Source organism: Amycolatopsis sp. NPDC114503 (genome assembly GCF_055633655.1).
In genome coordinates this window covers 112,681-168,298 of sequence record NZ_JBVKDT010000015.1, presented here as the reverse complement: position 1 = coordinate 168,298, position 55,618 = coordinate 112,681, and the positions used below count along the sequence as shown (strand labels likewise).

The 55,618-nt window shown below is 69.7% G+C and carries 50 protein-coding genes, 1 tRNA gene and 1 pseudogene (2 of these 52 running past the window's edge); 26 read left to right on the top strand and 26 right to left on the bottom strand.

Features of this window, described 5'->3' with window-relative positions:
• The 4 genes from ACZ7OI_RS42105 to ACZ7OI_RS42090 form a co-directional block, all read right to left on the bottom strand.
• Positions 1–844, bottom strand: partial view of a G1 family glutamic endopeptidase gene (locus ACZ7OI_RS42105; protein WP_470269716.1) — the 5' portion only. The gene continues 14 nt to the left of window position 1, outside the view; the window shows 844 of its 858 coding nt (coding positions 1–844); it begins with the start codon at positions 842–844; its stop codon lies off the left edge, out of view.
• Between the two features lie 164 nt (positions 845–1,008).
• Positions 1,009–1,290, bottom strand: a complete 282-nt coding sequence (locus ACZ7OI_RS42100) for a hypothetical protein (protein ID WP_470269715.1) — start codon at positions 1,288–1,290, stop codon at positions 1,009–1,011.
• A 355-nt stretch (positions 1,291–1,645) separates the two neighbouring features.
• The gene (locus tag ACZ7OI_RS42095) at positions 1,646–2,659 is read right to left on the bottom strand and encodes an LLM class flavin-dependent oxidoreductase (RefSeq protein ID WP_470269714.1); all 1,014 of its coding nucleotides are present in this window, start codon (positions 2,657–2,659) and stop codon (positions 1,646–1,648) included.
• On the bottom strand, positions 2,632–2,988 hold the full coding sequence (locus tag ACZ7OI_RS42090; protein ID WP_470269713.1) for a VOC family protein: 357 nt from the start codon (positions 2,986–2,988) through the stop codon (positions 2,632–2,634). Before ACZ7OI_RS42090 ends, ACZ7OI_RS42095 begins: the two co-directional genes overlap by 28 nt.
• A 59-nt stretch (positions 2,989–3,047) precedes the next feature.
• Between ACZ7OI_RS42090 and ACZ7OI_RS42085 the strand changes: the two genes are divergently transcribed.
• Positions 3,048–3,626: a TetR/AcrR family transcriptional regulator gene (locus ACZ7OI_RS42085; protein ID WP_470269712.1), complete on the top strand. Its 579-nt coding sequence runs from the start codon at positions 3,048–3,050 to the stop codon at positions 3,624–3,626.
• Positions 3,627–3,912: 286 nt separating this feature from the next.
• Complete coding sequence (locus ACZ7OI_RS42080) at positions 3,913–5,250, top strand: outer membrane protein assembly factor BamB family protein (RefSeq protein WP_470269711.1); 1,338 nt, start codon at positions 3,913–3,915, stop codon at positions 5,248–5,250.
• Between the two features lie 54 nt (positions 5,251–5,304).
• Here ACZ7OI_RS42080 and ACZ7OI_RS42075 read toward each other — a convergent pair whose 3' ends face one another.
• Positions 5,305–6,534 carry an MFS transporter gene (locus ACZ7OI_RS42075; RefSeq protein ID WP_470269710.1) on the bottom strand — a complete coding sequence of 410 codons (1,230 nt, stop codon included), beginning with the start codon at positions 6,532–6,534 and terminating at the stop codon, positions 5,305–5,307.
• A gap of 64 nt (positions 6,535–6,598) precedes the next feature.
• Here ACZ7OI_RS42075 and ACZ7OI_RS42070 point away from each other — a divergent pair, with 64 nt between their 5' ends.
• The gene (locus ACZ7OI_RS42070) at positions 6,599–7,771 is read left to right on the top strand and encodes a citrate/2-methylcitrate synthase (protein WP_470269709.1); all 1,173 of its coding nucleotides are present in this window, start codon (positions 6,599–6,601) and stop codon (positions 7,769–7,771) included.
• Between the two features lie 101 nt (positions 7,772–7,872).
• On the opposite strand, the gene ACZ7OI_RS42065 is transcribed toward ACZ7OI_RS42070, so the two are convergent.
• Positions 7,873–8,490 (bottom strand): DUF4291 domain-containing protein, encoded by a 618-nt coding sequence (locus ACZ7OI_RS42065; protein WP_470269766.1) that lies wholly within the window; start codon positions 8,488–8,490, stop codon positions 7,873–7,875.
• 108 nt (positions 8,491–8,598) lie between these two features.
• Positions 8,599–8,769 (bottom strand): annotated as a pseudogene (locus ACZ7OI_RS42060) (helix-turn-helix transcriptional regulator); the annotation flags it as partial.
• Between the two features lie 182 nt (positions 8,770–8,951).
• On the opposite strand from ACZ7OI_RS42060, the gene ACZ7OI_RS42055 reads away from it, so the two are divergent.
• The gene (locus ACZ7OI_RS42055; RefSeq protein ID WP_470269708.1) at positions 8,952–9,446 is read left to right on the top strand and encodes a hypothetical protein; all 495 of its coding nucleotides are present in this window, start codon (positions 8,952–8,954) and stop codon (positions 9,444–9,446) included.
• A gap of 1,298 nt (positions 9,447–10,744) precedes the next feature.
• Here the strand turns inward: ACZ7OI_RS42055 and ACZ7OI_RS42050 are convergent.
• The 3 genes from ACZ7OI_RS42050 to ACZ7OI_RS42040 all read right to left on the bottom strand — a co-directional run bounded on the left by ACZ7OI_RS42050 (position 10,745) and on the right by ACZ7OI_RS42040 (position 13,502).
• Positions 10,745–10,821 (bottom strand) — tRNA-Arg (locus ACZ7OI_RS42050).
• Positions 10,822–11,840: 1,019 nt separating this feature from the next.
• Positions 11,841–12,200: a peptidase inhibitor family I36 protein gene (locus tag ACZ7OI_RS42045; protein ID WP_470269765.1), complete on the bottom strand. Its 360-nt coding sequence runs from the start codon at positions 12,198–12,200 to the stop codon at positions 11,841–11,843.
• Positions 12,201–12,461: 261 nt separating this feature from the next.
• Positions 12,462–13,502 carry a LacI family DNA-binding transcriptional regulator gene (locus ACZ7OI_RS42040; protein ID WP_470269707.1) on the bottom strand — a complete coding sequence of 347 codons (1,041 nt, stop codon included), beginning with the start codon at positions 13,500–13,502 and terminating at the stop codon, positions 12,462–12,464.
• A 143-nt stretch (positions 13,503–13,645) separates the two neighbouring features.
• Between ACZ7OI_RS42040 and ACZ7OI_RS42035 the strand changes: the two genes are divergently transcribed.
• The 8 genes from ACZ7OI_RS42035 (at position 13,646) to ACZ7OI_RS42000 (ending at position 28,369) form a co-directional block, all read left to right on the top strand.
• Complete coding sequence (locus ACZ7OI_RS42035) at positions 13,646–15,664, top strand: bifunctional copper resistance protein CopD/cytochrome c oxidase assembly protein (RefSeq protein WP_470269706.1); 2,019 nt, start codon at positions 13,646–13,648, stop codon at positions 15,662–15,664.
• Between the two features lie 102 nt (positions 15,665–15,766).
• Positions 15,767–17,443, top strand: coding sequence for an energy-dependent translational throttle protein EttA (ettA, locus tag ACZ7OI_RS42030; protein ID WP_344283313.1), 1,677 nt, complete (start codon positions 15,767–15,769; stop codon positions 17,441–17,443).
• An 18-nt stretch (positions 17,444–17,461) separates the two neighbouring features.
• Positions 17,462–20,179, top strand: coding sequence for a hypothetical protein (locus tag ACZ7OI_RS42025; RefSeq protein ID WP_470269705.1), 2,718 nt, complete (start codon positions 17,462–17,464; stop codon positions 20,177–20,179).
• A gap of 1,128 nt (positions 20,180–21,307) precedes the next feature.
• Positions 21,308–26,284 carry an NAD-glutamate dehydrogenase gene (locus ACZ7OI_RS42020; RefSeq protein ID WP_470269704.1) on the top strand — a complete coding sequence of 1,659 codons (4,977 nt, stop codon included), beginning with the start codon at positions 21,308–21,310 and terminating at the stop codon, positions 26,282–26,284.
• The gene (locus ACZ7OI_RS42015; RefSeq protein ID WP_470269703.1) at positions 26,281–26,703 is read left to right on the top strand and encodes an acyl-CoA thioesterase; all 423 of its coding nucleotides are present in this window, start codon (positions 26,281–26,283) and stop codon (positions 26,701–26,703) included. Before ACZ7OI_RS42020 ends, ACZ7OI_RS42015 begins: the two co-directional genes overlap by 4 nt.
• Positions 26,696–27,331: a DUF8010 domain-containing protein gene (locus ACZ7OI_RS42010; protein ID WP_470269702.1), complete on the top strand. Its 636-nt coding sequence runs from the start codon at positions 26,696–26,698 to the stop codon at positions 27,329–27,331. Before ACZ7OI_RS42015 ends, ACZ7OI_RS42010 begins: the two co-directional genes overlap by 8 nt.
• Positions 27,332–27,369: 38 nt before the next feature.
• A complete protein-coding gene (locus ACZ7OI_RS42005) occupies positions 27,370–27,627 on the top strand; it encodes a hypothetical protein (RefSeq protein WP_470269701.1) in 258 nt (85 codons plus the stop codon).
• Positions 27,628–27,922: 295 nt separating this feature from the next.
• Entirely contained in the window at positions 27,923–28,369 is a 447-nt protein-coding gene (locus ACZ7OI_RS42000; protein ID WP_470269700.1) for a DUF6292 family protein, read from the top strand.
• Positions 28,370–28,605: 236 nt separating this feature from the next.
• Here ACZ7OI_RS42000 and ACZ7OI_RS41995 read toward each other — a convergent pair whose 3' ends face one another.
• Both ACZ7OI_RS41995 and ACZ7OI_RS41990 read right to left on the bottom strand, forming a co-directional pair.
• The gene (locus tag ACZ7OI_RS41995; protein WP_470269699.1) at positions 28,606–29,502 is read right to left on the bottom strand and encodes an acyl-CoA desaturase; all 897 of its coding nucleotides are present in this window, start codon (positions 29,500–29,502) and stop codon (positions 28,606–28,608) included.
• 395 nt (positions 29,503–29,897) lie between these two features.
• A complete protein-coding gene (locus ACZ7OI_RS41990) occupies positions 29,898–30,101 on the bottom strand; it encodes a cold-shock protein (protein WP_037814060.1) in 204 nt (67 codons plus the stop codon).
• A 386-nt stretch (positions 30,102–30,487) separates the two neighbouring features.
• Here ACZ7OI_RS41990 and ACZ7OI_RS41985 point away from each other — a divergent pair, with 386 nt between their 5' ends.
• A complete protein-coding gene (locus tag ACZ7OI_RS41985; RefSeq protein WP_470233472.1) occupies positions 30,488–30,676 on the top strand; it encodes a hypothetical protein in 189 nt (62 codons plus the stop codon).
• Positions 30,677–30,735: 59 nt separating this feature from the next.
• Here the strand turns inward: ACZ7OI_RS41985 and ACZ7OI_RS41980 are convergent, their stop codons facing one another.
• From ACZ7OI_RS41980 to ACZ7OI_RS41970, 3 genes are read right to left on the bottom strand one after another with little or no spacing between them, the layout of a single operon-like run.
• Positions 30,736–32,325 carry a glycoside hydrolase family 13 protein gene (locus tag ACZ7OI_RS41980; RefSeq protein WP_470269698.1) on the bottom strand — a complete coding sequence of 530 codons (1,590 nt, stop codon included), beginning with the start codon at positions 32,323–32,325 and terminating at the stop codon, positions 30,736–30,738.
• Positions 32,325–32,714, bottom strand: coding sequence for a globin (locus ACZ7OI_RS41975; RefSeq protein WP_470269697.1), 390 nt, complete (start codon positions 32,712–32,714; stop codon positions 32,325–32,327). The genes ACZ7OI_RS41980 and ACZ7OI_RS41975 overlap by 1 nt, the downstream gene beginning before the upstream one ends.
• A gap of 28 nt (positions 32,715–32,742) precedes the next feature.
• Positions 32,743–33,744: a mechanosensitive ion channel family protein gene (locus ACZ7OI_RS41970; protein WP_470269696.1), complete on the bottom strand. Its 1,002-nt coding sequence runs from the start codon at positions 33,742–33,744 to the stop codon at positions 32,743–32,745.
• A 411-nt stretch (positions 33,745–34,155) separates the two neighbouring features.
• Here ACZ7OI_RS41970 and ACZ7OI_RS41965 point away from each other — a divergent pair, with 411 nt between their 5' ends.
• Positions 34,156–34,608: an HNH endonuclease gene (locus tag ACZ7OI_RS41965; RefSeq protein ID WP_050788293.1), complete on the top strand. Its 453-nt coding sequence runs from the start codon at positions 34,156–34,158 to the stop codon at positions 34,606–34,608.
• A gap of 135 nt (positions 34,609–34,743) precedes the next feature.
• Here ACZ7OI_RS41965 and ACZ7OI_RS41960 read toward each other — a convergent pair whose 3' ends face one another.
• On the bottom strand, positions 34,744–35,277 hold the full coding sequence (locus ACZ7OI_RS41960; protein WP_470269695.1) for a hypothetical protein: 534 nt from the start codon (positions 35,275–35,277) through the stop codon (positions 34,744–34,746).
• 285 nt (positions 35,278–35,562) lie between these two features.
• Here ACZ7OI_RS41960 and ctaJ point away from each other — a divergent pair, with 285 nt between their 5' ends.
• Positions 35,563–35,817, top strand: coding sequence for an aa3-type cytochrome oxidase subunit CtaJ (ctaJ, locus tag ACZ7OI_RS41955; protein WP_182894009.1), 255 nt, complete (start codon positions 35,563–35,565; stop codon positions 35,815–35,817).
• Positions 35,804–36,286, top strand: a complete 483-nt coding sequence (locus tag ACZ7OI_RS41950) for a DUF5130 family protein (protein WP_470269694.1) — start codon at positions 35,804–35,806, stop codon at positions 36,284–36,286. Before ctaJ ends, ACZ7OI_RS41950 begins: the two co-directional genes overlap by 14 nt.
• A gap of 290 nt (positions 36,287–36,576) precedes the next feature.
• Here the strand turns inward: ACZ7OI_RS41950 and pepN are convergent, their stop codons facing one another.
• Positions 36,577–39,144, bottom strand: coding sequence for an aminopeptidase N (pepN, locus tag ACZ7OI_RS41945; protein WP_470269693.1), 2,568 nt, complete (start codon positions 39,142–39,144; stop codon positions 36,577–36,579).
• Positions 39,145–39,321: 177 nt separating this feature from the next.
• Between pepN and ACZ7OI_RS41940 the strand changes: the two genes are divergently transcribed.
• A complete protein-coding gene (locus ACZ7OI_RS41940) occupies positions 39,322–39,942 on the top strand; it encodes a mycothiol-dependent nitroreductase Rv2466c family protein (RefSeq protein ID WP_470269692.1) in 621 nt (206 codons plus the stop codon).
• A gap of 30 nt (positions 39,943–39,972) precedes the next feature.
• Here the strand turns inward: ACZ7OI_RS41940 and ACZ7OI_RS41935 are convergent, their stop codons facing one another.
• Positions 39,973–40,782, bottom strand: coding sequence for an MBL fold metallo-hydrolase (locus ACZ7OI_RS41935; protein WP_470269691.1), 810 nt, complete (start codon positions 40,780–40,782; stop codon positions 39,973–39,975).
• Entirely contained in the window at positions 40,779–41,516 is a 738-nt protein-coding gene (locus ACZ7OI_RS41930; protein ID WP_470269690.1) for a 2-phosphosulfolactate phosphatase, read from the bottom strand. The genes ACZ7OI_RS41935 and ACZ7OI_RS41930 overlap by 4 nt, the downstream gene beginning before the upstream one ends.
• A 44-nt stretch (positions 41,517–41,560) precedes the next feature.
• Here ACZ7OI_RS41930 and ACZ7OI_RS41925 point away from each other — a divergent pair, with 44 nt between their 5' ends.
• Both ACZ7OI_RS41925 and ACZ7OI_RS41920 read left to right on the top strand, forming a co-directional pair.
• Positions 41,561–42,034, top strand: coding sequence for a ribose-5-phosphate isomerase (locus tag ACZ7OI_RS41925; protein WP_470269689.1), 474 nt, complete (start codon positions 41,561–41,563; stop codon positions 42,032–42,034).
• A complete protein-coding gene (locus tag ACZ7OI_RS41920) occupies positions 42,034–42,843 on the top strand; it encodes an Fpg/Nei family DNA glycosylase (protein WP_470269688.1) in 810 nt (269 codons plus the stop codon). Before ACZ7OI_RS41925 ends, ACZ7OI_RS41920 begins: the two co-directional genes overlap by 1 nt.
• A gap of 173 nt (positions 42,844–43,016) precedes the next feature.
• On the opposite strand, the gene ACZ7OI_RS41915 is transcribed toward ACZ7OI_RS41920, so the two are convergent.
• Complete coding sequence (locus ACZ7OI_RS41915; protein WP_470269687.1) at positions 43,017–43,823, bottom strand: hypothetical protein; 807 nt, start codon at positions 43,821–43,823, stop codon at positions 43,017–43,019.
• A 142-nt stretch (positions 43,824–43,965) separates the two neighbouring features.
• Here ACZ7OI_RS41915 and ACZ7OI_RS41910 point away from each other — a divergent pair, with 142 nt between their 5' ends.
• Together ACZ7OI_RS41910 and ACZ7OI_RS41905 are read left to right on the top strand one after the other, a co-directional pair.
• Entirely contained in the window at positions 43,966–44,841 is an 876-nt protein-coding gene (locus tag ACZ7OI_RS41910; RefSeq protein ID WP_470269686.1) for a TIGR03619 family F420-dependent LLM class oxidoreductase, read from the top strand.
• Position 44,842: 1 nt separating this feature from the next.
• A complete protein-coding gene (locus tag ACZ7OI_RS41905) occupies positions 44,843–45,283 on the top strand; it encodes a nuclear transport factor 2 family protein (RefSeq protein WP_470269685.1) in 441 nt (146 codons plus the stop codon).
• A gap of 2 nt (positions 45,284–45,285) precedes the next feature.
• Here the strand turns inward: ACZ7OI_RS41905 and ACZ7OI_RS41900 are convergent, their stop codons facing one another.
• Together ACZ7OI_RS41900 and ACZ7OI_RS41895 are read right to left on the bottom strand one after the other, a co-directional pair.
• Positions 45,286–46,146, bottom strand: coding sequence for an alpha/beta fold hydrolase (locus ACZ7OI_RS41900; protein ID WP_470269684.1), 861 nt, complete (start codon positions 46,144–46,146; stop codon positions 45,286–45,288).
• A gap of 49 nt (positions 46,147–46,195) precedes the next feature.
• Positions 46,196–46,663: a MarR family winged helix-turn-helix transcriptional regulator gene (locus tag ACZ7OI_RS41895; RefSeq protein WP_470269683.1), complete on the bottom strand. Its 468-nt coding sequence runs from the start codon at positions 46,661–46,663 to the stop codon at positions 46,196–46,198.
• A gap of 74 nt (positions 46,664–46,737) precedes the next feature.
• Between ACZ7OI_RS41895 and ACZ7OI_RS41890 the strand changes: the two genes are divergently transcribed.
• On the top strand, positions 46,738–47,745 hold the full coding sequence (locus ACZ7OI_RS41890) for a type 2 periplasmic-binding domain-containing protein (protein WP_470269682.1): 1,008 nt from the start codon (positions 46,738–46,740) through the stop codon (positions 47,743–47,745).
• Positions 47,746–48,045: 300 nt separating this feature from the next.
• On the opposite strand, the gene ACZ7OI_RS41885 is transcribed toward ACZ7OI_RS41890, so the two are convergent.
• From ACZ7OI_RS41885 to ACZ7OI_RS41875, 3 genes are read right to left on the bottom strand one after another with little or no spacing between them, the layout of a single operon-like run.
• Entirely contained in the window at positions 48,046–48,921 is an 876-nt protein-coding gene (locus ACZ7OI_RS41885; RefSeq protein WP_470269681.1) for a phosphotransferase family protein, read from the bottom strand.
• Between the two features lie 44 nt (positions 48,922–48,965).
• Positions 48,966–49,628: an MSMEG_1061 family FMN-dependent PPOX-type flavoprotein gene (locus ACZ7OI_RS41880; protein ID WP_470269680.1), complete on the bottom strand. Its 663-nt coding sequence runs from the start codon at positions 49,626–49,628 to the stop codon at positions 48,966–48,968.
• 11 nt (positions 49,629–49,639) lie between these two features.
• The gene (locus tag ACZ7OI_RS41875) at positions 49,640–50,599 is read right to left on the bottom strand and encodes a PDR/VanB family oxidoreductase (protein WP_470269679.1); all 960 of its coding nucleotides are present in this window, start codon (positions 50,597–50,599) and stop codon (positions 49,640–49,642) included.
• A 67-nt stretch (positions 50,600–50,666) separates the two neighbouring features.
• Here ACZ7OI_RS41875 and ACZ7OI_RS41870 point away from each other — a divergent pair, with 67 nt between their 5' ends.
• Complete coding sequence (locus tag ACZ7OI_RS41870) at positions 50,667–51,332, top strand: TetR/AcrR family transcriptional regulator C-terminal domain-containing protein (protein ID WP_470269678.1); 666 nt, start codon at positions 50,667–50,669, stop codon at positions 51,330–51,332.
• Here the strand turns inward: ACZ7OI_RS41870 and ACZ7OI_RS41865 are convergent.
• Positions 51,329–51,889 (bottom strand): TetR/AcrR family transcriptional regulator, encoded by a 561-nt coding sequence (locus tag ACZ7OI_RS41865; RefSeq protein ID WP_470269677.1) that lies wholly within the window; start codon positions 51,887–51,889, stop codon positions 51,329–51,331. The two genes, ACZ7OI_RS41870 and ACZ7OI_RS41865, sit on opposite strands and share 4 nt — an antisense overlap.
• Before the next feature lie 95 nt (positions 51,890–51,984).
• Here ACZ7OI_RS41865 and ACZ7OI_RS41860 point away from each other — a divergent pair, with 95 nt between their 5' ends.
• From ACZ7OI_RS41860 to ACZ7OI_RS41850, 3 genes are all read left to right on the top strand, one after another.
• On the top strand, positions 51,985–52,887 hold the full coding sequence (locus ACZ7OI_RS41860; RefSeq protein WP_470269676.1) for an NmrA/HSCARG family protein: 903 nt from the start codon (positions 51,985–51,987) through the stop codon (positions 52,885–52,887).
• A 211-nt stretch (positions 52,888–53,098) separates the two neighbouring features.
• The gene (locus ACZ7OI_RS41855) at positions 53,099–53,755 is read left to right on the top strand and encodes a TetR/AcrR family transcriptional regulator (protein WP_470269675.1); all 657 of its coding nucleotides are present in this window, start codon (positions 53,099–53,101) and stop codon (positions 53,753–53,755) included.
• Between the two features lie 64 nt (positions 53,756–53,819).
• On the top strand, positions 53,820–55,618 hold the 5' portion of the coding sequence (locus tag ACZ7OI_RS41850; RefSeq protein WP_470269674.1) for an alpha/beta hydrolase. 889 nt of this gene lie beyond the right edge of the window; only the first 1,799 of its 2,688 coding nucleotides appear in the window; the start codon lies at positions 53,820–53,822; the stop codon falls past the right edge of the window.

Sequence of the window (55,618 nt, the reverse complement as noted above, 5' to 3'; positions counted from 1 at the left end):
ATACCGTGCTGAAGGACGCGCCGTGCGGTCCGAGAGCCGACGCGGTCTGCTTGAGGACACCGCTCGTCGGGCTTACTTGGTTGACATGTCCCAGGTCCCAATGGGTGTTGTCGAGGGCACCGACGTGCCCGCCGGTATCGGTCACGGAAACCTGGTCGTATCTCACAGCCCCGTAGTCGGGCAGGAAGAACACTCCGTCGCCGGCGTTTCCGCCGAGCGGGGTCTCGGTGATCACCTCGGCGTTGACCCGGGGGCAGCCGCCCATCTCCGGATAGCAGGGCTGGACCTGAATCAACGTCTGCCCGGTCGACTGGTCCTTGACGACGATGCGGAACTTCTTGGCCGCGGTTTCATAGGTGACGGTGGCGTCGATCAGGTCTCCCGGTTTGATCGGGTTCGCGAGCTGGATGTCGTTGTGCGGGAACATCTCCCACCAGAGCGCGTACTGCGCGATGCCGTTCACGCAGCGTGCCGAGGAACCGCCTTGCTCGACCACGTCGTTCCACCAGCCGTCCATGCCCACCCAGGAGACGACCCAGGCGTCCTTGGCGGCCGGGCAGGTGATCCTGGGCTGGATCCAGCGCGCGTGCACGGACCGGAAATCGGTCGTGTGAGCCGCGTTGGTGGTGAAGTAGCCCGACCAGTTCCGCGAGGTGAAGTTGGTGACCGTGGCAGTTCCGTGCGGCCGAACCCGCGGCCCGATCTGTGTCTGGTCCTTGGCCGAGGCCGCGTTGGCGGACAACGGTTTCGCGGGCAGGTGCGTCGCAGGCAGCGGAAGCAGCACTCCGGCGGCGAGCACCGTGATCGTTCTCGCCAGGGTTCTCAGCGGGCGGCTTGTCGGCACGGGATTCCTCCTGGTCGGCGGATTTCGTTGGTGCGCCAGGGGAGATGCCGCGGACTGCGGGGAAATCCGGACGGAAGGCCATGAATCCCGCCTCGGCGGCCAGGACCCCTTCCGGGGTGCGCTCACGCTTCGGCCGCGCCCGGGAACGGTGCCGGTTCCGCGGCTCAGTCGATCCGGTAGCGGTAGTAGTAATACCAACCGGCCGCTCCGCCGCCGCTCGGGCTGCGCGGGTCGCTGGTGTGGTATTCGCAGGGATAGGTCAGGAGATCCGGCGGGTCGTTCCGGTTCGCGCTCGAGGCGTCGCAGTTCGCCTTGACGCTGAACACACCCGCCCACGCGCCCCGATAGGTCGCCGCCGGGCCAGCTCCCGCGACGCCACCGGTGAAGACGAACAGGGCGGCCGTCGCCGCCGCCAGCGTCATCGAACGTTTTCGCGGACTTGTCATTGATCCGTCCCTTTTCGAGAGCCTTGATCGTCATTTCGAAAACGATCTCGGTTCAGCGGGAATTCGCGGTCCGTGGCCAGAGTCGCCCAGTTTGGCACGGTCGCGCCGGCCGGACTAGCGGCCAAAGGTCCCTGAACGGACCTGCTTGCCCCGCTTGTGCGCTGTTCGGCTGCGAGCGGCTCCATTCCGACGGGCGGTGCGCGGCGGCCTCGGCCAAGGCAAGTAAGCGCTGGCTGATACGGCAGACCTTATTTCGCAAGGAAATCTCCGTATCCCGGTCGAGGGGCGTACCTGTGGGACGACGCTTCAGCGGCGCACGCCGACAGCCTGGCCGGACCTGCCCGCCCCTGGCGGTTCACGGCGAGAGCAGCGCCTCGGCGTACGCGGCGAGTTCCGCCGTCACGTCGGGCCCGGCGGGGACGTAAACGATCTCCGTCACCCCGGCCGCTGCCGCTTGGTCCGCCTTGTCCCGCAGCTGAGCCGGGGTGCCGGTCCAGCCCGGGGTGAGCAGCGCCGGGCCCGCGGCGGCGGCCAAACGGCGGTCCCGGGCGGTCAACGTGGTCAGATGGCCCTGATGGACGTCGAGGTGCCGTTCCGGCTCCGGCCGGGCGGCCTCGATCTCGGTGCGCCAGCCCTGCCCGCCGGGCAGTTCGTCGACCGCGGCCGGATCGCTTTCCCAGACGGCGTGGACGATGCTGGCCCAGCCGGGCCCGGCGGCCTCGACGACGCGCGGAGCGGCGTGATCCTCGCCCGGCCGCAGCACGGTGCCGAAGCGCAGCAGGGCGCATTCGGGCCAAGGCCTGCCGGGCAAGCCCGTCGTCAGCACGCCGGGGACCTCGAGCCCGGCGGCGGCCTCGGCGGCTCGCGGCCCCGACGCGGCCAGCCAGACCGGGACGTCCACCGGCCGGGCGGGCCCGAAACCCGGCAACTGCCGCATCTGGCAAGGTTTCCCGTCGATCTCCACGACGTCGCCGGCGAGCAGCGACCGCACCTGCCGCACCTCGCGGACGAGGCCGGCGACCCGGACCGGCCGCTGCCCGAGGGCGCGCCGGGCGGTGTGACCGGTCCCGAATGCCAAGGTCAGCCGCCCTGGCGCTGTTTCGGCCACCGCGGCGGCCGCGGCGGCGGTCACCATGGGATGGCGCAGGCCGGCGACGGCGACCCCGCTGCCCAGCCCGATCCGCTCGGTCGCCGCCGCGACCTGTGCCAGCGCGATCCACAGATCTCCGTGCAGTGCGGGCGAATCGAAGACCCACACCCGGTGATAGCCGAGCCGCTCGGCCTGGCGGGCCTGCTCGGCGATCGCGGCCGACGGCGGCAGCGCACACGACAAGCGCACGCTCAACCCCGCCGGTCCGCGGGCTGCCACAGCGCGAGCGTCGCGCCGCCGGGCTCGTCGACGACGGTCACCGAACCCGGCGGCAAATCGGTGCGCGGCTTGACGATCCGCCCTCCCAGCGCGACCGCGCGCCGGGCTGCGGCGTCCACATCGGACACCTGGACGTAGGGAATCCATTGCGGGCGCCGCGAATCGCCGTTGGGCAACGGGGTGAACCCGCCCCAGACGTCGTGGTCGTCGCCGAACATCGGCCCGGCGGGGGTGTCGGCGACCGTCCAGCCGAACAGTTCGGTGTAGAAGCGGCGCGAGGCCGCCAGGTCGGCGGTCCGGACGTCGTGGAACACAAATTTTTGGGACATGTGTCCTGACTTTAGGCCATGTGTCCCAAAGTGGCAACGGAGAAGGTAGATTCACCGGGGTGACACCGAACAGGCCTGTGATCGAAGCCAACCGGCGCGGCAAGCGCGAGCAGATCATCGACGCCGCGAGGCAGGTGCTGGCCCGTGACGGGCTCGCGGCCTGTACGGCGCGCGCGGTCGCCGACGCGAGCCCGCTGAGCAAGAGCGCAGTGCACTACTACTTCGACGAGATCCACGACGTCGTGGACATCGCGATGCGAGAACACGTGACGGCGATGACGGCCGAGCTGCGCCGGGCCGCCGACGGCGAGTCCGATCCTGCCGAGAAGCTGCGCGCGGTCGTGCGGGCTTACCTGGCCACGTTCGCCGACCGGCCCCACGCTGCGTTCTTGTGGTTCGAATACTGGATCGACACCGGCCGTCGGCAGTCGTCCGAGGCGGTCGCTGTCACACTGGACGAGATGGGTGCCCTGTTCGGGGAACTCCTCGCGCGACTGCCGGTCGACGACCCCGAGGACGCGACTCACGCGCTGCTGTCCTGGTTGCTGGGAACCGTTGTGCAGCAACAGATCCGGCCGCGTCCGGTGGCGCGGCTCCTCCGGGAGCTGGGCTCCGTCCTCGGAATGGGCGCCGCGTGAAGGCGAGGCGTCGGCCGGAGTCGGGAGCGTCCGCGCTGGGCGGATTGCCGGGAAGGCGCCGATCGCTGCCCGAACGCGAACGGTGAAGTCCGGCATGCGTTCCGCGCGCGCCGCCCGGGATTGTTCTGTCGTGGTCGAGGCACAGGTGAAACGGCGGTTCGGGGCGAACGGCCTTGCCGGTTAGCCTGGACGGCCCGCGTCGCTCGACGCTGTCGCGCGCGGGAGCCGCGCGGGATACTGCGGTGCCAGTGGAGTCATCGGCCCCCTCTTCGGGAAGTGGTGCGTGATGAACGAATCTGGCTTCCGCGCGGCGATCGCAAGCGCAGCCGCCGTGCTGATCATCAGCTCTCCGGCACCGGCGTCAGCCGCCGGTCACCTCCAGCAAACCGCCGCGAGCGACTGGCCGACCTATCACCGCGACAACGCGCGTACCGGCGACGCCGCCGATCTCGCCCCGCTCGGCACGCTAGGCACGGCTTGGCAGTCTGCTTTGGACGGTGCGGTGTACGGTCAGCCGCTGGTGGTCGGCGGCCAGATCCTGGCCGCCACGGAGAACAACACCGTGTACGCGCTCGACCCGGCCACCGGCGCGACCCGCTGGTCCGCCCACATCGGCGAGCCGGCGCGCCGGTCCGAGCTGCCGTGCGGGAACATCGACCCGCTCGGCATCACCAGCACCATGGTGTACGACCAGGCCACGTCGCGGGTTTACGCACTGGCCGAACTCACCGGCGGGCAACACGTGCTGGTCGGGGTGAACGCGAACACCGGTGCGGTGGAGGTGCGCACGCCGCTGGAGCCGCCGAAAGGCGACCCGGTGGCACACCAGCAGCGAGCGGCGCTGACCCTGTTCGACGGCAGGGTGTATGTGCCCTACGGCGGATTGGCCGGCGACTGCGCCAACTACATCGGCTCAGTGGCGTCGGTGACCACCGCCGGCACCGACCCGATCAGCTACGCCGTGCCGACCACCCGGGAAGCCGGGATCTGGGCCCCGGGCGGCGGCGTCGTCGACGGGCAGCGGCTGCTCTACTCGGTGGGCAACGGCGAATCCACCATGACTTACGACGACAGCGATTCCGTGCTGGCCCTGTCGCCCGCCCTGGAGCGGGTGGACCTGTTCGCCCCGGACACCTGGGCCGACGACAACGCACAGGACCTCGATCTCGGGTCGTCCAGCCCGACCCTGCTCGGCGATCACGTGATCGCGGTCGGCAAACGGGGAACCGGGTACGTGCTGAGCCACGACAAGCTCGGCGGCATCGGCGGTCAATTGGCCCAGGCCGACATCTGCCAGTCCTTCGGCGGCAGCGCGACCAGCGGAGACACCGCGTACCTGCCCTGTACCGACGGCCCGGCCGCAGTGCGCGTCGACGCGAACGGCACCCCCACCGTGGTCTGGCGCGCCGCGGTCTCCGCGAACGGCTCCCCGACCGTGGGCGGCGGCGCCGTGTGGGTGGTGGACTACAACACCGGCGACCTGTACGCACTGTCCCCGGCCGACGGCACGGTGCGGAGTCAGATCAACCTGGGCACCGTCCCGCACTTCGCGTCTCCCACGCTGTCTGGCGACCACGCGTACGTGGGCACGATGACCGGCGTGGTGGCGGTCTCCGGCGCCTGACCCGAGGCGAATCGCAACGACGCATTGCTCACTTTCTGCCGCGCCGCATCGATCTCACGATGCGGCGCGGCGGCCGTGCGCAGCGAGGCTTTCGCGAGTGGGGACAAGGGCGATGGTGGCAGCAGTGAGAGCCGCCGCCGCACCGAGCAGGATCTGACTGCTGACGGTGTTGTGGAATGTGGTGGCTGCAAGGCTCCCGAGCGGTGTGGCTCCGTAGGTCAGGGCTCGAAAGACGCCGAGGACTTGGGCTCGTTGTCCAGGGCTGGTGGCGAGTTGACGCAGGTTCATCGCCTGGACGGCCCACATTGCCCCAAATGCGCTTCCCACGACCATTACCGGTGCTATCAGCCAGGGAGAGCGCAGCAATGGGCTGAGAAACAGCAAAGCCCAGCCAACCCTGGTGAGCCGCATGGTGACGACCGCTCCGAATAGCCGTTCGGCCCGGCCGGTGAGGCAAGCCCCAGCTCCTGCTCCGGCACCGACGAGACCCGTGAGCACCCCGTAAGTCGCCGGGGTGAGGCCCAGGCCGGTGTCGGAATTGGCGTACACGGCAAAGACGGTCAGATAGATGCCGTTGCCGATGCTCGTGAGGCAGCTGATGGCGATCGCGGCTTTGAGGATCTGATTTCGGCCCACGACCCGCAGTCCACTCCGGAAGTCGACCTTGCCCCGGGCTTTACGACGTTGGGGCCACGGCTGCCGTACCGCGGCGATGCACAACGTCGATACCCCGCAGAGCACGCCGGAGAGCAGCGACGGTGCCGATGGCCAGAGCGCGAAGGTAAGTCCGGCGATCGGAGGCCCGAGGAACTGGTAGAAGACCCGAGTCGACACCGACAGCGCACCGTTCGCATCCGAAAGCCGGCCGCGGTCGACGATTTCGGGGACAAGTGCTTCCGCCGCACCGTCGACGAAAGTCTGGAGCACTCCCGAAATAAAGACAGCGACGACGAGAATAACGGCGGAAATGTGTCCAGCGACGCCGACTGCGAGCATTGTCCCCGCGCGGGCGAGATTGGCGATCTGGACCACGCGGTGCCCGTCCATGCGGTCCACGACGATTCCCACGGGGATGGCCGCGACAAGCCACGGAATAGTCGCCAGGGTGAGCAGAAGTCCGACAATCGCAGGGCTTCCCAACGTGTGGATGGCGAGGAGCGTCGCGCCGACGAGGAAGATGCCGTTGCCGGTGTCGGAGAGCGCGGTCGAACACCACAAGCCAAGGTAACGCGGCCCGAGCCCGCCCCTGCGCGCCTGTCGCGCGCCCCGGTTCGAAGTGGCCATGCACCGACTCTGACCTGCGATAATCAACGTTGTCAACGTTGATTGAGTGCACTATGGTCCGGGTATGGGCGGCGAGTGGATGACCGCGGCCGAGGCCGCGGATCGGCTGGGCGTCACCGTGCGCACCCTCTACGCCTATGCGAGCCGGGGTGTCCTGACCGCGTGGCCTGTGCGCGGTGGCGGCGGCCGTCGATCCCGGTACGAACGAGCACAAGTCGAGGCACTCGCCGCCCGGACAGCGAAACGAGCACGAGCCGGTCAGGTCGAGATCCGCGTCGAGACCGCCGTCACCGATCTGAGTCCGACGGGCGCGCTGGCTTTTCGCGGCTACCCGATCGAGGACCTGCTGGACCAGAATTTCGAGAACGTCGCGGAGCTGCTCTGGACCGCGGATCTGCCCTCCGGCCCGGTTTCCTGGCCGAGCCCGAATCGGCCGGAGATCACCCGCGTGCTCGCCGCACTTCCCGAGACCGCAGGGGCGCTCGACCGGATGAGCACGGTCGTATCGGTCCTGGGCATGGTGGATCCGGCTCGACACGACCTCGGACCGGGCGCTGCCGCCAACGTCGGCAGGCGACTCCTCCCGGCCATGGCCTCAGCGATCTCGTCGCACCCGGATCCGCACCCGGCACCAGGATCGGTCGCCGACAGCCTCACCCGCAACGACCCCCTTCCCTCCGCGCCGGTCGACCTGGCCCTGTCCCTGCTGGCCGATCACGAACTAGCCGCGTCCACCTTCGCCTCCCGGGTCGCCGCCGCCACCGGCGCGGATCCCTATGCCGTCGTGGACATCGGAATCCAGACCATGAGAGCGATCGACCACGGCGGAACCGCCCGCGACGTCCACCGAATGCTGGACGGAATGTCCACTGTGGAGCCGGACGATCGACCCGCGGCTGCGCTACCCGGGTTCGGACACCCGGTTTACACCGACTTCGACCCTCGGGCCCCGCATCTGCTGGCCGCTCTTGAGCGCGCCCACGAGGGAAGCGCCCGCCTGGACCTCGTACGGGCAGTGCTGGAATCGGCGACCAGACGCGGCCTTCCGAAACCCAACATCGACTTCGCGCTCGGAGCCCTGACTTGGCTCCACAGCTGGCCCGAGGACGCTTCGCTGGGTTTGGTAGTCGTGGCCAGGACAGCAGGCTGGCTCGCCCATGCGGCGGAAGCTTATGAGCGGCCGTCGCGGATACGGCCCCGCGCTGTCTACATTGGACCGCGACGTCGTCGTCGCTGAAACCTGGGGTGTGTCGCGCGCTCGGACGCCGAAGTCACGGGCTGGCCGACAGCTCTAGGCGCTCTGGGCTGGTCGTGGCCAGCTAATGCCGGCGAGGCCATTCATCCGGGCAATTCGCTGGGCTGAGGCTCGCTGGCGCCGATGAGACCGAGAACAGGCGCGGGCAAGGGATAGATCCGTTCGATCGGCAGTTCTTCCTGGGCGGCGTCAAGATCGCCGGAGCTGACAGAGCGGTGGATCCGGGTGGCGAGCGGGGTGATGTCCGTGATCCTGGTGATCCACTGTTCGAGGTAGCGGTCGACAGCCTCGCCGGACAGCCCGATCTGGATGGCGCGCCGGTTGAGCGGAGCGAGGGTTATCGACCGGTCGGGATCCCACTGGATGCGGACCGGGCTGATCCGCTTGCGCTCAGCCCACTGCTGCTGGCTGGCGTAGGTGGCGGGCTCGTAACTGCTGAGGGCGGCGTGAGCGAGTGCCCATTCGAAGCCGTCCCTGGTGAGCCGGATTTCCAGGATGCGTTCCTGGTCAGGTTTGGTCGCCCACCCGGACCGGTACATCATCCAGAGGAACGAGGGCTTGATCCAGGTCATCCGCTCGCGCTTGAACGGCGCCGCGAACGTCTGGGATTCGACTGCCACGTCGGCGATTTGCCGCGAGTATGCCTGGTAAACGGTGATGGTCTCGTCGGTGAAGCCGGCCCGTACGTCACGGCGCGGCATGCTTGACCGAGGCCTCGCCTGTGACGAAGCAAGGTATGACGATGATTGCGGCGCGTTCGTTGCCCCGGCTGCCCCGCTGCCCGTGACGAGCTGACCGGCAGTCGTGTCGAGGGCCTCGGCGAGGAGGGCGACCGCTTCGCGACTCGGTATCTCCTCGCCCTTTTCGTAGCTGTTGACCTGGCTGACGTCGGCTGTGATTTTCTCTGCGAGCTCAGCTTGGGTCAGGCCAGCCTGGGTTCGCAGGTCGCGAAGCTGGTTGGGAATGAACTGACCAGACACGTGGCTTCCTCCGTGGTCGTAACGTGAGCCTCATTGTGCCTCGCTGACAATGGCTGTGTCGCTTGAAAATTGGCTCTCGTCTGCCGTTCGGCTCGAAGGGGGAGCGGCGATGCTGGAGCGGTTGGGCATCTTGATTGTGGGAACATGGTGGCTCGTTGCGCTGGTGTTCCGGGAGATCGCTGATGCTTGAAGAGACGTTTGCGCGCGATCTGCGGAAGTTCGCGCAGGGGTTAGGGCTCGAAGCGAGTTCATTCGAAAGCGGACACGCCCGCTGGGATGTGTATCGCCGAGCTATGCGGCTTGACGCCGGGATCGATCAGCTGATCGCATTGATCAGCCGCGAGCCAGACGAGGCTATCGCGACTTCGGTTGTCTTGAATGTGCTGGAGCAAGGCCCAGGGTCGCTTCGCGAGATAGCGGTAGGCGTACTTCCTGCCGGTGCTTCACAAGATCTCGCCAGGGCGAGAATGGTGGATCTGTCGGTACTTGAGGAGCTGGTTTCGGGATCGAGCGACACTGTTGAACCGAGCTTGGTGGAAAACTGGTCGCAGTGGCTGCAGTTGCGTGCCGCGAAACTTTCTTCTTATCGGCAAGTGCTCGAATATCTGGCTTCCGCGGGGGCGACGAAGCGAATCAGGCGAGAGGCGCTGGCTCGTGCGAAGGAAATACGCGACTGAGGCCAGCGCTGCTCGCGCGAAAGCTCCTCGGGACAAGGACGTCGGCTTCCTTCTTCTACAGACGCTGGCGACAGGGCTCTGCGAACATCTTCCAGGCAGCAGGACCCGACCGCGCTGAAGCTGCGATGGCTGCCTCACCGCTTCAGGGTTCCGCGCGGCGGCTACCACGGCCAGGTCTGGTTTGCCGTCCCTCCCGCTCGGGTTCGGCAGGGTCAGGGTGTCTTCGTTCGAAGTCCTCGTGGCGAAGCGGTCGCCGGTGACCATTGCCTCGAACGTGCTCGAGCATGCTGGAGGTCGCTCAGGAAGCTGTGTCGGATTGCGTCGTTGACGTCGGTGTTCCAAGCGGGGCTGACGCGTTGTCCGGGGCGATGTCGGCCTGGTACCTCGAGGCGCAGGACTTGCCCAGCGCATTCGCGCACGCCTCGGCCGTGCCGCTGATGGGGCGACGTTCGCTGGTGCCTGTCGCGTCGGGCGTCGTCTGGATAGTTCGGTGTGGACTTTGGCTGGTGAAGATGCATGCCCGAGACCTCGAACCAGGCTTGGCCAGGGTGCCTTTGCCTTGGCCGGGCCCTGCGCAGGATTCGGGCGGGTTCGGGCACACGGCAGACGGAGGTCCGTGAGGCCTGTCCGTGGTCCCCGAGGTGGCATCGGGTGTCCGGCTGGCTGGCAGGCACCTCGCCGAGGCTGCGAACCCTCGCCGGGGCTCGAAGCAAACGGTTCTGTTTTGGTCGGCGACTAGGCGGCTTCGTCGGATGCCACGGCCTCTGTGGACGGTCGGCGCGGTGGCCTTGTCGGCCGGCGGGCGAGGTCGATGCCGAGTGCGAGTTGCTGTGACGGCGGGCGTCTTCGTCGGCGTGCCCGGGGCGGCTGGTGTGTTGGCGCGATGGCCGAGGGTGCTGCCTCGGCAGTGGGTGGGGCTGCGGTTGGTGGCGGGGCGCTTGCTGTCGGTGAGCCTGGATGCCGGGCGAGGTGGTGGAGTTTGCGCAGGTGCCGTTGGACGAGTCCGGCACGGCGGGCTTCCTCGAAGAGGGCTCGGGCGGCTCCGTTCTGTGCCCGTCGGCCGGGCTGGCGGGGGTGAGGCATGGTTGTCCCAGGGAGAGTGCGGGCAGAGGAAAGATCACATGTGTGTCTCGGCCCGGCCGGGGAGCGAAGACGGCGGGTCGTGAGGGACGGGCTGCCAGCGGCGTGCGCGGCCGGCCCGATGGGGTCCCGGCGGGAGCTGAACCTGCGAGCTGGAGGATGCGCTGTCTCTTGCTCGGGCAACGCTGTGCTTGTCGTTCGCACAGCGTTGCCCCTGGTGGTGCCCCCGGCAGGACTCGAACCTGCGACCTAGAGATTAGAAGGCTCTTGCTCTATCCAGCTGAGCTACGAGGGCCCGGGTGGCCGACAGCTGCTGACCTCCAGCATGGGCAGCTTAGTCATCGCCAATCTCTCGATCGTTCGACACCGTCGAATCGTTTCAGCTTCCGTTCGTCGGTTTTGCGGCGCCTTGGGGGCGGAATGCCACAGCGCGCGACGGTTCCGGCACGCACCGCTCGGGAGAGCGGCCTGGTGCGGCTGGTGGGCGGCGGTTTGTGCAGCTTGGGCACCTGGATCTCCTGTCCGGGGCGGCGGGCGCGACGGGGGTTCGGGGCTGAGGGCTGGTGGAGACTGTGGCGATCTTGTGATGTAGGACGTCTGGCCGGGCGGGTGAGGGTTGGGCGGTTCGGCGGTTGTGGTCAGGGGTCGAGGTGCCAGGTCAGCGGCAGGGCCGAACCACTTTCGGGTGTGGTCCGGCGAGCGGCCGGCCATTGCGGATCGGGGGCAGGCCGGTGCGTGAACCTGGCGCACGACGGGCGCGCGGCGGCGGAACACCGGCCAACCAAGACGGAACCCCAGGCCTGCCGCGACGGATCCGCAGGACTTCCGCGATGGATCCGCACGCCCTCGGCGCCGGAAGCCGGGCCTGCCACGACGGAACCCAGGCCAACCATGACGAAACCCAAGGCCTGCCGCGACGGAAGCCCACGTCCACCGCGACGGAAACCCCGGGCCTACCACGACGGAACCCAAGCCTTTCGCGACGAACCCCAGGCCCGCCATGACGGAACCCAAGCCTTTCGCGACGGAACCCCAGGCCCGCCGCGACGGAACCGCGGGCCTTCCGCAACGAACCCCAGGCCTGCCACAACTGAACCCCAGCTCTCCCAAGACGGAACCCCAGGCCTCGCCTCCCGCTCCCAGGTCGGGGCCGGGAGCGGGAGGCGAGGGGTCAGGGGCCCGTGGGCGCGGGTCTTGCGGGCTGCGCGCCCACGGGCCGGGGGCCGCTCGGGGGTGCGGCCCCCGGGCCGGCGAACTTCGGCTGCGAGTCGACTCGGCCTGGAGCTCGCCTTGTTCGCCTGGCCCGGTCTCGGGTTATTCCCACACTTTCAGGGCACGCACCGCGAACGGGGACTGCGGAACGTACGTCCCGCCGCCCGGATAGGTGATGAAATCGCCCTCGGTGGAACAGTCCGCTCCTTGGTAGATCGTGACGTCGCGGGTCATCCGGTTGACGAAGGAATGCCCTTGGAATCCCTCGGGCAGGGGAATGCAATCACCCGGATTTGCCGTGCGCAGGTCGTAACTCTGTGCCCCTCCGGAATACGTTTCGCTGTCCCACAGGCAGAACTCTCCCGCGGTGCAAGCAGGACCCGGGGGAGCGGCCGGAGCGGCTTGGGCCAGGCCGGAACCGGTCAGGAGGCCCGCGGTGACCAGCAGCAACACTCCGGGCAGGCGGGACGGGGCGGCGGCGGGCCAGGAGCGGCGGCCCGGGAACGGCAGGGTCGGCAGCAGGCGTCGGAACATCGTGGGAACTCCCCCTCAATCGAAAGCGGCGCCGGGCGAAGCGGCCGGCGGTATCCCGGGAAACCGGGCGTGTTCTCCACCTTGGCGGGTTCCGTGCGGTTTGTCTGCCCGCATTCCTACGTCTGTGGACAAGTAGTTTCCCTTCACTCGGACGAGACCTAGTTGTCCACAGATCGCCGAGCGGTCTTGCTAAATCGCCGCGGTGCTTTCGCGGACTGCCAGCGACACCGGGAGTACGACCGGAGGCGGGACGGGGGAAGCAGCGAGGAGAGCCATCACCAGTTCTCCGGCGACGCGGCCTTTGCCCGCGAGGTCTTGGCGGACGGTGGTGAGGGGTGGTTCAGACCACGCGGCCTGCGGGGTGTCGTCGAAGCCGACGATCGACACATCGGCCGGGACGCGCAGGCCCAGCCGGTGGGCGGCGGCGATCGCGGCGAAGGCGAGCTGGTCGGACATGCAGAGCAGGGCGGTCGGCCGTACAGGGGCGGTGAGCAGGTCGGTGGCGGCGGCGCGGGCGGTCGAGGCGGACAGCCACGGGGCTTCGGTGATGGAAATGTCGGTGACGCCGGCGGCGGCCAGGCTGTCGAGATATCCGGCGAGGCGCTCCCGGGTGCCGTGGAAGGGGCTGGTGGCCGCGGAAAGCCGTGGCGCGGCCAGGATTCCGAAGCGGCGATGTCCCAGCTCCACTAAATGGCGTGCGGCCAACGACGCGCCGCCGCGGTCGTCGCAGCCGACTCGGGCGGTGTCCGGCAGCGGTGGCTGGTCGATGACCACCAGCGGCAAACCCCGTGCCCGCACGGCTTCCAGACCCGGTGTGCCGTCGGCGAGGGAGTACGCCACGGCGATATCCGCTTGTGCGGCCAGGACTCGCGACGCCGGCGGTCCCTCCTGGGCTTCGCGGCCGGGCAAGAGCAGCAGCGCGTTGCCGGTGGGTTCTATGGTTTTCGCAAGCGCGTCCAAGGTGATCGACAGCGCGGGGTCGGAGAAGGCCGCCGACAACGACGAATCGAGCAGGAACGCGATCGCGCCGGTGCGGCTCGTGGCGAGACTGCGGGCAGTCGGGTTCGGGCCGGGGTAACCGAGTTCACCCGCCACGCGCAGAATCTGCTCCCGCAACTGCGCGGACAGCTGGTCAGGCCGGTTGTAGGCGTTGGACACAGTGGCGCGCGACACCCCGACCGCCTCCGCGACGTCGTCCAGCGTCGGGCGGCGGCGACGGCTGCTGGTCATCGGCGGAGCATAGAGGAAAGCCTTGCCGCGCACCGGGTTCCGCCCGGCGACCCGGCTCGACCAGCGCAAACACCGCAAGCGAGCGTTCCGGTGCGAAACCCACCCCGGTGCCGCCCCGCGCGCGACCGGCCTAGTCTCGTAGCGTGAGCTCGGAACCTGTGACGAAACCCGCCCCGAACCGCGGACGCAAGACGAGTGTGCTCCCGCTGCTTTCGGTCGGAGTCGTGCTCGGCGCGGTCGTCGCGGTCGGGCTCGTCGCGCTCACCGGCGGCGCGGGCTACGTCATCGCCGGGCTGCCGGACCCCGGGCTCGTCACGCGGTACGGCGTCACGGTGGTCCGCGTGCTCGCCGAGGCGTCGTCGGTCGTGTGCGTCGGCGCCTTGCTGCTGGCCGCTTTCCTCGTGCCGCCACAGAAATCCGGGACGCTCGCGCCCGAGGGGTACGCCGCGGTCCGCACCGCGGGAATCGCCGCGTGGGTGTGGTTCGCGGCCTCGATCCTGTCGGTCGCCTTCACCGCCGCGGACAGCGCGGGCAAGCCGTTCGGCGACGTCCTTTCCCCGGACACCCTGCTGAGCCTCGTCAGCGCGATCGAACAGCCCAAGGCCTGGCTGTGGACGGCTCTGATCGCGATCCTGCTCGCCCTCGGCTGCCGCCTGGTGCTCAGCTGGGGCTGGACGGCGGTGCTGTTCTTCCTGGCCGTCGCCGGCCTCGTCCCGGTCGCGGTCACCGGGCACTCGGCCAGCGGCGGCTCGCACGACCTGGCCACCAACAGCCTGCTGTACCACCTCGTCGCGGCCGCGCTGTGGGTCGGCGGGCTGCTGGCCGTGCTCGCGCTCGGCTGGCGCCGCGGCAAGAACCTCAGCCTCGCCGCGCAGCGGTTCTCCAAGCTCGCCCTGGTCTGCTGGGTCGTGATGGCGGTGTCCGGCATCGTCAACGCGCTGGTCCGGATCAACCTCGGCGACCTGTTCACCACCGACTACGGCCTGCTCGTCGTCGCCAAGATCGTCGCCCTGCTGCTGCTCGGCGTCTTCGGCCAGCAGCAGCGCAGCCGCGGCGTCGCGAACCTGGTCGACGGCAAGGGCGGCAGCCAGCTGCTTAGGCTCGCCGCCGTCGAAGTGCTGATCATGTTCGTCACCATCGGCATCGCGTCCGGCCTCGCCCGCACGCCACCGCCGCCGGACGCGGTCACCCAGCCGGGCACCGTCGAACTCCTCATCGGCTACGACCTCCAGGGCCCGCCGACGTTCTGGCGGCTGCTCACCGACTGGCGGTTCGACCTCGTCTACGGAACCCTCGCGATCGTTCTCGCCGGTCTCTACCTCCTCGGCGTGCGGCGGCTGCGCAAGCGCGGCGACACCTGGCCGGTCGGCCGGACCGTCGCGTGGCTCGCCGGCTGCCTGGTGATCCTGCTGGCCACGTCGTCGGGCATCGGCCGGTACGCGCCCGCGATGTTCAGCGTGCACATGGGCACGCACATGCTGATGTCGATGGTCGCGCCGGTGCTGCTGGTGCTGGGCGGCCCGGTGACACTCGCCCTGCGCGCGCTGTCCCCGGCCGGCCGCGACGCGCCTCCGGGACCGCGCGAATGGCTGCTGGCCGCCGTGCACTCGCCGGTGTCGCGGTTCCTGACGAACCCGATCGTCGCGCTGCTGCTGTTCGTCGGGTCCTTCTACGGACTGTATTTCTCCGGCCTCTTCGACAACGCGCTCAACTACCACTGGGCGCACCTGGCGATGAACGCGCACTTCCTGCTCGTCGGCTACGTCTTCTACTGGCCGGTGATCGGCGTCGACCCCGCGCCGCGGCGGCTGCCGCCGGTCGGCAAGCTCGGGATGATGTTCGGCGCGATGCCGTTCCACGCGTTCTTCGGCGTGATCCTGATGAACATGCAGACCGTGATCGGCCGCGAGTTCTACACGTCGCTGAAGCTGCCGTGGGTCGGCGACCTGCTGACCGACCAGCGGCTCGGCGGCGGCATCGCGTGGGCCTCGGGCGAGGTGCCGGTGCTGCTCGTGCTGATCGCGCTGCTGGTGCAGTGGGCGCGCCAGGACGAGCGCGAGGCGAAGCGGCGCGACCGGCGCGAGGAGAACACCGGCGGCGAGGAACTCGCTGCCTACAACGCGATGCTGAAGAACCTCGCCGACGGTAAACGGGCGGATTGACGCACCGGATTTGATGTCACCGGAGTGACCTCGACCTGACCCTCGGTAGCACGGTGGTGACCGCCGTCAGGCCGCCGGAGGAGCCACTCTACGATCGATGGCATGGCCGAGTTCATCTACACCATGAAGAAGGTGCGCAAGACCGTCGGGGACAAGGTGATCCTCGACGACGTGAGCACCGCGTTCTACCCCGGAGCCAAGATCGGCGTCGTGGGTCCGAACGGCGCCGGCAAGTCGACCGTTCTCAAGATCATGGCGGGGATCGAGCAGGCCAGCAACGGCGAGGCTTTCCTGCAGCCGGGCGCGACCGTCGGCATCCTCATGCAGGAGCCGGAGCTGAACGAGGAGAAGACCGTTCGGCAGAACGTCGAGGAGGGCCTCGGCGAGACCAAGCAGAAGCTCGATCGCTACAACGAGATCGCCGAGCTGATGGCGACCGACTACAGCGACGCGCTGATGGAGGAGATGGGCCAGCTCCAGGAGGAGCTGGACCACGCCGACGCCTGGGAGCTCGACTCGACCGTCGAGCAGGCCATGGACGCCCTGCGCTGCCCGCCGCCGGACGAGCCGGTCACCCACCTCTCCGGCGGCGAGCGCCGCCGCGTCGCGCTGTGCAAGCTGCTGCTCTCCGCGCCCGACCTGCTGCTGCTCGACGAGCCCACCAACCACCTGGACGCCGAAAGCGTGCTGTGGCTGGAGCAGTTCCTCTCCAACTACAAGGGCGCCGTCCTGGCCGTCACCCACGACCGGTACTTCCTGGACAATGTCGCCGAGTGGATCATGGAGCTCGACCGCGGCCGCGTCGTCGGCTACGAGGGCAACTACTCCACGTACCTGGAGAAGAAGCGCGAGCGGCTCGAGGTCCAGGGCAAGAAGGACGCCAAGCTGGCCAAGCGGCTCAAGAGCGAGCTGGAGTGGGTGCGGTCCAACGCCAAGGCCCGCCAGACCAAGTCCCGTTCGCGGCTCGACCGCTACGAGGAGATGGCCGCGGAGGCGGACAAGCACCGCAAGCTCGACTTCGAGGAGATCCAGATCCCGCCGGGCCCGCGTCTGGGCAGCGTCGTGGTCGAGGTCGAGAAGCTGCGCAAGGGCTTCGACGACCGGGTGCTCATCGACGGGCTCTCGTTCGACCTGCCGCGCAACGGCATCGTCGGCGTGATCGGCCCGAACGGCGTCGGCAAGACGACGCTGTTCAAGACCATCGTCGGGCTCGAGGAGCCGGACGGCGGCTCGGTCAAGATCGGCGAGACGGTCAAACTGTCCTATGTGGACCAGAGCCGCGGCGGGATCGACCCGAAGAAGACCGTGTGGGAGGTCGTCTCGGACAAGCTCGACTACATCCACGTCGGGCAGACCGAAATGCCCTCGCGCGCTTACGTGAGCGCGTTCGGCTTCAAGGGCCCGGACCAGCAGAAGCCGGCCGGCGTCCTGTCCGGCGGCGAGCGCAACCGGCTCAACCTCGCGCTGACCCTCAAAGAGGGCGGGAACCTGATCCTGCTGGACGAGCCGACGAACGACCTGGACGTCGAAACGCTGGGCTCGCTGGAGAACGCGCTGGAGCAGTTCCCCGGCTGCGCGGTCGTGATTTCCCACGACCGGTGGTTCCTGGACCGGGTCGCGACGCACATCCTCGCCTGGGAAGGCACCGACGAAGACCCCGCGAAGTGGTTCTGGTTCGAGGGCAACTTCGAAGGCTACGAGAAGAACAAGGTCGAGCGCCTCGGCGCCGAAGCGGCTCGTCCGCACCGGGTCACCCACCGCAAGTTGAAGCGCGACTGACCGGCGCGGGGGTCCCGAGTGGAAACCAGCAGGCACAACCGGCCCAGCCCGTCCGCGACCGCGGACGGGCGGCCCGCCGTTGCCAGTGGCGGGACCCTCTCCGACCTCGGCCGGCTCATCGACCGGGCGGAATCGCTGCGCTTCCGGGCGCCTGAGCTGTCGCTGGTTCTCGGCGAGCGCTCGGCCGCGCTCGCGGAGACGGCGGGCGCGGACGGGCACTGGATCCGGGCGGAAGCGCTCGTGGTGTCCGCTCGCGTGCGGATCGGCAAGAGGACGTCCACGGTCGGCCGCGCGGTCGCGGCTTTGCGCGCGGCCGAACACGCCGGGTACTCCACGACGGCGGCGCGGCTGCGCGTCGACCTCGCGGTGTGCGCGCGCAGTCTCGGCGTCCCGCTGATGGGGCTGGCCGCGCTGCGGCCGGTGCTGTCGGAGGACGTGCCGCCGTCGCTGCGCGCGGAAGCGTTGTGCCACCTCGTCGGGTGCCTCGCCCAGTTCGGCCGGAAGGCGGAGCTGGACCGGGTGCTCGTCGAGGCGGACCGGCTGCTGGTGGCCGACGATTCGCTCGACGCGGACGACCGGCTGCTCATGCGGGCCTTGCTGCGCAACGGAACCGCGGCGCACCGGCGCCGCCACGGCGATCTCACCGCCGCCGCGGATGCCGCGCGGACCGGGCTCGGGTTCCTGGAGAAGATGGACCGTCCCGGCGACGACGGCGGTCTCGTCCGGATCCGGCTCGTGCTCCAGCTGGTGAGCACGCTGCTCGACCGCGGCGACGCCGACATGGCTTACGACATCGCCGAACCCGTGCTGCGGGAGCCGGTCCGCGCCGCCGGAGTCGCGCCCGCGGCCTGGCTGCGGCTGGCGGTCGCGACTCGCATTCATCTGCCTTCCGGCGCCGGTGACGCCGCTGCCGAGCTGGTGGGGGAGGCCGTCGCGGCCACCGACCGGCACGGGCTCGCGGCGGTCACCGCGCGGTTGTGGCTGGAGCTGGCGCAGATCGAGGAACGGTTCGGCAGCGCGGAAGAGGCCATCGGATGCCTGCACCGGGCGCGGGCCGCGGAACACGTGCACGCGCGGGCCCGGCGCCAGGCGTGCGGGCTGATCGCGGGCGAGCTGGGCGCGGAATCGGTGGCGTCGATGGATCTCGACGACGTCCTCGCCGCGTCCGCCCCGCGCGACGGTCGCCCGGTGTCGATGGAGGTCGAGCCGCGCGTCGCGGCCGAGGAGACCTCGGTGATGCCGGCGATCCGCGACGTCCCCGCCCAGCGGCCGGATCCGGTCGCGGCCCCGCTGCCGGTCGTTCCGGCGCAGGTCGAGGTGGCCGCGGAGCCGGTTTCGGCTTCGGCCTGGGCCGAGGATGCGGAGAAGAAGCCTGCGTGGTCGTTCCGGCGGGCCGCGGCGGAGGCCGAGGTCGAGCAGACGTCGGTGATGCCGGCGATCCGGGAACCGGCCGAGGAGGCTCCGCGGACTGGCGGACGTCGGCGGGCCGAGGACCGCAAGTCGCCGGTGCTGCCGGGGTGGGCGCGGCCGTTCGGGCGGAAGGGCGCGGAAGCTCCCGCGCCGCGGAAACGGGCGGCTGAGGATGTTCCGGTGCGGGCGGTTGCCGCTGAGGAACCGGTTGGCCAGGCGTCGGCCGGGGGTGGTCGCCGGGCGGAGGCTGCTGGGTCGCGGGACGCGTCGCGCGGAGCGGAGAGCGCGGGAGCCCGGCGAGCGGAAGGCGCGGCCGGGACTCGGGCTGCGGAGGAAGTGCGGGGTCGTCGGGCCGAGACGCCGCAACGGCCGGCTCGAGCCGCGGACGAGGCACCGGTTCGCCGTGCGGAGACATCGCGAGCCGCGGACGAGACACCGGTTCGCCGTGCGGAGACGTCGCGAGCCGCGGAGAACGCGAAGACGCAGGCTGTCGAAGACACGTCGGTTCGCTGGCCGGAGAAGCCGCGGGCCGCTGAGGAAGCGCCTGCGCGCCGGGAAGACGAGGACGCGCCCGTCCGTTCGTCGCGGGCGGCTGACGACACGAAAACGCCCTGGGCGCGGAAGGAAAGCCCTCGTCGCGCGGCGGAAGAAGCGCCAGCCGCGGCCGAGGAATCGCCGCGGTTCTCGCTGCGGATGCCGGATCTGTCGGACATCCTGCCGGAGCTGCCGCTCGCCCCGGCTCCCGCGGAAGAGGCTGCCGCGCCGTTGTGGGAAAGCGCCGAATGGGCGCAGGAGGAAGCGGCCCGCCGCGATTCGCGCGGACGCAAGACCCGGCACGACGCCGAACACGGCTCGGTCGCCGCGAAGTCCGTGCTGGACCGGCTGGGCATCACCGCGACCGGCGGAGGCGGGGGACGCCGCCGGGCCGACGAGGCAGGACGTCCCGAATCCGCCGTCGCGGAAACGGAAACCGCGGCGCAGGACAAGCCGGAGCTGGCTCCCGCGCCGCGTCCGGAGGAGCCGAAGCCGGCCGAGGAGCCCTGGCTGCCCCGGCTGCGGATGCCCCCGGCGCTGGACCCGCTGTCCGACATCGACGAGTGGACGCCGTCGGACCAGCCGTTCCCGGAGGGCTACGCGCGAGCCATTGCGTCGGACGAACCGCCGCCGGACGCAGGTCTCGCGGAACTGCTCGCCCGCGCCCTCGCCGAACACCAGGCAGGGACGGCGAGCGCGGCCGCGCTGGTGAAACGCCTCGGCCCGAACGACGAGCCGAAGCCGATCAACGGCCGGGCGACCGCGGACCGTCGCCACAACAACGGCGACTGACCAGCGCGTCGGAAAGTTGTTGCGCCGCAAGGATTCGGGGCGCAAGCGCTGGCTTGACCGGGCAGATTCCGCAGCGGGACAGGGGATTTGCGCCCCGACGCGGAGAATCACGGATCTCTGCCGGGGAGCAGCCATGCGGCCCGCGCTGGTGGCGGGAAACCGCATCGACGCGAAGAATCGCGTGGCTCTGGCTTCGAGAGGTCTGTGAGGGGAACCCTGACGGAATCAGATTCCCTCAGGGTTCCCCTCACAGACCTCTGCGGGGTTACTCCGCGGCGGAACGGAAAAGCTGCTGCGGGAGCACTCCGCAGCGGAGCGCAAATGCCTCTGCGGGAGTACTCCGCGGCAGAGCGGAAAGGCCTCTGCGGGAGTACCCCGCGGCGGAGCGCAAATGCCTCTGCGGGAGTACCCCGCGGCAGAGCGGAAAGGCCTCTGCGGGAGTACCCCGCGGCGGAGCGCAAAAGCCTCTGCGGGAGTACTCCGCGGCAGAGCGGAAAGCTCCGGTCGATCGCCGCCTTTTGCGCTGGGCCAAACGGTTTTCCCTCACCGACCGGCCGACCGGGCGCGCCGAGATTATGCAGCACAAGCCGCCCCGGCTCGACCGGTCTGCGAGCACCCCGGACCCGCCCTGTCCTGCAACCTGGCTGTTCCTCCCGGCGCGCCCTGTCCTAAAACCTGGCTGTTCCTCCCGGCCCACCCCGTCCTGAAACCCGACTACTCCTCCCAGCCGCCCGCCTGAAACCCGGCTGCTCCTCCCAGCCCACCCCGCTCCCTCCGCCGCAACGGAAGAATTAGCCCGTCCGGGTGGGAATTCTCGCAGGGGAGGGACGCAACCTTTTCCCTTCCCGCCGCGGGCGATACGGGCACTGAACCGATCCCGAAGCAGCCGCCGCGCCCGGGAAACCCGTCCTCCGGCCTCGTGCCAAGCCTTTTGCCGAAAGCCGCCCGCGCCGAACTCGCCGGTAGCTGAACCGATCCCGCGCGAGCGCACCGCCGGGGACCCCTGAAACGAACCTTAAGTCTTTCCCCGCCGCGCACGGGGGCGTCTGTCGGCGGATTAGGGTGAGGGAAGTCCGGCACGTTGTGGTGACGGACGCATCTCGGTCTCGCACACTGGAGAGTTGCTCAATGAGCTCGACGGGAGTCTCGTCCCCGCCCGATGTCGGCACCGAAGCCGGCGCCGCCCGCCGCACGGCCAGCCCGGAACAGATCCGGGACGAGCTGATCGACACCGCCGCGGCGCAGGCGCCGGAGATCGCGGACCTGATCCGCTTGTACTACCGGCACATTCCGGCCGACGAGATCGTCGGCGACGATCCGGTCGCGCTCGTCGGCGCGGTGCGCTCGCACCTGCAGCTGGCGAAGCAGCGCATGCCCGGACGCCCGGCGGTCCGCCTGCTGAACCCGACCACCGCCGAGGACGGCTGGACGCGCGACGCGACCGTCGTCCAGGTGGTCACCGACGACATGCCCTATCTCGTGGACAGCGTCACCGCGGAGTTCGCCCGCGACGGCGTGCAGGTGCAGCGCATCGTGCACCCGATCGTCGTGGTGAGCCGCGGCCTGACCGGCGAGCTGGAGGGCCTGCACCTCGACGCCGACCCGGCCGATCCGCCCGCTGGCGCGTCCGCGGAATCGTGGATGCTGGTGGAAATCGACCTCGTCACCGACCCGCAGCGGGCGCGCGAGCTGGACAACCGGCTGACGTCGGTGCTCGGCGACGTGCGCGAGGTCGTCGAGGACGCCGAGAAGATGGCGCAGACCGCCTGCTCGCTCGCGGAAACCCTCGAGCAGCACCCGCCGAAGCTCTCGGGCGACCAGGTCGTGGAGGGCTCCCGCCTGCTGCGCTGGCTCGCCGACGGCCACTTCACTTTCCTCGGCTACCGCAAGTACGAGCTGGTCGAGAGCCCGCAGCCGGACAGCGACGAGCCCGCCCTGCGCGCGGTTCTCGCGTCCGGGCTGGGCGTGCTGCGCCAGGACAGCCTCGCCGCGCGCAGCCTCACCGCGGGTCCGGACAGCTCGGTCGACGCGCTCGCGCCGTCGCTGCTCGTGCTCACCCAGGCCAGCGCGCCGAGCACGGTGCACCGTCCGGTTTATCCGTATTACGTCGGCGTGAAGACCTTCGACGAGCACGGCAAGGTCACCGGCGAGCACCGGTTCCTCGGCATGTTCACCACCACCGCGCTGCACGAGAACGTGCTCGACATCCCGGTGGTCGGCCAGCGGGTGCGCGAGGTGATCCACCGCGCCGGGTTCCCGATGGAGTCGTTCTCGGGCCAGCGGATGCTGGAGGTCCTGCAGAACTGGCCGCGCGCGGACCTGTTCTCCGCCGACACCGATTCGCTCTTCTACACCACCACCGGCGCGATCACCCTGTCCGACCGTCGCCGGCTGCGGCTGTTCCTGCGCCGCGACCCGTACGGCCGCTTCTACTCCTGCCTGGTCTACCTGCCGCGCGACCGCTACACGACGCGCTCGCGGCTGGCGATGCAGGAGGTGCTGCTGGAAGAACTCGAAGGCACGCAGCTGGAGTACAGCGCGCGCGTCGGCGAGACGCTGCTGGCGCAGGTGCACTTCATGGTGCACACCGACCCGACGAACGCGGTCGAGCCGGACACGCTGCGGATCCAGGAGCGGCTCAACACCGTCGTGCGCAGCTGGGACGACCGGCTGGTCGAGGCGATCATCGCCGAACGCCGCGAACGCGTCGGCGACGGCAGCCCGACCGGGATGACGGGCGAGGAGTCCGCGGTCGACCGCGGACAGCGCTTCGGCGCGGTGTTCCCCGAGGCGTACAAGGAAGATTTCACCGCCGAGGACGCGCTGGCCGACCTGGCCAAGCTCGACACCCTCGCCGACGAGGGCGACCTCGCGCTGTCGTTCTACCTGCCCGCGGACGCTGAACCCGGCGAGCGGCGCTTCAAGCTCTACCTGCGCGGCGAGGGCGTCACCCTGTCCAAGGTGCTGCCGGTGCTGCAGGCGATGGGCGTCGAGGTGGTGGACGAGCGGCCGTACGAGCTGTTCCGCGAGGACGGCGGGGCCAGCTGGATCTACGACTTCGGCCTGCGCGTCGACAAGAAGGGCCTCGAAGAAGCCGACGAGGCGGCCGCGGTCCAGGTGCGCGAGCGGTTCCAGGACGCGTTCCACGCGGCGTGGCAGGGCGAGGCGGAGGTCGACGGCCTCAACGCGCTCGTGCTGCGCGCCGGGCTCACCTGGCGCCAGGCGGCGGTGCTGCGGGCGTACTCGCGGTACCTGCAGCAGGCGCGCAGCCCGTTCTCCCAGGCCTACATCCAGAACACGCTCGTCAAGCACACCGAGGTCTCGACGAAACTGTTGCGGCTCTTCGAAACCCGCTGCGATCCGCAACTGTCCGATGTGGACCGGAAGACGCACGCGGAATCGCTGACCGCCGAGATCTCCTCGATGGTCGACGAGGTCACGAGCCTCGACGAGGACCGGATCCTGCGCCGGCTGCTCGCGGTCATCAACGCGACGCTGCGCACGAATTACCACGTGCGCGACGCCGACGGGAACCCGCGGCCGTACCTGGCGCTCAAGCTCGACCCGAGCGGCGTGCCCGAGCTGCCCGAGCCGCACCCGAAGTACGAGATCTTCGTGTACTCGCCGCGCGTCGAGGGCGTGCACCTGCGCTTCGGCGAGGTCGCCCGCGGCGGCCTGCGCTGGTCGGACCGGCAGGAGGACTTCCGCACCGAGATCCTGGGCCTGGTCAAGGCACAGGCGGTGAAGAACGCGGTGATCGTGCCGGTCGGCGCGAAGGGCGGCTTCGTGGTGAAGCGTCCGCCGCGCCCGACCGGCGACGCCGGCGTCGACCGCGACGCCCAGCTCACCGAGGGCATTTCCTGCTACCGGATGTTCATCTCCGGCCTGCTGGACCTCACCGACAACCGCGTCGAGGGCGAGACTGTGCCCGCGCCGAACGTGGTGCGCCACGACGCCGACGACAGCTACCTGGTCGTCGCGGCGGACAAGGGCACCGCGAAGTTCTCCGACATCGCCAACGAAGTCTCGGCGCAGTACGGCTTCTGGCTCGGCGACGCGTTCGCCTCCGGCGGTTCGGTCGGCTACGACCACAAGGCCATGGGCATCACCGCCAAGGGCGCGTGGGAGAGCGTGAAGCGGCACTTCCGCGAGCTGGGCAAGGACACCCAGACCGAGGACTTCACCGTCGTCGGCATCGGCGACATGATGGGCGACGTCTTCGGCAACGGCATGCTGCTGTCGCAGCACATCCGGCTGGTCGCGGCGTTCAACCACATGCACGTCTTCCTCGACCCGAACCCGGACGCCGCCTCGACCTACGCGGAGCGGAAGCGGCTGTTCGACCTGCCGCGCAGCTCGTGGGACGACTACGACCGCTCGCTGATCAGCGAGGGCGGCGGGATCTACCCGCGTTCGGCCAAGACCATCCCGATCACCCCGCAGGTCCGCGAGGCGCTCGGCCTCGACGAGGGCGTCACGAAGCTCGCCCCGATGGACCTGATCCAGGCGATCCTGCTGGCCCCGGTCGAACTGCTGTGGAACGGCGGCATCGGCACCTACGTCAAGGCCGAGAGCGAAAGCCAGGCCGCGGCGGGCGACAAGGCCAACGACGCGATCCGCGTCAACGGCAACCAGCTGCGCGTGCAGGTCGTCGGCGAGGGCGGCAACCTGGGCCTGACCCAGCTCGGCCGGATCGAATTCGCCCGCAGCGGCGGCAAGATCAACACCGACGCGCTCGACAACTCGGCCGGCGTCGACTGCTCCGACCACGAGGTCAACATCAAGATCCTGCTCGACCACCTCGTGGCGGGCGGCGAACTGCAGCACGCGCGGCGCAACGAGCTGCTCGGCGAGATGACCGACGAGGTCGGCTCGCTCGTGCTCGCCGACAACTACCGGCAGAACGCGGTGCTCGGCGTCAGCCGGGCGCACGCCGGGCCGATGGTCTCGGTGCACGCGCGGCAGGTGTCCGCACTGGTCGCGAAGGGCGCATTCGACCGCAAGCTGGAGGCGCTGCCGAGCCCGTCGCAGTTCCGCGCGCTGGAGAAGGCGGGCGAGGGCCTGACCTCGCCGGAGCTGGCGACGCTGCTCGCGCACGTGAAGCTCGACCTCAAGGACGAGCTGCTCGCCTCCGACCTGCCCGAATCCGAGGTGTTCACCCGCCGGCTGCCGGAGTACTTCCCGGCCCCGCTGCGCGAACCCTTCGCCGCGGCGATCGCGCAGCACCCGCTGCGCCGCCAGATCATCACCACGCTGATCACCAACGAGCTGGTCGACGGCGGCGGCATCTCGTTCGTCTACCGCCTGATGGAGGAGATGAACGCGACCGCCACCGACGCGGTGCGCGCGTACGCGGTGGTCACGCACGTCTACGACCTGCCGAAGCTGTGGGCCGAGATCGACGCGCTGGACAACGTGGTGCCGACCGCGATCGCGGACCGGATGGTGCTGGAGACGCGGCGGCTGCTCGACCGGGCCGCGCGCTGGTTCCTCACCAACCGCCCGCAGCCGCTCGCGCCGCTGGCCGAGATCAACCGGTTCGGCCCGGTGCTCGCGGAGCTCGGCCCGAAGCTGGGCGAGCTGCTGCGCGGGCGCGAACTGGAGTCGGTGGAGCAGGACGCGGCCGGGATGGTCTCCGAAGGCGTGCCCGCCGATCTCGCCCGCCGGGTGGCGCTGCTGCTGCACAGCTACGGCCTGCTCGACGTGGTCGAGGTGGCGGAGCTGGCCGAGCAGCAGGTCGGGCTCGACGCGACGCACACCCCGGCGGACACCGCCGAGCTGTACTACGCGCTGTCGGACCACCTGGACATCGACAAGATGCTCACCGAGATCAGCGCACTGGAACGCGGCAACCGCTGGCACGCCCTCGCCCGGCTCTCGCTGCGCGACGACGTGTACGGTTCCCTGCGCGCGATCGCGCTCGACGCACTGCGGCACAGCGATCAGGACCTGTCCGTCGACGAGCAGATCGAGCAATGGGAGAAAGCCAACGCGTCGCGGCTTTCGCGGGCGCGCGTGGCGCTGGACGAGATCACCCGTTCCGGGCGGCTCGACCTCGCGACGCTGTCCGTGGCCGCGCGCCAGATCCGGAGCACGGTGCGGTGACATTCGTTTCCCACGTCCAGCCGCGATGGTCGGACATGGACGTGTACGGGCACGTCAACCACGCGAACGTGGTGACGTTGCTCGAAGAGGCCCGGGTGCCCGTGCTGTTCGGCGAAGCCGAGCGCGCGGGGCTCACCGAGCTGCCGAAGGGCGTCGTGGTCGTGAAGCTCGGCGTGCACTACCGCGCGCCGATCGTCGCGACGCCCGGCCGCTCGGTGCGCGTGGAGATCACGCTCGCGGAGCTGAAAGCCTCGACGGTGACGCTCGGATACGTCGTGCGGACCGGCCCGGAAGCGGCCGATCCGGTCGCGGTCACCGCGGAAACCGTGCTGGCTCCGTACAACACGGTCGAGCTCCGGCCGCGCCGCTTCAGCGACGCGGAATCGGAATTCCTCAAGCGGGTGCTGGCCGATGCCTGAGCTGCGGATCGCCGATCCGGGAGACCGGGAGACGCTCAGCGCGTTCGTCGCCCGCGCGGTGCGGCTGGACGGCACGACCGCCGTCCGGCTGCGCCGCCGGGGCGACGACGTCGTCGAAGCGTGGACGGCCACGCCGTTCGAGGTCCTCGCCACCCGCGCGGTGTCGGGGACGGTGACCCCGGCGGACGTCACGGTGTCCGGCAACGAACTGCTCGCGGCGCTCGCCGTCGCGGGCGGCGAGGTGATGGACCCGGGTCCGGCGCGCGATTTGCTGTGGCAAGCCGAGCTTCCGGTGTCCGACCGCTGGCAGAAGGTCGACGAGCTGCCGGTCGGCGTGGTGTCGGAGCTGGCTGACCGCGGCGTCGCGCTCGCCCGCGACAACGCCGGGCCGCACGGCACGCCGCCCGCTTCGCTGATGGACCAGGCGGTGCTCACCGTCACCGGGGGAGACCTCGAGGTCAAGGTCCAGATGCGATGCCTGTTCGCGTTGTCCGGCATGGGTTTGTTCGATTCGTCGATCGACGGCGACGTGATCCGCGTGACCGCCACCGATTCGTGGCTGCGCCTCGACGCCCGCTACGGCGCGGTGCTGAAGCGGCGCCAAGCGTTGCTGCCGTTGTTGTTCTGAGGCTGGCGGGAGCCGTCCGGCGATGTCATCGTGAACGGATGACCGAACCCGACGGCGACCCGACCGAGGACTTCCTCGCCGAGGTCCGGGCCGAGGAAACGCCGTGGCGCACCGACCGGCCCGCGGACGCTGATCCCGCACCGGAAGCCGGGCCTGAGCCCGGCCGTGCCCGGTCGGTGGTGCGTGCGGTCGGCGAGGCCGCGCCGTATGTGCAGGCGGGGTTGTTCGCCGCGTGGGTGGCAACGTCGATCGCGGAGTCGGGCGACGGCGGTGACTTCGGCGGCCAGTCAGGGTGAGCTTGGCGGCGGGCGTGTCGCACCGTCTGTCCTAACGGGACTCTGTGCCGCGCGGATCGCCATGTCGATCGCGGATTCCGCCGTCGGCGGCGGCCGATCGAGCGACTTCGGCGGCGGCCAGAAGGGTTGATCTCGGCTCTGGGGTTGTCCCAGCGGGTAGAGTCGGAGTCCGGTCCAGCTGCCGGATGCCCGATCCGGTGCGACCCCGATCATCGCGACCGCCGGCCTTCGCGCGATTCGACGACCCCGGTTCGCCTTCGGCGCGAAGCGGAAGCGGCGGTGGAAGAGGAGACTCATGCTCCTGTCCGGTCCGGAACGCCCGATGTCCCTGCCCACCGCCGACGATCCGCAGGTGCTGCGGCAGGCTTTGGCCGCGTATGTGCGCGAGGTCGCTGCCGCGGTCGGGGTGTCGGTGGAGTGCTCGTCGTGCGAGGTCACCGACACGATCACCGCGTACATAGCGCTGAGCGGCCGGTCTCCGAGGTTCCCCGGCCGGGATTTGATGCTGCTGTGGACCATGCGGCAGGGCTGGTCGGTGGCGGTGGAGACGACGCCCGCCGAGTCCCCGCAGCCCGTGGCCCAGCTGGGCGGCGACGTGACGCCCGCGCCGGAACGGGTCCGGCGGTTCGTCGCGGACGTCTTGAGCTCGGCCGAGACAGCCGGGACGCCGAGGCCGGTGCTGGCGGTGTCCAGCCACGGCGACCTGCGGACCCGGCTCGAGGAGCGGGTCCGCAGGGCTTGAGTTTCCTCAGGCGGCCTTGAGCTTGCATGGCGCGCGGAGATTTGGCACAGCCAGATCATCCGAGCTGTCCACCGCTGACGCCGTGGCGGGTGCTGGAGTTGTGTGCTCGTCGAAGGGCGCAGGAGGCCAGACGCTCGCTGAACGGTGGCGTCCTTCGGAGCCGGTGCCTGGCGTTGTCCGGCCATGGCGACCTGCGGACCCAGCTCGACGAGCGGGTCCGCAGGGCCTGAACTGCCTCAAGCGGCCTTGAGCTTGCGGGCGAGCCGCTCGGCGCGGGGCCAGCGCACGTGCGAGGCCCAGCGGAACTTCTCGAACATCCAGATCAGCCGTGCGGAGATGTCGAGCTGTCCGCGGCCGACGCCGTGCCGCGCCCCGGTGGGGTCGGCGTGGTGCGAGTTGTGCCAGGACTCGCCGAACGACGCGATCGCCAGCGGCCAGAAGTTCGCCGAACGGTCGCGCGCCTCGAACGGGCGCTCGCCGATCAGGTGGCACAGCGAGTTGACCGACCAGGTCACGTGGTGCAGCGCGGCGACCCGGACCAGCCCGGCCCAGAAGAACGCGGTCAGCGCGCCCCACCAGGTCATCGTGATCAGCCCGCCCAGGAGCGCGGGCAGCAGCAGCGTCGCGACGGTCAGCACCGGGAAGAGCCGGTCGATCCGCTTCAGGTCGGCGTCGTCGAGGAGGTCCGGGGCGAAGCGGCGCGGGTTCGTCCGGTCGCGGCCGAACAGCCAGCCCATGTGCGCGTGCCAGAAGCCCTTCGCGAGCGCGGCCGGCGTGGTGCCGAAGCGCCACGGCGAATGCGGGTCGCCGTCGCGGTCGGAGTACGCGTGGTGGCGGCGGTGGTCGGCGACCCAGTCGATCACCGGTCCCTGCATGGCCATGCTGCCCGCGACGGCGAGCGCGATCCGCAGCCCGCGGCGGGCGCGGAACGCGCCGTGGGTGAAGTACCGGTGGAAGCCGACGGTGATGCCGAGGCCGCTGACGCAGTAGAAGGCGGCGGCGAGGCCGATGTCCAGCCAGCTGAGGCCCCAGCCCCAGGCCAGCGGCACCGCGGCGGCGACCGCGACGAGCGGGACGACGGCGAAGAGCTTCACCAGGAAGGCCTCGGTGCCGGTCTTGTGGCCGGCGAGCATGGGCTGCGGGGTTTTCGGGGGACGCTGGACGGTGCTCTGGGTGTCGATGGGTAACGCTCCTACTCGAGCTGGTCCGGCCGCCGCGCTCTGCGGGGCCGAGGCCGGTGCCGCGGCGGGTGTCCGGGGCGAGGGGGAGCCGCCGGACGGGGATGCGCCGTGCGTTGCGAACTGGCCAGGCAGGGGAGGGCCTCAAGGCCAGTCGCGACCTGCTCTGGTCAACGGGTGATCTTCGGTCCGGGTTCCCGGGACGCGGAAGACCTTGCGCGGCCGGGTGAATTCACCGGCGCGCACCAGAAGGTGGATCGAAATCGGGTGCCGTGAGCGGAAAATCCGCTCCGGCGAGGGTTTCCCCTGGTGCGGAAATCCTTCCGCACCAGGGGAAACACCAGCAGAACTCAGATGGCGCGGACGCCGGTGGCCTGCGGGCCCTTCTGGCCCTGGCCCACCTCGAACTCCACGCGCGCGTTTTCCTCAAGGCTGCGGAACCCGTTGCCCTGGATCTCCGAGTAGTGCACGAACACGTCGGCGCTGCCGTCGTCCGGGCTGATGAACCCGAAGCCCTTTTCGGCGTTGAACCACTTCACGGTGCCTTGCGTCATAAAAACTATCTCCATCGGACTAAACAGCAGATGCCACCTCGGCATCCGGGCCGGCGACCGATGGTGTGCCTTCCGAAAAGAGAAACACCACGCCCGCTACATCTTGCGAGCGTGGCTGCGGGACGTACCCACCGCACGAACACAAAACACGACCGCACTCAGTAAAGCACGCCGGAGCCGGTCTCACCAGAGTTGCCGCGCCGCGGGTCCACTGTGGACGCCCCGGCGCGCGGAGGGGACGGGCTCGCGGGCAGGCCGGGGGCGGGGAGTAGCGTCAGCACCGTCGAGAAGTCTCACCGTGCGCCGGCGCTCGAGCCGGCGTCGTCCCCGGCGGACCCGCCCCCGCGGTGCCGCCGGTGGCCCCTTCCACCTCGACGAGGAGCGACATGCGCTCGGAACGACGTCCGCTGTCCGCCGAAACCAGTGAATTCGCCCGCGCCCGGGTCTCCGCCGAACAAGACCTGCGCGTCCAGCAGGAACACGCCGCCCGCACCGTCGCCGGACACGCGCACGACGTCGACGACCTGCGGGGATTGCTCGACATGCTCGGCCTGGAGGCGGGCGCTCGAGTCTGACCCGCTCCTGGTGGGCGGCGCGGTCGCGCTGCCCGCCAGCGGCCGGACCCGTGGCTGGGCTACCCGAGCCAGGCCGCCGAGTCCGGCGCGAGCCTGCCGTCGATCAGCGGGCTGCTGGTCAGCAGTACCTCTCCCGGAGGCAGGGCGATCGAGCTGGCCGAGGTGTTCAGCGCGCAGATCAGTCCGCCCCGGCCGCGCCGGAACGCGAAACATCCGGCGGGAGCGCCGAACCACTGCAGCTCGTCGCCGCCCCGGAACGCCGGATGGTGTTTCCGCAGTTCCACCGCGCGCCGGTACAGCGACAGGGTCGATTCCGGGTCTTCGATCTGCCGTTCCACCGTCAGCGAAGCCCAGTCCGCGGGCATCGGCAGCCAGGTCTGCGCGGTGCGCGAGAACCCGTAGGGCGGAAGCGTGCCCTCCCACGGCAGCGGCACGCGCTCGCCGTCGCGGCTGAACTCCGGGCCCTGGGTGCGGGCGCGCGGGTCGGTCATCGCCTCCAGCGGCAGGTCGGCGTTCGGCAGGCCCAGCTCTTCGCCCTGGTACAGGTACACCGCGCCGGGCAGGGCGAGTTCCACCAGCGCCATCGCGCGCGCCCGCCGGACACCGGCCGCGCCCCCTCCGAAACGGCTCGCCGCGCGCCAGACGTCGTGATTGGACAGCGTCCAGGTCGCCGGAGCTCCCGCCGCGCGCGGCACCGCCAGCGAACGCTCGATCGACGTGCGCATCGCGTCCGCGTCGAAATGCGTGAGCACCAGGCGGAAGTTGAACGCCAGATGAAGTTCGTCCGGCCGCAGGTAGCGCGCCAGGCGCTCCTCGTCCTGCACCCAGATCTCGCCGACGGCCATCGTGTCCGGGTACTCGTCGAGCACCTTGCGGATCAGCTGGTGCACCTCGTGCACGCCGTCGTCGTCGAAGCGCGGATCGCCGAGCGCGCCGCCGCCGTGCGCGGGCGTGTCCGGGTCCATGTCGGGCAGCCCGGAGGGCTTGGACATCCCGTGCGCCACGTCGATCCGGAACCCGTCGACGCCCCGGTCCAGCCAGAAGCGCAGCGTGCGTTCGAGATCGGCGCGGACGTCCGGGCTGGCCCAGTTCAAGTCCGGCTGCTGCGGCGCGAACAGGTGCAGGTACCACTGCCCGTCCGGCACCCGCGTCCACGCCGGGCCGCCGAACACGCTGACCCAGTTGTTGGGCGGCTCGGCTCCGCCGGGACCGCGGCCGTCGCGGAAGTGGTAGCGCTCCCGCTCCGGGCTGCCCGGGCCGGCGGCCAGCGCGGACTTGAACCACGCGTGCTGGTTGCTCGTGTGGTTGGGCACCACGTCCACGGTGACCCGGATGCCGCGCCGGTGCGCCTCGGTGAGCAGCACGTCGAAGTCGCCGAGGGTGCCGAACATCGGGTCGACGCCGCGCGGGTCCGCCACGTCGTAGCCGTGGTCGGCCATCGGCGACGGGTAGAACGGCGTCAGCCACAGCGCGTCGACGCCCAGCAGTTCCAGGTAGCCCAGCTTGCTGCGGATGCCCTCGAGATCGCCGATGCCGTCCTCGCCCGAATCGGCGAACGACCGCACGTAGATCTCGTAGAACACCGCGTCCGACCACCACGCGGGCCGCGGAAGGCGGTCCGGCCGCCGTCCCGCGACCTCGCGTCTCATCAGACGAAGCTGTTCATCATGCTGTGCGCGGCCATTTCCAGGTACGCCCACAGCTGGCCGAGGTAGGGCTCGGGCAGGTTCTCCTCGTCGATCGCGATCCGGATGCAGCGCAGCCACGCGTCGCGTTCGATCGGGCCGATCTTGAACGGCGCGTGCCGCATCCGCAGCCGGGGGTGGCCGCGCTGGTCGGAGTAGGTGTGCGGACCGCCCCAGTACTGGATGAGGAACAGCCGGAACCGCTCCTCCGCCGGGCCGAGGTCCTCTTCCGGGTAGAGCGGGCGCAGCACCTCGTCGCGGGCCACTTCCTCGTAGAACCGCTTGATGATCCGGCGGAAGGTCGGTTCGCCGCCCACCGCCTCGTACAGGTTCGCCGGTTCCGGCTCGCTCACAGTCGACACACCTCCATCTTGCCCTGCCTCAGCTTCGCGGCGCGCCCGACTGCTTGTCTTGCATGGACGACAGCAACCGGCCGAGCGGCGGTTCGAAACCGGCCTCTTCCAGCGCGCCGAGCAGCTGCCCGCGCAGCTTCCGCTGCACCGCCCACTGCTTGCCCGGTCGCACCTTGACCGTCAGCCGCAACAGGATTCCCTCGGGCGTGACCTGTTCGACGCCGAGCATCTCCGGCGGCTCCAGGACGTTCACCGAGAGCGCGTCCGATTCGACCGCCTTCGTGGCCGCGCCGCTGAGCACCTCGGTGGCCTTGTCGACGTCCGCGGAGTAGCTCAGCGGGACGTCCACCACGGCGTACGCGAAGCCCTGGCTGGAGTTGCCGACGCGCAGCACCTCGCCGTTGCGGACGTACCAGACGGTGCCCTTCAGGTCGCGCAGCGTGGTGATGCGCAGGCCGACCGCCTCGACGGTGCCGGTCGCTTCGCCGATGTCCACGACGTCGCCGACGCCGTACTGGTCCTCGATCATCATGAACATCCCGGAAAGGAAGTCCTTGACCAGGTTCTGCGCGCCGAACCCGAGCGCGACGCCGACGATGCCGGCCGACGCGATGATCGGGGCCAGGTCGATGCCCAGCTCGCCCAGCACGAGGATGAACGCGAGGCCGTAGATCAGGAACGTGGACCCCGACTTCAGCACCGAGCCGATCGTCTTGGCGCGCTGCCTGCGCCGCTCGGTCACCGCAGTGCCCAGCATGTCCGGCGCGCGTTCGCGAAGCGGTCTCAACAGCGAGGGGATCTTGCCGCCGCTGCCCGAGGCCGGAAGCGTCGTGACCCGCTCGATCAGCCGCTTGGTGAGAAATCGCACCAGGAAGGCGACGACCAGGATCAGGACGATCTTCAGCGGCTTCGTCAGGAGCCAGCCCGCCGACGCGGCGAGCCACTCGTTGTGCGTGACCGAATAGACCTGGGCGCACCACGTCCCGGTCTCGGAGATGCAGGCGGGTGGAGCGCTGAGCACGGCATTCACTGGCGGAGATTGTCCTTTCGCTCTTCGTTGTCCCGGCGGCGCGCAGGCGGCCGCGGGGTGACCGGCGGGTCGCGGGTATGTGACACGTCACAGAACACGCGTGCGCCGGGGCCCTGATGTGTGGTCGACTATGCCTGCACCGGTGGAGGTGGTCGAGTGCCAGACCGACAACCCGTCCCCCTCGGCGGCGCCGGCCAAGCCATGGCCGAGCTGCCGCCGGAGGCGATCCTGCGTGCCTGCCCGGGAGGGTCCGCATCCGGCGGCTCCGTCCCGTCCGGGCCGGGGACCCGTCCAGGGGGAGCATCCCGTCCGCCCGGACAGCGTAGAGCCCGCGATCCGGTCGCCCCGGCGTGGGGGCGGCGCCGGGTCCTCCTGCTCAACGCCACTTTCGAGCCGCTGACCGCGGTGCCCATGCGGCGCGCGGTGGTGCTCGTCATGTGCGGCAAGGCGGAGGTCGTGCACGGCGATCCGGGCGGGGTGGAACTGCACGCCGCGACGGTGTCGCTGCCCGTCCCCTCGGTGATCCGGCTCAGCACGTACGTGCGGGTGCCCTACCGGGCGCAGGTGCCGCTCACCCGCGCCGGGCTGATGCACCGGGACCGGCACCGCTGCGCCTACTGCGGCGGGCGGGCCGAGACGATCGACCACGTCGTCCCGCGCAGCAAGGGCGGTCCGCACAGCTGGACCAACTGCGTCGCCTGCTGCGCGAAGTGCAACCACCGCAAGGCCGACCGTCTCCTGTCGGAGATCGGCTGGCGGCTGCGCGTGGTGCCGCGCGCCCCGCACGGCCCGCACTGGCGGCTGCTGGCGCATTCCAAAGAGGCCGATCCGCTGTGGCGGCCGTATCTCGGGTCGGCGGCCTAGCTTCCCGGACACGTCGGCGCCCCGGCTGCCTGTGCGGCGGCCGGGGCGAGCCGATGGATCGTGCTCGACGTGTCTGGTGCGGTACCGGGCGGTGCTGGCCGTGTTCGGCGGTGTTGCCCAGGTGCCCGGCAGGGGTCAGGCGGCGAGGCTGTAGTCGGCCTGGCAGGTGACCCGCGTGCCCATCGTGACCCGGGTGCCGCGCGTGACGCGAGTACCGCGGGTGACCCGGGTGCCCATGGTGACGCGGGTTCCGGCGGTGACCCGGGTGCCGCGGGTGACGCGGGTGCCCATCGTGACGCGCGTGCCGCAGGTGACGCGGGTGCCTGCCGTGACCCGAGTGCCCCTGGTGACGCGGGTTCCGCGCGTGACGCGGGTGCCGCGCGTGACGCGGGTGCCCATCGTGACGCGAGTGCCTGCCGTGACGCGCGTGCCCATCGTGACGCGGGTCCCGCGGGTGACGCGGGTTCCCCTCGTGACTCGAGTGCCCATGGTCACCCGGGTACCCATCGTGACGCGAGTGCCCGCGGTGACCCGGGTTCCGCGGGTGACCCGAGTGCCGCGCGTAACCCTGGTGCCGGACGTGACCCGCGTTCCGGGCACGAATTCGGTCTCGCTGGGTGACGAAATGGTCTCGGTGATCGCCTGAGCGGGGGTCTGGACGCTCTGCATGAGGTGTCCTCCTGGGACCGGTGCGTGACGGGCTGGGGCTGGGGAGGCGGGCGCAAGGCCCGTACAGGTGAAAAAGCTACGAGGATTTCAAGGTTCGGACAAGCCGGTATCGCCCGGTACGGCCGCCTGTACGGCGAGTTGCCATCTTTCGGCCCGCCGCCCTTCGCCCCAACGTTCCAGCGGGGGCGGGCCAAGCGGCGGACGGCGCCTCGGCGACGACGAACGGTCGCCGCCGGTCGCGGTGTCGCGCGGTGGCTCCGGAAGGCATCCGATACGCTCACCGGCGTGAACGTTGTCGAGACGATCCTGGTCTACGCGGTCATCCCCGGGGCCATTTACTTCGTGGTCGGCGCCGCGACCTTGCGGAAGAAGTTCTCGGGGACGCCGCGGTACCGTCCGGGGCAGCCGTGGGAGTACCCCGCGATGTGGTGGACCGCCAACCCGGACGGCGTAGGAGCCGCCCACGGCCCGGCGGTTGACGTGAATGCGGCGCCCGCGGGCGCCTCGACGGCCGCAGGAGGCGCTCGTGGCAAGTGGTGAACTGACCCAGACCGCGGTCGCGGAGAAGGACCTGGCCTTCGGCGAGGTCATCACCAACAGCGGCCGGCTGTCGGCGGCGAAGATGTACGAGCCCGAGGCCCCGACGAGCCCGTTCACGGTGCAGCAGCTTGCGCGCCTGGACGAGGCCCTGACCTTCGCGACCCGCGAAACCGGCCTCGGCTTCAGCATCTACCTGGGCGACCTCGGCGAAGACACCCGCGCCGGCGCGGAAAAGCTGCACGGCGAGACCGACGATCCCTCGAACGCGGTGCTGCTAGGCGTTTCGCCCGCGCAGCGCGTGATCGAGATCGTCACCGGCGAACGCGCCCACTCGCGCCTGCCCGACCGCGGCGCGAACCTGGCCGTGGCGAGCATGGTGGCCTCCTTCAAGGAAGGCGACCTGACCGGCGGCCTGGTCAACGCCCTGCGCATGCTGAGCGACCAAGCAGGCCCCGCCCCGAAGCACTAACCACACAGACAGACCCACAGAGCCGGTACGCCTTGGCGTACCGGCTCTTTTACGTCCCGGACCACCCACCAAACCGCAGCCGACGCACCCACCTCACCACGCACCCACACCTGGCCCTGCACCCCGATACGAAGCCAAAAACACGGGCTGAGGGTGCTTGTCAAGGCATCTTTCCCGCCTTGACAAGCACCCTCAGCCCGTAGTCACCATCAGCTTCGGGGTGCCCCAACGCAACGCTGGTCGCAAAACACCCCGCAACAACCAGACCAGCGGGAGACACCCAGGAACAATCAAGCCTGGCTATCGAAATCCCGAGCAGCCAACGCCCGCACAATCCCCGCGCGCCCCTCGGAAACAAGCCGCCGCAACGCAGCAGGATGCTCCCCGGCCAGCCACTCGTCCGAAGCGTTCACCGTAGCCGCCTCAACAGCCCAAGACGGATACAACCCAATCGCCGTAGGCTGCGCCCGCTCACTGGACCGCCGAGCCCAAACGTCGTCGATGACCTCGAAGTACCGCTCGATGTACTCCCCGAGCAAATGCTTCTGCCCCGGGTGCGAGAACCCGGAAATCAACGCGTCGCTCACCGCATTGGGAATCTCGTCGTCGTAAATCGCCCGCTGCCAAGTATCAGCCTTAGCCTCAGCCGTAGGCTGCAACGCCCGAGACCGCTCCGCGTGCCGCCGTCCGGCAGCAGTGTCGTCCCGCGCCTGCTCGGCATTGATCTCGTCCGCACCAGCCTTGCCGTGCGCGACCAGCGCCTGCAGCAACCGCCACCGCAGATCCGTGTCCACCGTCAGCCCGGCCAACGGCGCAGACCCGTCGAGCCACCCGGCGATCTCCGCCAGGATGTCGTCGCTCAACACGCCACCGGCCAGCGAGTTCACGAACGCCAGCTGATGATCCGAGCCAGCCTCAGCAGTACGGGCAAGCTCCAGCAACCGCCCGCTCAACGCAGGCCATCCCTCCGCCGCCGCCCACTTCTGGTCGGCGTAGGAGTTGAGCGCGGTCTGCGCCTGCAACAGCAGCCGCTGCACCACGCCGACCTCGCTCTCGGCGTGGATCCCGCGCGCCACCAGCGTCACGAAGTCGCGAGCCTTCAGTTCCGCCTCGCGCGTCATCTCCCACGCGGCCGACCAGCACAGCGTGCGCGGCAGCGAGTCGGTGATGTCGCCGATCCGGTCGATCAGCGTGGTCAGCGACGCCGGGTCGAGCCGCATCCGGCAGTAGGTCAGGTCGTCGTCGTTGACCAGCACGAGCTTGCCTGCGGCCTGGCCGACGAGGTCCGGCACCTCGGTGCGCTCGCCGGTGACGTCCAGTTCGACGCGGCGGGTGCGCACGATCTTGCCGTCGCCGTCCTCGTCGTACACGCCGACCGCGACGCGGTGCGTGCGCAGTTCCCCGGCGCCCGGCTTCGCGCCGGTCTGCACGACGGCGAACGACGCGAAGGTGCCGTCCGCGGCGATCTCGTAGCGTGGGCTGAGCGAGTTGAGGCCGGTGGTCTCCAGCCATTCCGCGCTCCACCACGACAGGTCGCGGCCGGACGCTTCCTCCAGCGCCGCCAGCAGGTCGGCGAGCGTGGCGTTGCCCCACGCGTGCTTGCCGAAGTACACCTTGAGGCCGTCGAGGAAGTGCTCGATGCCGACGTAGGACACCAGCTGCTTGAGGACGCTCGCGCCCTTGGCGTAGGTGATGCCGTCGAAGTTGACCTCGACCGCGTGCAGGTCGACGATGTCGGCCGCGATCGGGTGCGTCGAGGGCAGCTGGTCCTGGCGGTAGGCCCAGGACTTCTCGATGTTCGCGAAACTGGTCCAGGCGTTCTTGTACTCGGTCGCCTCGGCCTGGGCGAACACGCTCGCGAAGGTCGCGAACGACTCGTTCAGCCACAGGTCGTCCCACCAGCGCATGGTGACCAGGTCGCCGAACCACATGTGCGCCATCTCGTGCAGCAGCGTTTCGGCGCGCCGCTCGTAGGCGTAGCGGGTGACGCGGCTGCGGAAGACGTAGTCCTCGAGGAAGGTGACCGCGCCGGCGTTCTCCATCGCGCCCGCGTTGAACTCCGGCACGAACAGCTGGTCGTACTTGGAGAACGGGTACGGGGTGCCGAATTTCTCGTGGTAGAAGGCGAAACCCTGCTTGGTCTCGACGAACAGCCGCTCGGCGTCCATGTGCTCGGCGAGCGACGCGCGGCAGTAGATGCCGAGCGGGATGGTGCGGTGCTCGTCGCGGAACTCGTCGGTCCATTCCGCGTACGGGCCGGCGACGAGCGCCACCAGATAGGTGGAAATCCGCTCGGAAGTGGCGAACTGCGTGCGGCGCGCGCCGTCCTCGGTGTCCTCGGCGCTTTCGACCAGCGCGTTGGAAACGACCTTCCAGTCGCGCGGGGCGTGCACGGCGACGCGGTAGACGGACTTGAGGTCCGGCTGGTCGAAGCAGGCGAACATGCGCTTCGCGTCGGCGGTCTCGAACTGGGTGTAGAGGTACACCCCGTCGTCGACCGGGTCGACGAACCGGTGCAGGCCCTCGCCGGTGTTCATGTAGCGGCAGTCCGCGGTGACGACGAGTTCGTTGTCCGCGGCAAGGCCGGGCAGCGCGATGCCCTTTTCCTCGGCGTAGCCGCTGACATCGAGCTCGGTGCCGTTGAGCACGGCGGAGCGGACGCCTTCGGCGACGAGGTCGATCCACGACGCTTCGCCGGGACGGCTGCTGGAGAACCGCACCGTGGTGGTGGAGCGGAAGGTCTTCTCCCCGGGACGGCCGTGGCCGTCGGTCAGGTCCAGCTCGATGTCGTAGGACGACACGTCCAGCAGGCCGGAGCGCTGCTTGGCTTCGTCACGCGTCAGGTTGGGGGCGGGCACGGGCACCTCTGGTCTTCGGTTCCGGTGGGCACGACGTTCAGCATCCAATCATGACGCGCCCGGAACCGGCGACCAGGGAACAATGCGGAGGGTTCCCCGCGTTGCCTCGCAGTGCGGGGGTTTGCCCCGCCCTCCGGCGAATGCCGGGGAGCAGCCTCGCCGAGGAGCCCGTGAAAAATGACTGACTCGTCCCAGCCCACCACGGTGGACTTCTTCTTCGACCCGATCTGCCCGTTCGCGTGGATCTCGTCGCGCTGGATCCTCGAGGTCGAGAAGCACCGCGAGCTGGACCTGACCTTCCGGGTGATGAGCCTGTCGGTGCTGAACGAAGGCCGCGAGGACCTGCCCGAGCGGTACAAGGCGCTGCTGAGCGAGGGCTGGGCCCCGGTCCGCGTCGCGACCGCGCTGGCGCAGACCGAGGGCCAGGAAGCCGTGCGCAACTTCTACACCGAGTTCGGCACCCGCTACCACAACCAGCACAACGAGGACCGCAAGCTGGTCATCAAGGAGGCGCTGGCCGCGATCGGCGCCCCGGCCGAACTCGCCGAGGCCGGCGAATCGACCGAGTACGACGAAGCGCTGCGCAAGAGCCACCACGAGGGCATGGACCCGGTCGGCATGGACGTCGGCACGCCGACCATCCACGTCAACGGGACCGCGTTCTTCGGCCCGGTGCTGTCGTCGATCCCGCGGGGCGAGGACGCGCTGAAGGTGTTCGACGGCGCGGTCGCGCTGGCCAGCTACCCGGACTTCTTCGAGCTGAAGCGCACCCGGACCGGCGACCTGAACTTCGACTGACGGCACCGCTCGTGAGTGTTTATGCCGGTTCTAACCGGCATAAACACTCACGAGAAACCCGAGCGCCGCCTTGGTGACGTCTTCCGGGTACGGCGAGCTTTCCAGCGCTTCTTCGCGCGACGCCCCGCGCGTCTTCAGCTCGTGCAGGCGCAGCAGGCCGTCGCGGTGCGTGCGCACGAACGCATCGTCCACCGGGTCGCCGTGCCCGGGGACGACGATGCGCGGTTCGAGCGCGAGCAGCGCGTCCATCGCGGCGGCCCACGCGTCGAGCTGGTCGTCGGGGCCGAAGGAATACGCGGTGAAGCCGTGCGGGCCGTGTTCCACGACGTCGCCCGCGAAGACGACGTCGACGTCAGGCACGTGCACCAGGAGATCGTGGTCGGTGTGCGCGAGGCCGGGGTGCACGAGGGTCACGGTGCGGCCGCCGAGGTCGAGTTCGGCGCGGTCGGGCACGAGGCGGTCCGGCGGCATGAGGCCGGTGCGCTCGATGGCGTCGGCGATTTCCGGCTTGCCCTCTTTGCGGTAGTGCTTGGCCCAGGTTTGTTTGTCGGCTTCGCCGTTCTTCAGCATGGCCTGCAGGCAGCCGGGGTGGGCCCAGACGTCGCACGGCAGGAACGGCGTGGTGCCGAAGGAGTGGTCGAAGTGCGCGTGTGTGTAGACGACCGACCACGGCAGCTCGGTCAGCTCGCGCACTGCGGCGGCGAATTCGGCGCCCTGGTCGACGTCGCCGCGGGTGTCGATCACCAGGCACCGCTCCTGGCCGAGCACCAAGCCGGTGGTGAGGTCCAGTTCTTCGTACCGGCGGGCGAAAACCCCGTCGGCCACCTCGGTCCAGCTCATTGCCCCTCCAGAATGCCGTGCGACAGCCTCGCCACGCTATCGCTGACGTCGTGCTGGGCGGCGAGAATTACGTCGCTTCCGTGGCCGGCCGCGGCGAGTTCCCGGCCGGAGGTGCAGTCGTGCAGCGCGGCTGGCACGTCGGTGGCCGCGTAGGCAGCCGCCGCGAGCGCGGCTTCGGCGGACCGCGAGCCGGTCAACGCGGCGACGATCGCGCCCGCACCCAGCTGGTCTTCGACGCACGGCCGCAGCGGGCCGAACTCTGCGCCTTCGCTGAACATGTCCACGCCCCAGCGTTCCCCGGCGGGAATGACACCGATCGGCCGTCCGTCGGCGATTTCTTCGGCTTTCACGGCGGTCGCCGACGCATTCCGCAGGCAACCGGCCAATACGTGCGCGCCGGTTTTCGCCGCGGCCGCGCAGAGCGTCGCGCCGTTGGGGGAGGGGAGGGCGAGCAGCGTGCCGGACGGGATCTCCGTCACAGAAGACGGCCGGAGCGTCCATTCCTCTTCGCCCGCGAGCACCGCTCCCGCTCCGCGCGCCTCGGCGATTCCGCGCTCGTCCCGCCACCGCACCGGCAGCACCCGGCCGCCGCGACCGACGACGAGATCCGTTGTGGTGCTGAAGGAAAGCACGTCCACGATGATCAGCACGGCGCACTCCCGGCCCAGGATTCCGACGCCTTCGCCGCCCCATTCGAGCCGGACGTCCGCGCCGTGCTGCGCTGCGATGTCCACCCCCGGAGCATGCCGGGTCCGCGGCGAGATGGCACACTCCCGCTGTGCGTGTCTACTTGGGATCCGACCATGCCGGTTTCGAGCTGAAGAACCACCTTGTCCGCCACCTCGGCGAACAGGGGCACGAGGTGACCGACATCGGTCCGTTCGTCTACGACGCGGCCGACGACTACCCGGCGTTCTGCGTCGAAACCGCGCGCCGCGTGGCCGCCGACGAGGGCAGCCTCGGCATCGTCATCGGCGGGTCCGGCAACGGCGAGCAGATCGCCGCGAACAAGGTGCCGGGCATCCGCGCCGGACTCGGCTGGAGCGTCGAAACCGCGCAGCTGACCCGGGAGCACAACCACGCCCAGGTGCTGGGCGTCGGCGCCCGGATGCACACGCAGGAGCAGGCCACCGAGATCGTCGAGGCGTTCCTGGCCACGCCGGTCGACCCGGCCGAACGCCACGCGCGGCGCGTGCAGCAGCTGCTCGACTACGAGCGCACCGGCACCCCGCCCGCGTTGCCGGAGGCCTGATGCCCGAGGGGCACACGCTCCATCGGCTGGCCCGTCTCCACAAACGCCGGTACGCCGGCGAACCGGTTGCCGTCAGCAGTCCGCAGGGCCGGTTCGCCGCGGAGGCGGAGAAACTCGACGGGCAGGTGCTCGTTTCCGCTGAGGCGTACGGAAAACACCTGTTCCACAACTACGGTCCTTTGGGGACAGTCCATGTCCACTTAGGTCTGTACGGCACCTTCGGCGAGGCCCCGTTGCCCGCTCCCGAGCCGGTCGGTCAGGTGCGGATGCGGCTTGTCGGCCAGACCCACTGGACCGATTTGCGCGGCCCGACGCGGTGCGAACTGCTGGACCCGGCGCAGGTCGACGCGATCAAAGCCCGGCTGGGCCCCGATCCGTTGCGCCGCGACGCCAAACCGGATCGTGCGTGGGAGCGGATCTCGCGGTCTCGTACGACGATCGCGGCGTTGCTGATGGATCAGGCTGTGCTGGCTGGCGTCGGCAACGTTTATCGCGCGGAAGTGCTGTTCCGGCATGGGATTTCGCCGATGGTCCCCGGGCGCGCGCTGGATCGCGCGCTGTGGGACGACATGTGGGCGGACCTGGTGACGTTGATGCGCGCCGGAGTGCGGGTCGGACGGATCGACACGGTCGCGCCGGAGCATCTGCCCGCGGCGATGGGGCGGGCGCCTCGGGAGGACCGGCACGGGGGCGAGGTTTACGTCTACCGGCGGGCCGGGATGCCGTGTCTCATTTGCGGGACTCCGGTGGCGCAGAAGGAATTGGCTGCGCGGAATCTTTATTGGTGTCCGACTTGCCAGCCCGCTTGAGCTAGGTCCGGCAGAAGTCCGTGAGGGCCACCTTGAGGGAATCAGATTCCCTCAAGGTGGCCCTCACGGACCTTCGCCTCGCGTATCAGTCCCACTGGCGGGGCGGGCGAAAACGGTTGCGGAGACGACGAAGGCCTCGCGGCAGCCGCCGCGAGGCCTTCGCTGACTAGAGGTCAGAAGTCGAAGCCTCCGCCGCCGTCGAACCCGCCTCCATCGAAGCCGCCGCCGTCGAAACCTCCGCCGAAGTCCTGGCTTCCGTCGAATCCTCCGCCGTCAAAGCCGCCTCCGTCGAAGCCTCCGTCCATGCCGCCCGCGTCCAGGGCGTCCGCCTGGCCCGCGTCGTAGCCGGATTCCCAGGCCGAGGCGCTGGCGATGCCGCCCATGCCGGAGAACATGGCGCTGAACAGGAACATCGAGCCCAGGCCCCAGGCGCCGGCCACGAGCGCGGGCTTCCACCACGGCTCGCTGTACCAGCCTTGCGGCACCGGGCGTCCCGCGACGCGGCCGCCGGGGTAGTAGTACGGCGTGTCCTGGCCGGGGTCCGGCGAGGCGGCGTAGTGCTGGCCTTCGACGTCCACCTCGCGGTGTTCGGTGACCTTGCCCGCCCGTTCGCGTTCGGCCTCGTCCGGCAGGGCCGGGCCGGGGTCCATGCCCATCGCGACGCGCGCGGCGCGCACGTAGTACAGGCCTTCGATGGCGGTTTCCTTCACCAGCCGGGCCTGTTCGACGGTCTTGGCCTGCTCCAGCTGCGAACCGGCGGCGTTGTAGCGCTCGCTCGCGTCCGCCATCGCCTGCTGGGAGGCGGTGTCGGTGCCGGTGATGTTGAGGACCTGGCCGCCGAGGCGCTCGACGAGGCGGCGCGCGTCGGCCTTCGCGTCGTCGAGCTGGCTCTGTCTGGTCGCGGCCTGCTTCCTGGACAGGTACAGCACGCCTCCGACGATGACGACGACCAGCACGATCAGGAGGATCGCGGTGCCCATGGGTCACTCCGTGTCTCGATCTGACGCGACGGCCGGGCAGCCGTCCCTGAAACGGACAACGCGGACCGTGCGCGGAGAGTTCCCGGCGGCGCCTCCGATCGGGTGGTGGCCGACAAAACTAGAACACGTTATAGTCCGCGGCATGAAGTTCTCCTTGTCGATCGCGATGAGCCCGCTCGACCAGCTGGGCGGGCTGGCCCGCGCCGCCGAGGAGGCCGGGTTCTCCTCGATCGTGCTGCCCGATTCGCTCTTCTACTCCGAGAAAGTGTCCGCCGACTATCCCTACACCCCCGACGGCAGCCGGTTCTGGGACGAGAACACGCCCTGGGCCGATCCGCTGGTCGCGACCGCCTCGATGGGCGCGGTGACCGAGCGGATCCGGTTCTACACCTCGGTGCTGAAACTCGGCTCGCGCAATCCGGTGCTGCTCGCCCGCCAGGTCAACTCGGTCGCCGCGCTGACCGGCGGCCGGTTCGGCCTCGGGTTGGGGATCGGCTGGTCGCCCGAGGAATTCGAATGGTGCGGCGCGCCGTACAAGCGGCGCGGCAAGCGGTTCGACGAGGCCATCGAGGTGCTGCGGCTGATCCTCAGCGGCGACATGGTCGAGTTCCACGGCGAGTTCTTCGACTTCGACAAGCTCAAGATGAGCCCGGCGCCGCCGTCGCGCGTGCCGTTCTACATCGGCGGACACACTGACGTCGCGCTGCGCCGGGCCGCGCGCGTCGCGGACGGCTGGTCGTCCGCGATGATGACGCTCGACCAGCTGCGCGACACCATCGGCAAGCTCAAGGGCCTGCTCGCCGAGAGCGGGCGCGAAGGCGACCCGTTCGAATTCCAGGCGGTGTGCGTCGACCGGTTCGGGCTCGACGGATTCCGCGAACAGGCCGGGGCGGGCGTCACCGACGCGATCACCATGCCGTGGGTGTTCGAGGGACACGGGTTCGACGCGGACCTCGGCCCGAAGGTCGACGCGATCCGCAAGTTCGGCGACGAGATCATCGCGAAAATCGAGGAGTGACATGGGAGTCGAGGTCTGCTGGGACCCCGCGGCCGAGCAGCCGCCCGCGCGGGAGGCGGCGTTCAAGTCGATGACGGCGGCGAGCGCCGGGGACAAGGACGGCTGGCTCGCGCTGTTCGCCCCGGACGCGGTCGTCGAGGACCCGGTCGGCCCGTCGATGTTCGACGAGGAGGGCAAGGGCCACCACGGTCGCGAGGGCCTTTCCGCGTTCTGGGACAAGACGATCGGGAACGTCGAGCGATTCGAGTTCGTGATCCGCGATTCGCACGCGGCGGGTTCGGAGGTCGCGAACGTCGGCACGATCACGACGTACCTGCCCGGCGGCTACCGCGTCGACACCGACGGGGTGTTCGTGTACCGGGTCGGCGAGGACGGGCTGGTCGTTTCGATGCGCGCGTTCTGGGAGACCGAGCGCGCGATGGCCACCGCGCGACAGGTCTGATGTCAGCCCGGGTTCGCTTCGGCGAAATCAAGAACGCGGGCGGTGACGAGATCGGGTTGCTGCAGCGTCAGCGCGTGCGTGGTCCGCGGCACGATTTCCGTGCGGATACGGGGATTCAGCGTCGCGACCCGGGCGGCGACTTCCGATGCGCGGTGGATGTGGCTGCGTTCGCCGAGGACGAGCTGGACGGGGACTTCGATCGCGCGAAGCTCGTCGTCGGTGAAGACGTGCTGCGGCGGTAGTTGCGCCTTGTACTTCACGCTGGCGAACAGCAGTGGCCGCAAGGTCTGCCGCACGGCCGGATCGCCGGCGACGAGCCGGCGCTGGACCGCGGCGGGCAGCAGCCAGGGGAAGATCTCCTTGACACTCCAAAGGATGAACTTCGGGACGCTGATCGCCGCGAATCCGGCCGGTTCCAGCCCGATGACGCCCGCGATCCGGTCGGAGGACCGGGTCGCGAGGTTCAGCGCCAGGAAACCGCCGCGCGAGACGCCCGCGAGGCAGACCTTCTCCTGGCTGATGCCGTCGAGGACTTCGGAGAGCCATTCGGCGAGGTCGTCGTCGGTACTGGCGGAGGCGGTCTCGACCGAGTGGCCCGGTTCGCCGATGGAATCGACGGCGTAGACCGGATGGCGGGCGGCTAGCTCGGCGAGGTGCGGGTACCACGACAACGACGAGCCCATGATGCCGTGCAGCAGGACGATCGGCGTGCCGTGTTCGGGGCCGCTGCGCCGGACTCGGGTGGGGCCGAACCTCGTCGCGATGTCCAGTTCCGCCGAGGGAACCGGCCACTTTCGCAGGACCTTCGCGTACGTGGCGAAGTAGTGTTCTCGCGCTTTTTGGTTGGTGAAAGTTCCCGGCATAGCGTCCCTCCCCGAGACGGGTTACCGTGCGCTTAAACCATACCAGCGCTCAGGCGTTGTCCAGGCGCAGCAAAGTGTTCAGCAGATTTCCGCCGGGAAGTCCCTCGTCGCCGAAGATCCGGTGCTGCACCTCAATCACGAGCGGCAGCGCGGCGCGCAGGGCGGCTCCGCCGGCGTCGGTCACCTCGACGCGTTTGGCGCGGACGTCCTCGGCGCTGCGCGCGCGGGCGACGAATCCCTTGCGTTCCAGTGTTTTCAGGATCTGCGACACCTGCATCGGGTGGATGTCGCCGGAGGTCGCGAGGCCGGACTGGGTCACCGGGCCGCCGGTCCGGTTCAGCCAGGCGGCGAGCGCGAGCGTCTGGAACTGCAGGTGCGTCAGGTCGAGCGGGCCGAGCGCCTGGTCGACCTCGCGGACGTAGCGGTGCACGACGCGCCACATGACGAAACCCACCGCGTTCTCGGGGGCGCCGAGCGAGGCGGTGGCGAAGAGTTCGGCGAGCGCGTCCTTGTCCATCGGGAGGCATCGTAGCGGTTGCCCGAAGATAGTAAACGTGTTTAGTATTGGAATGGACAAGAGAGGGGCACCTGATGGCTGACCTGCGGCTGGACCTCGGCCTGTACCGCTACGACAACACTCGCCCGCTGTTCGACGGCCGGGTCCGCTTCGACGGCGTCGACGCGACCCTGCACACCGCCGACATCGTCTCGGACCTGTTCGAGCGGATGGTGCGAGGGCGCGAGTTCGCCGTCGCCGAGCTGGGGCTGACCTTTTACTTGCGCACGTTGGACCTCCCGGATCCGCCGTTCGTCGCGCTGCCGGTGTTCCCCAACCGGCAGTTCCGGCATTCGGCGATTTACGTCAACGCCCGCAGCGGCATCCGTGCGCCGCGGGACCTTATCGGCAAGACGATCGGCGAGTTCGCGACCTACGGGCACGACGCCGGGGTGGTGGCGAAAGGCATTCTGTCCGACGAATACGGCGTGCGACCGGAACAAAGCCGGTGGGTGATCGGCGGATTCGACTGGCCGATGGAATGGTTCGATTTCGTTCCGAGACTGCATCCCCCGGAGGTCGACGTACGGCAGGCTCCGGCGGGGAAAGCGCTCGGGGCGATGCTGGAGAGCGGGGAGATCGACGCTTTTATTTCCGCGGATCCGCCGCGAGGGATACGGGAGGATTCGCCGGAGGTGGCGCAGTTGTTCCCGGATTACGTGCGGGTGGAGCGCGAGTACTACCGGCGTACCGGGATTCGGCCGATTATGCATGCGGTGGTGGTCCGGCGGGATCTGCTGGCGGATCGGCCGGGGTTGGCGGAGCGGTTGTATCGGGGGTTTGTCGACGCGAAGGAAGCGGCGATGGCGGATTACCGGCGTGGGCGGATCTTCAATCATATGGGGGATGCGGGGATGGTGCCGTGGTTCAGTGCGTTGTATGACGAGAATCGCCGGTTGTTCGGGGAGGATTGGTGGCCGTACGGGATCGAGAAGAACCGGCTGTCGGTGGAGGCGTTCTTGCGGTGGCATTTCGAGCAGGGGTTGTCGCGGCGGTTGATGACTGTTGAGGAGATTTTCGTGCCGGAATTGCTCGGTACGTAGCCTTTTAGCGGACCGGCCGGACTCTGCGTGGCGACTGGCCCGCCTCCCGTGAATGGACGACCAAGCGCCAGATCTACCTGTTCGCGGACACCGGGGAGATGCGCGGGGCACGGACAACCGCACGTTCTGTCGCACGGCCAGCTTGACTGGCTGGCCGCCACCGATCACATCGCGGGTGGCGGCCGGGTCGACACCAGAGGCTCTGCCCACCGGGCCAGCTGGACCGCCTGCCCAGAGGAAACGGCTGGGTCGACCCGCGAGGCCTAGGCCGACCCGACGCCGTCACCCGCATTCGATGATCTAGGCCGCCAGCTCCTCGTACAGGCCTTCCAGAGCAAGGACGTCGTCCTCGCTTCCGGTGTGCGGCGCGGAAAACCAGTCCGAGTATTCGCGCAGCTCGGAGAGCCGCCAGTCGAGGGCGAACAGTTCGACCATTTCCGGGTCCAGGTCCGCGGTGCCGGGCAGGTCGGCGTAGTCGCGTTCGCGCGGGGCGACGGCGAGGGTTTCCCAATCGACCAGGCGCAGGCCGGCCGGAGTCGTCACCTGGTTGTCGTTGTGCGGCTCGCCGTGGGTCGGGACCCAGGAGTCGCGGCGGGAGGCGGCGAGGGCGGCCAGTTCCAGGTAGCGGTCGTTCCAGCAGCTGATCGCGTCGGCGCGGGCGGCGAGTGCGGTGCGGGCTTCTTCGGCCAGCGGGCCGGACGTCCACGGCTTGGCGGTGCGGGATCGCAGTTCGGCGGCGAAATCTGGGCCGACTTGCAGCGACCAGTGGCGAAGTCCGGCGGGTGGCGGGGTGCGGTGCAGGGCGTCGAGGGCGGCGAGAATTGCCGGTTTGTCGACCTCGTCTTCCGTGGGGCTGCGGCCGTTCAGCATCGGGGTGACGCTGAGCGCGCCGACTCCGGTGTCCACTGTGAACTGGCCGGATCGCGTCGGTACCGGCGCGCAAACGAACTCGAGCCCGGCGGCAGCCAGTTCGGCGGCGCTCGCGTAGGTGCTTTCCAGCGACGCCGCGGTGTGCCGGGGTTCGAGCTGGTCCAGCGTGACGAACAGGGTATCGGCGCGCCAGTGGTGCGCGCCGAAACCCCAAGGCAGATAAGCGATCTCGGAGACAGGCTGCCAATGTTCGGCGAGCGTGCGGGTGATGGCGGCGTCGGTGAGGAAAGACGGTCGAGAGCGCACGAATCGGATACTAGGCAGGGCTTCGTGGTAGGAGCAACGGAGTTTTAGAACAGGTCGTTCTGGTACTTGTCGTCGATGACGTCGTACAGGGTGCCGTTGACGAGGTCACCGAGGCTGTTGTTTATCTTCTGCGCCTGCTCGGCGATGGAGAGCGTGTAGAAATCGCCGCCGAGGGTCGCGGCTTCGGCGAGCCCGCGGGTGTCGCCCTCCCACAGTTTCGCGCGGATGATGGCTTTTCCGCATTGTCCGAACACTTCGCGCACGCGGACGATCGTCGCGAGCACGGCGGGTTTGCCGTCCGCGCTGAGCATGCTCAGCAGTTCCGGGTCGTCGGTGACGAAGGCGTCGCCGTTGACCCGTATCACCTCGCGCAGGCCGGGCACGAAGAAGACGAGCCCGATCGACGGGTTGGCGGTGATGTTCTCGAAGGTGTCGGCGAGTTTGTTGCCCGGACGGTCGGGGATGGCGAGCGTCCACGGGTCGAGGATCCGCACCGAACCGGGCGGGTCGCCTTTCGGGCCGACGTCCAGCATGCCGTCGGCGCCGTGGGTGGCGGCACAGAAAAAGGTGCTGTGCGCGATGAACCGCATGGCGAATTCGCCGAGCTGCGGTTCCTTTTTCTCGGCGATGAACTGGTCCGGGAAACCGATGATCTCCCGGACGCGCGCCATGGTGATCGGGGTGTAGGAGTCTGCCGCGGTGGTCATGATTTCTCCCGTCACAGGTCGAGGACCAGCCGTGGGGTGCGGGCCCGGGACACGCAGACGAACATCCGGTCGCCCGCCGCCTGTTCGCTCGCGGAGAGGATGCCGTCGCGGTGGTCGGGGACGCCGTCGAGCACCTTGGTCTCGCACGAGCCGCAGATCCCGGACCGGCAAGAGGTCAGTGGCCGGATGCCGGCCTTTTCGAGTGCGCTGACAATGCTTTCGTCCGCCGCGACGGACACGGTTTTCTTCGAGGCCGCGCATTCCACTTCGACCGGCTTGTTCTCCGCCGGGGCGGCTTGCGGGGCTTTGAAGCGTTCCAGCCGTAACGCCTCGGCGGGCCAGTTCGCTGCTGCGGTGTCCAAATCGGACAGCAGCGAGGCCGGCCCGCAGGCGTAGACCTTCGCGCCCGCCTCGACGGGCTTTTCCAGTTCAGTCAACGGAATCCGGCCGGTGGTGTCCGAGGAGTGGCAGCGCACGCGATCGCCGTAGCCGCGCAGTTCGTCGAGGAACGGCATCGACGCGCTGGTGCGGCCGCCGAAGTACAGCTTCCAGTCCGCGCCCCGGGCTTCCGCCGCGCGGACCATCGGCAGGATCGGCGTGATGCCGATGCCGCCCGCCACGAAGACGTACGACTTGGCGGGGCGGAAGGAGAAATTGTTCCGCGGGCCTTTGATCGAGATGCGCTGACCCGGTCGGAGAAATGCGTGCACGTATTCCGAACCGCCCCGGCTGGCGCGTTCCCGGCGGACGCCGATCCGGTAGTACGCGCGTTCGCCGGGCGGGCCGCAGAGCGAGTACTGCCGTTCGAGGCCGTTCGGCAGCACGAGGTCGATGTGCGCACCCGGTTCCCAGCTCGGCAGCGGTTTCCCGGTCGGGTCCGCTAAGTCCAGCGAGACGACGCCGTCGGCTTCCCAGCGCAGCTGCCGGACGGCTACGTCCAGCCTCGCGGCTGTACCGGCATTCGAGGTCATCGGCTTCCCTCCTTTTGTTAACGCTGTTACTTGCTGCCCGGCCGAGGGTATTGGTAACATCGTTAACATGTCAACCGAGGCGAAACGGGCGGGAATCGCGGCGACGCGGGCCGAGCGGGCGGTGGCCGAGGCACTGGATCTGGTCGACGCGGGCGGCCTGGAGGCGCTCACGATGCGCCAGCTGGCCGACCGGATGGGGTTGCACCTGCCCGCGATCTACCGGCTGTTCGACGGCAAGGACGCCTTGATCGACGAAATGGCCGAGGCGATCCTCGCCGGCGCGGTCGCGAACCTGCCCGCCGAGGACGGCGACTGGGAAAGCCGGCTGCGGAGCCTGGCCGCCGGATTGCGCACGGCGCTGCTCGCGCATCGCGACGGCGCGCGGATCGTCGGCGGGAACTATGCGGCCAAGCGCAGCAATCTGACCTATGTGGACACTCTGCTGGGCTGCCTGCTGGCCTCCGGGCTGCCGCGGAAGCGGGCGATCTGGGCGGCCGGCGCGGTGTTTTGCTACGTGCTCGGGGAGACGCTCGAGGAGCAGGGCGCGACCGGGGACGAGATCGAGGTGCTGAAGGGGGTTCTGGGGACGCGGAAGTACGCGCACCTGGAGTCGGGTCCGATGGAGTCGATGCTCGACTTCGAGGAGCGGTTCGCGTTCGGGCTGGAGCTGCTGCTCGCCGGGGTGCGCAGTTTCGTGGGCGCCGATCCTGGCGAGAACCGCGATAGTGCCTAGCCTCGCGGGCTGATCCCCGCCACCGCGATCCGGAACAGGCGGCTGGCCTCGGCATCCGGGTCGGGGTGATGTTCGGTCGTCAAGGTGATGCCGACGATCAGCGCGATCAGGTCGCCCACGGTCACCTCCGGCGAGACGGCCCCGTCGCGGGCGGCGCGCGCGACTAACGGGGCGGCGGACTCTTCCAGGGTCGTCGAGCAGGAGTTTCCGTGCGCCGGGTCGGGCGTGTCGTACGCCAGGGCCGCCGCGAGGCCGCGGGCGGTCACGCAGTAGCTGACCAGCTCGTCGAGCCATTCCAGGAGCGCGCGGCGGCTGTCGGCTTCCCCGGCCAGCTCCTGTGCGCGGGCGGCCAGCAGGGCGATCCGTTCGTGCGAGACCGCTTCCAGCAGCGCGTGCCGGGTGGGGAAGTGCCGCCGCACGGTCGCGGAGCCGACGCCGGCGGTGCGCGCGATCTGTTCCAGCGACGCGTTCGCCCCGTGTGCGGCGACTTCTTCCTCGGCCACCTTCAGGATCCGGGCGTAGTTGCGCCGTGCGTCTGCGCGTTGCTGGCCGGGCATGGCGTGACCTCCGGGTTTGCTAAGTGGCGGACCCCGCCGTATCGTAGCGGACACGAAACGGCGGGGCCCGCCACTTAATGTTCAGAGGGAGAGTCATGGTCGAGGAAGCACCGGTACTGGTCGTCGGCGCGACGGGACGGCAGGGCGGCGCGACTGCCCGCGAGCTGCTGGCGGCGGGAGTGCCGGTCCGGGCGTTGGTCCGGGATTCGGGGTCGGAGCGGGCGAAAGCGGTCGAGGCGTTGGGCGCCGAACTCGTCGTCGGGGATCTGCACGACCGGGACGGGCTGGCGCCTGCGATGAAGGGCGTGCGGGCGGTGTTCAGCGTGCAGATGCCGGATCTGAGCGGGCCGGAGCCGGATTTCGCGGGCGAGGCGGCTCAGGGGATCAACCTTGTCGAGGCGGCGGAGAAAGCAGGGGTGCCGCAGTTCGTGCACACCTCGGTGAGCGGGGCGGGGTCGCCGGAATTGGCCGAGGAGCGCTGGGCGTTCATGGCGCCGACGATGGAGGCCAAGGCGGCGGTCCAGGATCGGCTCCGGGCAGCCGGGTTCCCTCGGTGGACGTTGCTCAAGCCGGGGTTCTTCATGGAGAACTTCCTGCCGTCCCTGCGGTATGTGTTTCCGCGCGGCATCGAGGGCGGACTGGTGACGATCCTGCGTCCGGAGACCCGGCTGTCGCTGGCAGCGGTGCGGGACATCGGCCGCGCGGCTGCCGCGGCGATCGCGGAGCCGGAGCGGTTCGACCGGGTCGAACTGGAGTTGGCGAGCGACTACCGGTCGATGGCGGAGATCGCGCCGGTTCTGTCTCGCGTGCTGGGTGTGCCGTTGGCGGTGCCGGACATGACCGTCGACGAGGCGCTTGCCGCCGGGATGCCGCCGATGGGGTTCTCGCACACGATGTTGAACGAGATCGGACAGCCTGCGCGGCCCGAGTTCGCGCGTGCGCTCGGGATTCCGCTGACTTCCTTCGAGGAGTGGGCTGAGACGGCTATGCGAGCCTGAACGCTCGGTGCGGCAAGGATTCCTAGGGGTCGGCGGCAAGCCGGGGTGCGTTGCTCCGTTCGGGGCAGCCGGGCGGCGCGGGTGCGCGACGGCGGCACTTCTGCCCTGGCGCACCACGCCCCGGCTTGCCGATTCCCCGCCGTCCGGACGGGTTGTTTGTTACCTTCTGGGCCCGGATCCGCGGCCAGACCGGCCAGTGAGGAGCACTTCGATGGCCGCTGTCCAGCCGTCCACGGGGAAACGCGGCGGCCGGGCCCGGGCTCCGCGCGATCCGGACGCCACGCGGCGGGCGCTGGTCGGCGCCGCGCTCAGGCTGTTCGAACAGGACGGTTTCCACGCTACCTCGGTGCAGAAAATCGTCGACAGCGCGAAGCTCACCAAAGGCGCTTTCTACTACCATTTCGAGACCAAAGAAGACGTGCTGCGCGAAATCCACGACCAGTTCATGGATTTCCAGCTGCGGCGGATCCGCGAGGTGCTCGCCGAGGGCGGCGCGCCGGAGCGGGTGCTCCGCCGGGTGATGACCGAGGTGCTGGTCGAGCCGATCGGCCGCTACCGGTCCGAGATCTCGATTTTCCAGCAGGAGCGCCGGTTTCTCTCCAGCACGACGTTCGCCTCGATCGAGCGCAAGCGCGACGAGTTCGAAGCGCTCGTCACGCAGGTGGTCGAGCGCGGGATCGAGAGCGGCGCGTTCAAACCGGTCGCGACCGCGCGGGTGCTCGCGTTCGCGGTGATCGGCGTGGCCGCGTGGGCGCACACCTGGCTCGACCCGCGCGGCGAGATGACGCCCCGGCAGATCGGCGACGCGTTCGGCGAGATCGTCGTCGCAGGGCTGCGCACCGGGTCGCTGCCGGAGAGCCGGGCCTGAACGGCCTGGCACGAGCGGCCTCGCTCCCGGTAGAAAGGAAAGATCATCGGGGAGGGAGCACCCAGTGAAGGTCCTTCTGCGCAAATTTGTCCCCATCGCGGCGGCCGCCGTCCTGGCGGTCACCGTGGCTCAGCCCGCGGCGGCGCGTCCGGCCACTGGCCCGGCCGCGTCGTCGCCCGAATGGCGGGTCGCCGACGGCAAGCTGGTCTGGACCGCGCCAAAGCCGCTGTTCGGCGACGGCGCGGTGGAGTTCTGGTCCGGCGGCAAGCTGCTCGGCCGCGCCCAGCCGGGTGCGGATCTGCGGACGTTCTCGCTGCCCGCGGGCGGGATCCGCGACGTGCGCGGGCTCGAGGCGCGCGTCGGCGGGCGTTCGCTGACCGAAAAGCCCAAGGCGACGGCGAATCAACCGGCTTCGGCACCGCTGCCGGCGTTGCCCGCCAATGCGGTGGATCCCGGTAAACCCGGGCAGTATTCGACGGTCAAGGGCGAGTACTCGCTCGACCCGGTGCGGCTGCCGGGGCTGGACGGGCCGATCGAAATGCAGGGCCTGGTCGTCGCGCCGAAACACGCGCCGGGGAACCGGCCGCTGGTGGTGTTCCTGCACGGCAGGCACCAGCCCTGCTACAACCCCGCCGATCCGGACGACTTCTCGACGGCCTGGCCGTGCAAGACCGGGATGCTGCCGATCCCGAGCTACCGCGGCTACCTGCAGACCCAGGAATTGCTGGCGTCGCAGGGATTCGTGACGGTGTCCATTTCGGCCGACGCGATCAACGCGCTCGACCACGCGGCGCAGGACGGCGGTGCGCAGGCCCGGTCGTCGCTGGTCCGGCTGCACCTGGCGCACTGGGCGGACTGGTCCGGCAGCGCCCGTTCGACCGCTCCGGCGATCGTGAAGGATTCTCCGGCGGCGGATCTGTCGAATGTGTTGCTGGTCGGGCATTCCCGGGGCGGCGAGGGCGTCAACCGCGCCGCGATGGACAGCTTGTACCCGCCGCCGGGCGACACCGGATTCTCCGGGCCGGTCCGGTGGAAGATCCGCGGCGACGTGCTCATCGCGCCGACCGTGTTCGGGCTCAACCCGGTCCCGGACGTCCCGTCGGTCACCTTCCTGCCCTCGTGCGACGGCGACGTCTCGGATCTTCAAGGGCAGCAATACATCGACGCGGCACGCGGCGTCAGCCGGGACACCGCCTTGCACAGCGCCCTGTACGTCTCGGGCGCGAACCACAACTTCTTCAATGCCGAATGGACGCCGGGCGTCGCGGTGGCCCCGGCGCAGGACGATTTCTCTTCTCCGGAACCGGATCCGAACTGCTCGCCCGGCGTGCCCGCGCGGCTGACGGACGCGCAGCAGCGAGCCGTCGGCGCGACCTATGTCGCCGCGGCGGCGCAACTGTTCCAGAAGCACGATCTGCGGGTCGAGCCGCTGCTGGACGGTTCCGGCGTGCGCGCGCCGTCCGCCGATCCGGCGCGCGTGTTGACGCACGCTCTCGGCGGCGCGCGGACTCCGGTGCTGGTCCCGGATTCGTCGACGAAGGTCACCGGCGGCGGGGACGTCTGCCAGCAGGTCGGCCCGGACCAGCGGTGCCTGACCAATTCCGGCGCCTCCAAGTCGCCGCATTTCGTCGGGCTCGAAGACGCGCCTGATCCGACGCGGACCGCGGTGCACGTGCGCGCGGCTGCCGGGGCAACGACGAAGATCTCTTTGCCCAGCCCGGTTTCCTCGATCGGTGCGCGGGCGTTGGCGATGCGGATCATCGCGCCGGAGAACGCTCCGGCCGAGTCGTTCGACGTCGCGGTCACCGATGCGCGGGGCAACCGCACGAAACTCGGCGCGGTGACGGTGGCCGGGCTGGCCGG

Excerpts from the sequence above, each read along its gene's own strand:
- ACZ7OI_RS42100 (WP_470269715.1), bottom strand. The coding sequence starts at position 1,290 with ATGACAAGTCCGCGAAAACGTTCGATGACGCTGGCGGCGGCGACGGCC.
- ACZ7OI_RS42090 (WP_470269713.1), bottom strand. The coding sequence starts at position 2,988 with ATGTCCCAAAAATTTGTGTTCCACGACGTCCGGACCGCCGACCTGGCG.
- ACZ7OI_RS42080 (WP_470269711.1), top strand. The coding sequence starts at position 3,913 with ATGAACGAATCTGGCTTCCGCGCGGCGATCGCAAGCGCAGCCGCCGTG.
- ACZ7OI_RS42075 (WP_470269710.1), bottom strand. The coding sequence starts at position 6,534 with ATGGCCACTTCGAACCGGGGCGCGCGACAGGCGCGCAGGGGCGGGCTC.
- ACZ7OI_RS42070 (WP_470269709.1), top strand. The coding sequence starts at position 6,599 with ATGGGCGGCGAGTGGATGACCGCGGCCGAGGCCGCGGATCGGCTGGGC.
- ACZ7OI_RS42065 (WP_470269766.1), bottom strand. The coding sequence starts at position 8,490 with ATGCCGCGCCGTGACGTACGGGCCGGCTTCACCGACGAGACCATCACC.
- ACZ7OI_RS42055 (WP_470269708.1), top strand. The coding sequence starts at position 8,952 with ATGCTTGAAGAGACGTTTGCGCGCGATCTGCGGAAGTTCGCGCAGGGG.
- ACZ7OI_RS42040 (WP_470269707.1), bottom strand. The coding sequence starts at position 13,502 with ATGACCAGCAGCCGTCGCCGCCGCCCGACGCTGGACGACGTCGCGGAG.
- ettA (WP_344283313.1), top strand. The coding sequence starts at position 15,767 with ATGGCCGAGTTCATCTACACCATGAAGAAGGTGCGCAAGACCGTCGGG.
- ACZ7OI_RS42020 (WP_470269704.1), top strand. The coding sequence starts at position 21,308 with ATGAGCTCGACGGGAGTCTCGTCCCCGCCCGATGTCGGCACCGAAGCC.
- ACZ7OI_RS42010 (WP_470269702.1), top strand. The coding sequence starts at position 26,696 with ATGCCTGAGCTGCGGATCGCCGATCCGGGAGACCGGGAGACGCTCAGC.
- ACZ7OI_RS42005 (WP_470269701.1), top strand. The coding sequence starts at position 27,370 with ATGACCGAACCCGACGGCGACCCGACCGAGGACTTCCTCGCCGAGGTC.
- ACZ7OI_RS42000 (WP_470269700.1), top strand. The coding sequence starts at position 27,923 with ATGCTCCTGTCCGGTCCGGAACGCCCGATGTCCCTGCCCACCGCCGAC.
- ACZ7OI_RS41995 (WP_470269699.1), bottom strand. The coding sequence starts at position 29,502 with ATGCTCGCCGGCCACAAGACCGGCACCGAGGCCTTCCTGGTGAAGCTC.
- ACZ7OI_RS41990 (WP_037814060.1), bottom strand. The coding sequence starts at position 30,101 with ATGACGCAAGGCACCGTGAAGTGGTTCAACGCCGAAAAGGGCTTCGGG.
- ACZ7OI_RS41985 (WP_470233472.1), top strand. The coding sequence starts at position 30,488 with ATGCGCTCGGAACGACGTCCGCTGTCCGCCGAAACCAGTGAATTCGCC.
- ACZ7OI_RS41980 (WP_470269698.1), bottom strand. The coding sequence starts at position 32,325 with ATGAGACGCGAGGTCGCGGGACGGCGGCCGGACCGCCTTCCGCGGCCC.
- ACZ7OI_RS41965 (WP_050788293.1), top strand. The coding sequence starts at position 34,156 with ATGCGGCGCGCGGTGGTGCTCGTCATGTGCGGCAAGGCGGAGGTCGTG.
- ACZ7OI_RS41960 (WP_470269695.1), bottom strand. The coding sequence starts at position 35,277 with ATGCAGAGCGTCCAGACCCCCGCTCAGGCGATCACCGAGACCATTTCG.
- ACZ7OI_RS41940 (WP_470269692.1), top strand. The coding sequence starts at position 39,322 with ATGACTGACTCGTCCCAGCCCACCACGGTGGACTTCTTCTTCGACCCG.
- ACZ7OI_RS41935 (WP_470269691.1), bottom strand. The coding sequence starts at position 40,782 with ATGAGCTGGACCGAGGTGGCCGACGGGGTTTTCGCCCGCCGGTACGAA.
- ACZ7OI_RS41920 (WP_470269688.1), top strand. The coding sequence starts at position 42,034 with ATGCCCGAGGGGCACACGCTCCATCGGCTGGCCCGTCTCCACAAACGC.
- ACZ7OI_RS41915 (WP_470269687.1), bottom strand. The coding sequence starts at position 43,823 with ATGGGCACCGCGATCCTCCTGATCGTGCTGGTCGTCGTCATCGTCGGA.
- ACZ7OI_RS41910 (WP_470269686.1), top strand. The coding sequence starts at position 43,966 with ATGAAGTTCTCCTTGTCGATCGCGATGAGCCCGCTCGACCAGCTGGGC.
- ACZ7OI_RS41905 (WP_470269685.1), top strand. The coding sequence starts at position 44,843 with ATGGGAGTCGAGGTCTGCTGGGACCCCGCGGCCGAGCAGCCGCCCGCG.
- ACZ7OI_RS41900 (WP_470269684.1), bottom strand. The coding sequence starts at position 46,146 with ATGCCGGGAACTTTCACCAACCAAAAAGCGCGAGAACACTACTTCGCC.
- ACZ7OI_RS41895 (WP_470269683.1), bottom strand. The coding sequence starts at position 46,663 with ATGGACAAGGACGCGCTCGCCGAACTCTTCGCCACCGCCTCGCTCGGC.
- ACZ7OI_RS41890 (WP_470269682.1), top strand. The coding sequence starts at position 46,738 with ATGGCTGACCTGCGGCTGGACCTCGGCCTGTACCGCTACGACAACACT.
- ACZ7OI_RS41880 (WP_470269680.1), bottom strand. The coding sequence starts at position 49,628 with ATGACCACCGCGGCAGACTCCTACACCCCGATCACCATGGCGCGCGTC.
- ACZ7OI_RS41875 (WP_470269679.1), bottom strand. The coding sequence starts at position 50,599 with ATGACCTCGAATGCCGGTACAGCCGCGAGGCTGGACGTAGCCGTCCGG.
- ACZ7OI_RS41870 (WP_470269678.1), top strand. The coding sequence starts at position 50,667 with ATGTCAACCGAGGCGAAACGGGCGGGAATCGCGGCGACGCGGGCCGAG.
- ACZ7OI_RS41865 (WP_470269677.1), bottom strand. The coding sequence starts at position 51,889 with ATGCCCGGCCAGCAACGCGCAGACGCACGGCGCAACTACGCCCGGATC.
- ACZ7OI_RS41860 (WP_470269676.1), top strand. The coding sequence starts at position 51,985 with ATGGTCGAGGAAGCACCGGTACTGGTCGTCGGCGCGACGGGACGGCAG.
- ACZ7OI_RS41855 (WP_470269675.1), top strand. The coding sequence starts at position 53,099 with ATGGCCGCTGTCCAGCCGTCCACGGGGAAACGCGGCGGCCGGGCCCGG.